46 protein-coding genes, 1 other RNA gene and 1 pseudogene are annotated in these 42,858 nt (G+C 74.4%); 24 read left to right on the forward strand and 24 right to left on the reverse strand.

What is annotated here, in order from left to right; translation table 11 throughout:
- Nucleotides 1-349, reverse strand: a 349-nt coding sequence (locus tag CNO22_RS05240) for a transposase (RefSeq protein ID WP_198588121.1), incomplete at its 3' end; no start/stop codon positions are given.
- A 198-nt stretch (nt 350-547) separates the two neighbouring features.
- Between CNO22_RS05240 and CNO22_RS05245 the strand changes: the two genes are divergently transcribed.
- From CNO22_RS05245 to CNO22_RS28155, 6 genes and pseudogenes are all read left to right on the forward strand, one after another.
- Entirely contained in the window at nt 548-3,337 is a 2,790-nt protein-coding gene (locus CNO22_RS05245; protein ID WP_332870060.1) for an ATP-dependent DNA helicase, read from the forward strand.
- 161 nt (nt 3,338-3,498) lie between these two features.
- Nucleotides 3,499-3,732 carry a helix-turn-helix transcriptional regulator gene (locus tag CNO22_RS05250; RefSeq protein WP_100498288.1) on the forward strand — a complete coding sequence of 78 codons (234 nt, stop codon included), beginning with the start codon at nt 3,499-3,501 and terminating at the stop codon, nt 3,730-3,732.
- 11 nt (nt 3,733-3,743) lie between these two features.
- Nucleotides 3,744-4,010, forward strand: a complete 267-nt coding sequence (locus tag CNO22_RS05255; RefSeq protein WP_100498289.1) for a hypothetical protein — start codon at nt 3,744-3,746, stop codon at nt 4,008-4,010.
- A 5-nt stretch (nt 4,011-4,015) separates the two neighbouring features.
- Nucleotides 4,016-4,339 carry a CopG family transcriptional regulator gene (locus tag CNO22_RS05260; RefSeq protein ID WP_100498290.1) on the forward strand — a complete coding sequence of 108 codons (324 nt, stop codon included), beginning with the start codon at nt 4,016-4,018 and terminating at the stop codon, nt 4,337-4,339.
- A gap of 150 nt (nt 4,340-4,489) precedes the next feature.
- Nucleotides 4,490-4,741 (forward strand): annotated as a pseudogene (locus tag CNO22_RS30065) (tyrosine-type recombinase/integrase); the annotation flags it as partial.
- 283 nt (nt 4,742-5,024) lie between these two features.
- On the forward strand, nt 5,025-5,450 hold the full coding sequence (locus CNO22_RS28155; RefSeq protein ID WP_198588116.1) for a tyrosine-type recombinase/integrase: 426 nt from the start codon (nt 5,025-5,027) through the stop codon (nt 5,448-5,450).
- A 29-nt stretch (nt 5,451-5,479) separates the two neighbouring features.
- Here CNO22_RS28155 and rnpB read toward each other — a convergent pair.
- Together rnpB and CNO22_RS05275 are read right to left on the reverse strand one after the other, a co-directional pair.
- Nucleotides 5,480-5,881, reverse strand: an RNA gene (rnpB, locus tag CNO22_RS05270) — RNase P RNA component class A.
- Between the two features lie 30 nt (nt 5,882-5,911).
- Nucleotides 5,912-6,634: a PIG-L deacetylase family protein gene (locus CNO22_RS05275; RefSeq protein WP_100498291.1), complete on the reverse strand. Its 723-nt coding sequence runs from the start codon at nt 6,632-6,634 to the stop codon at nt 5,912-5,914.
- 55 nt (nt 6,635-6,689) lie between these two features.
- Between CNO22_RS05275 and CNO22_RS05280 the strand changes: the two genes are divergently transcribed.
- Complete coding sequence (locus CNO22_RS05280) at nt 6,690-7,181, forward strand: nucleoside deaminase (protein WP_100498292.1); 492 nt, start codon at nt 6,690-6,692, stop codon at nt 7,179-7,181.
- A gap of 42 nt (nt 7,182-7,223) precedes the next feature.
- On the opposite strand, the gene CNO22_RS05285 is transcribed toward CNO22_RS05280, so the two are convergent.
- The 3 genes from CNO22_RS05285 to CNO22_RS05295 all read right to left on the reverse strand — a co-directional run bounded on the left by CNO22_RS05285 (nt 7,224) and on the right by CNO22_RS05295 (nt 8,750).
- Nucleotides 7,224-7,538, reverse strand: coding sequence for a hypothetical protein (locus CNO22_RS05285; RefSeq protein ID WP_100498293.1), 315 nt, complete (start codon nt 7,536-7,538; stop codon nt 7,224-7,226).
- A gap of 202 nt (nt 7,539-7,740) precedes the next feature.
- Nucleotides 7,741-8,394, reverse strand: coding sequence for an alpha/beta fold hydrolase (locus tag CNO22_RS05290; protein WP_198588117.1), 654 nt, complete (start codon nt 8,392-8,394; stop codon nt 7,741-7,743).
- Complete coding sequence (locus CNO22_RS05295) at nt 8,391-8,750, reverse strand: DoxX family protein (protein WP_100498294.1); 360 nt, start codon at nt 8,748-8,750, stop codon at nt 8,391-8,393. The genes CNO22_RS05290 and CNO22_RS05295 overlap by 4 nt, the downstream gene beginning before the upstream one ends.
- Before the next feature lie 24 nt (nt 8,751-8,774).
- On the opposite strand from CNO22_RS05295, the gene CNO22_RS05300 reads away from it, so the two are divergent.
- The 3 genes from CNO22_RS05300 to CNO22_RS05310 all read left to right on the forward strand — a co-directional run bounded on the left by CNO22_RS05300 (nt 8,775) and on the right by CNO22_RS05310 (nt 12,213).
- A complete protein-coding gene (locus CNO22_RS05300) occupies nt 8,775-9,530 on the forward strand; it encodes a sulfite exporter TauE/SafE family protein (RefSeq protein ID WP_100498295.1) in 756 nt (251 codons plus the stop codon).
- Nucleotides 9,531-9,591: 61 nt separating this feature from the next.
- The gene (locus CNO22_RS05305) at nt 9,592-11,871 is read left to right on the forward strand and encodes a putative bifunctional diguanylate cyclase/phosphodiesterase (protein WP_100498296.1); all 2,280 of its coding nucleotides are present in this window, start codon (nt 9,592-9,594) and stop codon (nt 11,869-11,871) included.
- 129 nt (nt 11,872-12,000) lie between these two features.
- Nucleotides 12,001-12,213, forward strand: a complete 213-nt coding sequence (locus CNO22_RS05310; protein ID WP_100498297.1) for a hypothetical protein — start codon at nt 12,001-12,003, stop codon at nt 12,211-12,213.
- A 34-nt stretch (nt 12,214-12,247) separates the two neighbouring features.
- Here the strand turns inward: CNO22_RS05310 and nadA are convergent, their stop codons facing one another.
- Entirely contained in the window at nt 12,248-13,279 is a 1,032-nt protein-coding gene (gene nadA / locus CNO22_RS05315) for a quinolinate synthase NadA (RefSeq protein ID WP_232806809.1), read from the reverse strand.
- Between the two features lie 169 nt (nt 13,280-13,448).
- On the opposite strand from nadA, the gene CNO22_RS05320 reads away from it, so the two are divergent.
- The gene (locus tag CNO22_RS05320) at nt 13,449-14,351 is read left to right on the forward strand and encodes an MBL fold metallo-hydrolase (RefSeq protein WP_157936813.1); all 903 of its coding nucleotides are present in this window, start codon (nt 13,449-13,451) and stop codon (nt 14,349-14,351) included.
- Here CNO22_RS05320 and CNO22_RS05325 read toward each other — a convergent pair.
- Nucleotides 14,328-15,872 (reverse strand): PucR family transcriptional regulator, encoded by a 1,545-nt coding sequence (locus CNO22_RS05325; RefSeq protein WP_100498299.1) that lies wholly within the window; start codon nt 15,870-15,872, stop codon nt 14,328-14,330. The two genes, CNO22_RS05320 and CNO22_RS05325, sit on opposite strands and share 24 nt — an antisense overlap.
- A 155-nt stretch (nt 15,873-16,027) precedes the next feature.
- Between CNO22_RS05325 and speB the strand changes: the two genes are divergently transcribed.
- The 5 genes from speB (at nt 16,028) to CNO22_RS05350 (ending at nt 21,529) form a co-directional block, all read left to right on the forward strand.
- Nucleotides 16,028-17,020 carry an agmatinase gene (gene speB / locus CNO22_RS05330; RefSeq protein ID WP_100498300.1) on the forward strand — a complete coding sequence of 331 codons (993 nt, stop codon included), beginning with the start codon at nt 16,028-16,030 and terminating at the stop codon, nt 17,018-17,020.
- Nucleotides 17,017-18,648 (forward strand): thiamine pyrophosphate-binding protein, encoded by a 1,632-nt coding sequence (locus tag CNO22_RS05335; protein WP_100498301.1) that lies wholly within the window; start codon nt 17,017-17,019, stop codon nt 18,646-18,648. Before speB ends, CNO22_RS05335 begins: the two co-directional genes overlap by 4 nt.
- Before the next feature lie 141 nt (nt 18,649-18,789).
- Nucleotides 18,790-19,755, forward strand: coding sequence for an ABC transporter substrate-binding protein (locus tag CNO22_RS05340; protein WP_100498302.1), 966 nt, complete (start codon nt 18,790-18,792; stop codon nt 19,753-19,755).
- Nucleotides 19,752-20,723, forward strand: coding sequence for an amino acid ABC transporter permease (locus tag CNO22_RS05345; RefSeq protein WP_100498303.1), 972 nt, complete (start codon nt 19,752-19,754; stop codon nt 20,721-20,723). The genes CNO22_RS05340 and CNO22_RS05345 overlap by 4 nt, the downstream gene beginning before the upstream one ends.
- A complete protein-coding gene (locus CNO22_RS05350) occupies nt 20,723-21,529 on the forward strand; it encodes an amino acid ABC transporter ATP-binding protein (RefSeq protein WP_100498304.1) in 807 nt (268 codons plus the stop codon). The genes CNO22_RS05345 and CNO22_RS05350 overlap by 1 nt, the downstream gene beginning before the upstream one ends.
- Nucleotides 21,530-21,570: 41 nt before the next feature.
- Here the strand turns inward: CNO22_RS05350 and CNO22_RS05355 are convergent, their stop codons facing one another.
- Nucleotides 21,571-22,623 carry a phosphotransferase gene (locus CNO22_RS05355; protein ID WP_157936814.1) on the reverse strand — a complete coding sequence of 351 codons (1,053 nt, stop codon included), beginning with the start codon at nt 22,621-22,623 and terminating at the stop codon, nt 21,571-21,573.
- 83 nt (nt 22,624-22,706) lie between these two features.
- Between CNO22_RS05355 and CNO22_RS05360 the strand changes: the two genes are divergently transcribed.
- Entirely contained in the window at nt 22,707-24,053 is a 1,347-nt protein-coding gene (locus tag CNO22_RS05360) for an aspartate aminotransferase family protein (protein WP_198588118.1), read from the forward strand.
- An 18-nt stretch (nt 24,054-24,071) separates the two neighbouring features.
- On the opposite strand, the gene CNO22_RS05365 is transcribed toward CNO22_RS05360, so the two are convergent.
- The 6 genes from CNO22_RS05365 to CNO22_RS05390 form a co-directional block, all read right to left on the reverse strand.
- On the reverse strand, nt 24,072-25,166 hold the full coding sequence (locus CNO22_RS05365) for a bifunctional RNase H/acid phosphatase (RefSeq protein ID WP_100498306.1): 1,095 nt from the start codon (nt 25,164-25,166) through the stop codon (nt 24,072-24,074).
- A gap of 28 nt (nt 25,167-25,194) precedes the next feature.
- Entirely contained in the window at nt 25,195-25,935 is a 741-nt protein-coding gene (locus CNO22_RS05370) for a zinc ribbon domain-containing protein (RefSeq protein ID WP_100498307.1), read from the reverse strand.
- Nucleotides 25,936-25,944: 9 nt separating this feature from the next.
- Nucleotides 25,945-27,582: a monocarboxylate uptake permease MctP gene (mctP, locus tag CNO22_RS05375; RefSeq protein ID WP_100498308.1), complete on the reverse strand. Its 1,638-nt coding sequence runs from the start codon at nt 27,580-27,582 to the stop codon at nt 25,945-25,947.
- A gap of 3 nt (nt 27,583-27,585) precedes the next feature.
- Complete coding sequence (locus tag CNO22_RS05380) at nt 27,586-27,882, reverse strand: DUF3311 domain-containing protein (RefSeq protein WP_100498309.1); 297 nt, start codon at nt 27,880-27,882, stop codon at nt 27,586-27,588.
- Nucleotides 27,883-27,947: 65 nt separating this feature from the next.
- The gene (locus tag CNO22_RS05385; protein ID WP_100498310.1) at nt 27,948-28,769 is read right to left on the reverse strand and encodes a Nif3-like dinuclear metal center hexameric protein; all 822 of its coding nucleotides are present in this window, start codon (nt 28,767-28,769) and stop codon (nt 27,948-27,950) included.
- A 47-nt stretch (nt 28,770-28,816) separates the two neighbouring features.
- Nucleotides 28,817-29,320, reverse strand: coding sequence for a GNAT family N-acetyltransferase (locus CNO22_RS05390; RefSeq protein WP_100498311.1), 504 nt, complete (start codon nt 29,318-29,320; stop codon nt 28,817-28,819).
- A gap of 122 nt (nt 29,321-29,442) precedes the next feature.
- On the opposite strand from CNO22_RS05390, the gene CNO22_RS05395 reads away from it, so the two are divergent.
- The 4 genes from CNO22_RS05395 (at nt 29,443) to CNO22_RS05410 (ending at nt 34,970) form a co-directional block, all read left to right on the forward strand.
- Entirely contained in the window at nt 29,443-31,425 is a 1,983-nt protein-coding gene (locus CNO22_RS05395) for an FUSC family protein (RefSeq protein ID WP_100498312.1), read from the forward strand.
- Between the two features lie 29 nt (nt 31,426-31,454).
- Nucleotides 31,455-32,369 carry an alpha/beta fold hydrolase gene (locus tag CNO22_RS05400; RefSeq protein WP_100498313.1) on the forward strand — a complete coding sequence of 305 codons (915 nt, stop codon included), beginning with the start codon at nt 31,455-31,457 and terminating at the stop codon, nt 32,367-32,369.
- A 140-nt stretch (nt 32,370-32,509) separates the two neighbouring features.
- Complete coding sequence (locus CNO22_RS05405; protein WP_232806810.1) at nt 32,510-33,913, forward strand: WS/DGAT/MGAT family O-acyltransferase; 1,404 nt, start codon at nt 32,510-32,512, stop codon at nt 33,911-33,913.
- Between the two features lie 58 nt (nt 33,914-33,971).
- On the forward strand, nt 33,972-34,970 hold the full coding sequence (locus tag CNO22_RS05410) for an NAD-dependent epimerase/dehydratase family protein (RefSeq protein ID WP_100498315.1): 999 nt from the start codon (nt 33,972-33,974) through the stop codon (nt 34,968-34,970).
- A 3-nt stretch (nt 34,971-34,973) separates the two neighbouring features.
- Here CNO22_RS05410 and CNO22_RS05415 read toward each other — a convergent pair whose 3' ends face one another.
- Entirely contained in the window at nt 34,974-35,888 is a 915-nt protein-coding gene (locus CNO22_RS05415) for an alpha/beta fold hydrolase (RefSeq protein WP_100498316.1), read from the reverse strand.
- Nucleotides 35,889-36,071: 183 nt separating this feature from the next.
- Here CNO22_RS05415 and CNO22_RS05420 point away from each other — a divergent pair, with 183 nt between their 5' ends.
- Together CNO22_RS05420 and CNO22_RS05425 are read left to right on the forward strand one after the other, a co-directional pair.
- A complete protein-coding gene (locus CNO22_RS05420; protein WP_198588119.1) occupies nt 36,072-36,866 on the forward strand; it encodes an esterase/lipase family protein in 795 nt (264 codons plus the stop codon).
- A gap of 712 nt (nt 36,867-37,578) precedes the next feature.
- A complete protein-coding gene (locus tag CNO22_RS05425) occupies nt 37,579-37,863 on the forward strand; it encodes a hypothetical protein (protein WP_100498317.1) in 285 nt (94 codons plus the stop codon).
- 16 nt (nt 37,864-37,879) lie between these two features.
- Here CNO22_RS05425 and CNO22_RS05430 read toward each other — a convergent pair whose 3' ends face one another.
- From CNO22_RS05430 to CNO22_RS05455, 6 genes are all read right to left on the reverse strand, one after another.
- On the reverse strand, nt 37,880-38,146 hold the full coding sequence (locus CNO22_RS05430) for a hypothetical protein (RefSeq protein ID WP_100498318.1): 267 nt from the start codon (nt 38,144-38,146) through the stop codon (nt 37,880-37,882).
- 329 nt (nt 38,147-38,475) lie between these two features.
- The gene (locus CNO22_RS05435) at nt 38,476-38,706 is read right to left on the reverse strand and encodes a hypothetical protein (protein WP_100498319.1); all 231 of its coding nucleotides are present in this window, start codon (nt 38,704-38,706) and stop codon (nt 38,476-38,478) included.
- 11 nt (nt 38,707-38,717) lie between these two features.
- The gene (locus CNO22_RS05440; RefSeq protein WP_100498320.1) at nt 38,718-40,151 is read right to left on the reverse strand and encodes a phage major capsid protein; all 1,434 of its coding nucleotides are present in this window, start codon (nt 40,149-40,151) and stop codon (nt 38,718-38,720) included.
- Nucleotides 40,152-40,400: 249 nt separating this feature from the next.
- Nucleotides 40,401-40,586, reverse strand: coding sequence for a hypothetical protein (locus CNO22_RS05445; RefSeq protein ID WP_100498321.1), 186 nt, complete (start codon nt 40,584-40,586; stop codon nt 40,401-40,403).
- Nucleotides 40,583-40,915, reverse strand: coding sequence for a hypothetical protein (locus CNO22_RS05450; RefSeq protein ID WP_100498322.1), 333 nt, complete (start codon nt 40,913-40,915; stop codon nt 40,583-40,585). The genes CNO22_RS05445 and CNO22_RS05450 overlap by 4 nt, the downstream gene beginning before the upstream one ends.
- A complete protein-coding gene (locus tag CNO22_RS05455) occupies nt 40,912-41,256 on the reverse strand; it encodes a terminase (RefSeq protein WP_100498323.1) in 345 nt (114 codons plus the stop codon). Before CNO22_RS05455 ends, CNO22_RS05450 begins: the two co-directional genes overlap by 4 nt.
- A 459-nt stretch (nt 41,257-41,715) precedes the next feature.
- Between CNO22_RS05455 and CNO22_RS27490 the strand changes: the two genes are divergently transcribed.
- Nucleotides 41,716-42,033 carry a hypothetical protein gene (locus CNO22_RS27490; protein WP_157936815.1) on the forward strand — a complete coding sequence of 106 codons (318 nt, stop codon included), beginning with the start codon at nt 41,716-41,718 and terminating at the stop codon, nt 42,031-42,033.
- Between the two features lie 99 nt (nt 42,034-42,132).
- Here the strand turns inward: CNO22_RS27490 and CNO22_RS05460 are convergent, their stop codons facing one another.
- Together CNO22_RS05460 and CNO22_RS27495 are read right to left on the reverse strand one after the other, a co-directional pair.
- Nucleotides 42,133-42,456 (reverse strand): hypothetical protein, encoded by a 324-nt coding sequence (locus CNO22_RS05460; protein WP_100498324.1) that lies wholly within the window; start codon nt 42,454-42,456, stop codon nt 42,133-42,135.
- On the reverse strand, nt 42,453-42,617 hold the full coding sequence (locus CNO22_RS27495) for a hypothetical protein (protein WP_157936816.1): 165 nt from the start codon (nt 42,615-42,617) through the stop codon (nt 42,453-42,455). The genes CNO22_RS05460 and CNO22_RS27495 overlap by 4 nt, the downstream gene beginning before the upstream one ends.
- Nucleotides 42,618-42,858: the final 241 nt, after the last annotated feature.

Here is a 42,858-nt window from a genome sequence, read left to right on the forward strand (position 1 = left end):
ACAGGCTCAAGATCATGTCCTCGACGTTGCCCAGCCGCCGCTTCCGCTTGGGCACGATCAGCGGCTCGAAGCTGCCGTTGCGGTCGCGCGGGACCTCCAACTCGACCGGGCCGGCGGTGGTGTGCACGGTCTTGCGGCCGTGCCCATTGCGGGAATTGCCCGACCCGATCCCGGCCGGATCACCGGTCTCATAGCCGAGGTGGTCGGCGATCTCCACGTCCAAGGCCCGCTCGAGAACGGCCTTGGTCATCCGGGCCAGCAGCCCGTCCGGGCCGTCGATCGCCGTGCCGGCGGCCTCGGCGTCGGCCAAGAGCCCGTCGATCGCCTGCGGGGACAGCATCCCGGCCAGCCGCTCGGCGGGGCCGGGGGCGCCCGACACCGGTTCCGGCGCCGAGGCGTTGCTCATCGTGCTCAAGGGTGCTCCTGTTCCAGCTGCCGGGTCAGCCCGGACAGCTATCTCAGGCCACGCCCCTTACACAGCTGATGAGACACGCCCGCCCGGACAAGGTCACCCCGCAACCCGGGTGCGGACCTCACCGCCCGGTGGGTGGGCGAGCTGGCCGCCCTGGGCTACCGCGACCGCCACCACCCCGTGGACCTGGCACCGACACCGGTCGGCACCCTCGACCGTGAAGACGCCGTGGGCACAGTGCTGACCCGGCTGGCTGCCGGCCGCTCGGCGTGGAACGCCGCCGACGTCCGCGGCGAGGTCGAGCAGCTGATCGCCGCCGCGGGCATCGTCGTCGACGCCGCGGTCCGCCTCGAGCTTGCGGAGGACCTCACCGCCCGGGCGATGGCCCGCTGTGTGCCGCTGCAGGACCGGCAGGGAGTTCCGGAGCACATCCGGGCGTGGACCTCCCAGCCGGTGCTCGACGTCGAGGACGACCTCACCAGCCGGTTCGCCGCCCGCAGCACTCACCTCGCGGCCGATCCGCAGCCAGGGCCGGAGCCGGCGCTGCCGCTGTCCGCGCTCGCGCGGCTGGACCCCGGCCAGGCAGCCGCGGCCGCCGCACTGGCCGGCGACCGGCCGCTGCTCGTGGTCGAGGGCGCGGCCGGCGCGGGCAAGACCACCCTGCTGGCCGCCGCCCGCGACCTGCTCGAGACCCAAGGCCGCCGGCTGATCGTGGTGACCCCAACGCTGAAGGCCGCCCGGGTCGCCGCCGCCGAGGTCGGCACCGCCACCGGGTCGGCGGCGTGGCTGGCCTTCCAGCACGGCTGGCGGTGGAGCACCCACGGCGCCTGGACTCGGCTGGCCGCCGGTGCCACCGACCCGCCCACCGGGGGCGTCTACGCCGGGCCGGCGCAGGCAGCCCGGCTGCGCGCGGGAGATCTGCTGGTGATCGACGAGGCCGGGATGCTCGACCAGGACACCGCCCGCGCCCTGCTCACCATCGCCGACGAGCACCAGGTGCGAGTGGCGCTGCTCGGTGACCGCCACCAGCTGGCCGCCGTCGGCCGCGGCGGCGTGCTGGACCTCGCCGTGCGCGAAGTCGACCCGCTTGGGCATCTGATCCTCGAGGAGGTGCACCGCTTCACCCGCACCGAGGGCACCGGCCGACCCACCCCCGATGTCGAGTACGCCGAGCTGACCCTGGCCATGCGCACCGGGACCGACCCGGGCGCGGTCTTCGACGCACTGGCCGCCCGCGGCCAGATCCGCCTGCACCCCGATGCCGCCGCGCTGCAGCAGGCGCTGGCCGCTCTCACCGCCGCCCATCACCGCGACGGCGAGCGCGTGGCGGTGGTGGTGAACACCCGCGAGCAGGCCGCCGAGCTGAGTTCGGCCACTCGGGACCAACTGGTCGCCGACGGCCGCGTCGACGACCGCGCCCCGGTCACGACCCGGGCTGGTCAGCGGATCGGCGCCGGCGACCGGGTCGCCACCCGCCGCAACGACCGCGACCTGGGCGTGGCCAACCGCGACACCTGGACCGTCACCGCCATCAACGAGCACGGGAACATCACCGTCACCCCCGATGTCACCCCCGCACGCACAGCCGCGGGCCGTGTCACCGGTGATGCCACCCCCACCGACGTCACCCCCGCTGACGACGTCTCCGTCAGTACGGAGAGGCGGGTGCTGCCCGCGGACTATGTCGCCCGCCATGTCGAGCTGGCATACGCCTCCACTGCGCACGGCGTACAGGGTGAGACCGTGCCTACCGCGCACGTGCTGATCGGCGAGCGCACCGGCGCGGCGGCCGCCTACGTGGGCATGACCCGCGGCCGCGAGGCGAACACCGCCCACCTCGTCGCCGACGACCTGGGCCAGGCGCGGGAGCAGTGGATGGCGGTGTTCGCCCGCGAGCGGGCCGACCTCGGCCCCGCCCACGCCGCCGAGCTGGCCGCCAAGGAGGCCGCCCGCTACGCCCGACCCCAACCGCTCGAGCAGGTGCTCGCCGAGCTGCACGCCGGGTGGACGGCCGAGCAGCGCTGCCAGGACCGGCTCGATGTCCTGAAGGTGCGGCGCGAGGTGCTGCGCTCGGTCGTCGCGGTCGATGCCGACCACGCAGACCAGCTGAGCGGACTGGAGGACCGGCACCGGGAAACGACGATCGCCGCACAGGAGGCAACGGATCGGGCCGCGGCTGCCGGTGCAATCGTCATCGGCGAGGCCGACCGCCTCCGTGACACGCTGCTCGACCGGTGGGACGCCCAGCGGGAGGACGCCCGCCAGGCCGCTCGGATCGTTCTCACCGGCCCGGGCCGACTCGGGCTCCGCCGCGCCGCCGTCCACCGCGCGGAGCAGCAGCTGACCGACTGGGCAGACCCCTGGCGGCCGTACCTGCCCACCCTGCCCACCAATCCCCGCCAGCTCGCCGCCGTCGCCTCCTCGGCCGACGACCGGCCGAGGCTGCGAGCCAGGCTGGACGACGTCGCCCGCCGTCGGGCCGAGACGACCCACCCCGAGCACGCCCGGCTGCGGGCAGCCGCTGACGCTGCCCAAGCCGCACACGACCACGTGTCCTGTGCCCTGCAGGACGCCCGCCGCCGGCAGGAGGACCGGCTCACCCGCCTCGCCGCTCACGACTACCTCGCCCCCGCCGCGCAGCTGGCCAGTGCCGGGCGGGACGTCACCGCGACCGAGCGTGAGCTGGCGGCCGCCCGCCTTCGCATCGCGGAGCTGGCGGCAGACCCGGCTCTGCTCGCCCAGCCGGCCGCCCGGTTGGCCCGGGAGCGCGACGCCTGGCGCACCCGTCGTGACGCCGTACAGGCCGCCCGCCGGACGGCAGCCTCCACGGCGTCCTCGCCCCGACCGACCCCCAGCGGGCGACCGTCGGAGCCGGCCTTCCACCGGACGCCGTCTCCCGGCACTGGCCCCGGCATCGGGCGATGACCTCGGGCGCCCCGCCTCCCGTGCCGTGGGCACGGGAGCCCAACTGGAGGAAAGCAGGAGAAAGACCGGAGCCGTTGGCTGTGGGCTGTCACAGATGGCCGCGAAATGACGCCTTCTGCAGGTGGACCCCCGCCCACGCCCGTCGAGCCCCGGAGACAGCCATGCCCGATCAGACACCCGGCCGTGATCACGCCGCCGAGCCCGCGTCCGAGCTGCTCACCATCGCCGAAGCGGCCCAGCTACTGCGCGCCCCCGTCGCCACCCTCCGGTACTGGCGCCACCTGGGCACCGGCCCGCGCAGCTTCCGACTCGGCCGCCGCGTTGTCTACCGCCGCGACGACCTGCACACCTGGATCGACGTCCAGCGCCGGCAGGCCGGCACCGGCCGTCCTTGACCGGAGCCATTGTGTCGGACAATAGTGACCGGGGGGAGATCCGGTTCACCCAGTCGGCGAGGAAGCACCGCATCGGCCGGGCCTCCGCCCGGCACGTGCTGGCCAGCACCGAGGCCACGCCGGTCACCACCAGCAGCGGCGCCGACGCCTGGCTCTACGTCGGACCCGACGAACGAGGGCGAGAGCTGGAGATCATCGCGCTCGAGGTTCAGCCGGCCGACGCCGGGCAGCCGTACCTGCTCGTCATCCACGTCATGCCCACCCAGCTCCGAGGATGAGCCCCATGTCCGACCGCACCCCGCCCGCCGTCACCCCGACCACGCCCATCGGCCCCGACGTCGACCTCGAAGCGGAGGACCTCCGGCTGGTCGACGGAACCCGGCTGACCGAGGACAGGGCGGCAGAGATCGTCGACGAGGTCCGCCGCCGCGTCGGGCGACCGTCCCTGACCGGCGAGGCCGCCGCCTCGCCGCGCATCGCCTTCCGGATCTCTCCCAGCGTCCGCGACCGGGCCGCCGAGATCGCCGCCCGAGAGGGCAAAACCATCTCCCAGCTCGCCCGCGAGGCACTCGAGGAGCGGGTCGCCGCGGGAGAACGACGAGCATGAGAGCGAGGCGATAGCGCAATGGCATCGATCGCCAGACGGCCTGACGGCACGTACCGGCCGCGCTTCCGCGACGCGTCCGGCAAGGAGCACGCCCGGCACTTCAAGCGGAAGGTCGACGCCCAGCGTTGGCTCGACGAGATGACCGCCGCGATGGTCACCGGGCAGTACGTCGACCCCGCGGCCGGCCGGGTGACCTTCCGCGAGTACGCCGAACGGTGGCGGGCCACCCAGGTGCATCGGCCGACCACCGCCGCCCACGTCGAGACCATGCTGCGCCGCCACGTCTACCCCAGCCTCGGCGACAAGCGGCTCGGCTCGGTGCTGCCCAGCGACATCCAGTCCGTCGTCAAGCAGCTTTCCCTGAGCCTCGCCCCGGCGACCGTGGGGGTGGTCCACCGGATCCTCGCAGGGATCTTCAAGGCCGCGGTCCGCGACCGCCGGATTGTCGCCTCACCGTGCGAGGGCACCAAGCTGCCGAAGATCCACCGGCAACGCATCGAACCGATGACGCTCGAGGCGGTGGAGGCGTTGACCGAGGCCATGCCGGAGAGGTACCGGGCGTTGGTCACCCTCGCGGCGGGCACGGGGCTCCGGCAGGGGGAGATATTCGGTGTCACCGTCGACCGCATCGACTTTCTGCGCCGGCAGCTCGCCGTGGACCGGCAGTTGGTCACCATGCCGGACCGTGCGCCACCTCGCGCCGCCCAAGACGCAGGCCTCCGTCCGGGTCGTGCCGGTCCCCCAGGTCGTCGTCGACGCCGTGGCAGTCCACCTCGTTACCTGGCCGACCGACCAGTTTGTCTTCACCACGGAGCTCGGAGATCCGATCCGCCGCACGGCGTTCTCGGAGCGCATCTGGCGCCCGGCGGTGAAGCGGGCCGGCCTCAGCGGCGTCACCATGCACGGCCTCCGGCACTTCTACGCCAGCCTGCTCATCCGGCACGGGGAGTCGGTGAAGACCGTCCAAGCCCGGCTCGGGCACGCCAGCGCCGCCGAGACGCTCGACACCTACAGCCATCTCTGGCCCGACTCGGACGACCGGACGAGGGCCGCCGTCGACTCCGTCCTCGGCCGAGTTGCGGACTCCCTGCGGACTGGCGCCGCACGCTGAACACAAACCTGCAGGTCAGCGGCGGGCGACGGACGAGTCGGCCTGTACGCCGGGTTCTGTCCCCGGGTGCCTCGCGGCATCCCGATGGGCGGCCATCCATCTAGGCCTGCCGTTGCCGGCAGGCTCCAGCGGTCCACCCGCAGGCATCGGGCGGGCAGCCCTCGAACGCCTGCGCAGGACGGCGGTGCGACCGCCGTCCCTCTCGACCTTGCTCCGGGTGGGGTTTACCGAGCCACACCGGTCACCCGGTGTGCGGTGGTCTCTTACACCGCCGTTTCACCCTTACCAGCGCGAGCGCTGGCGGTCTGTTCTCTGTGGCACTGTCCCGCGGGTCACCCCGGGTCGCCGTTAGCGACCACCCTGCCCTGTGGAGCCCGGACGTTCCTCGGCGGCGGGGTCTCCCCCGCCGACGCGACCGCCCGGCCGACTCGTCCGTCGTGCCGTCAGTCTAGTGACCGGCCTCAACCCCAGTAGAGGCGGAAGCCCACCCGGCGCTCGCCGTCCTCGGTCAGGGTCCCCATGTCGATCTGTCGACGTGTCTGCTCGTCGACCGGCTCGTCGGAGAGGGCCTCCAGGTAGCGGCGGTGCTCGGTCAGCGAGGCCACGGCCTTGTCGACCCCCGCGCTCACGTCCATCACGTGCGGCGGGTCGGGGTCGATCGTGTGCACCGCGACGTACTGGACGCCGGACCACCGCTCCTCGGTCAGCTCCGGGAAGATCCACTCGTTGGCGGCGTCGGCCACCGCGTCGAGCACGCTCTGGGTCAGCGCCCGGTGGTCGGCGGAGTTCAGGTAGCCCGGGGTGACGCCGGGCGGGGTCCACGTCGGGCCGCCGTACATGGTCAGCACCAGCTCGGGCCGGTGCCGGCGGATCGCGGCGGCCAGGTCGCGGCGCAGCGCCACCCCGGCCTCCAGCACGCCGTCCCGGTGGCCGAGGAACTCCACCTCCGACACCCCGACGACGGCGGCCGAACGGCGCTCCTCGTCCTCGCGCAGCGCTCCCGCCTCGGCCGGCGGCATGCCCGCGATGCCGGCCTCCCCGCGGGTGGCCAGCAGGTAGTGCACCTCCTTGCCGGCCGCCGTCCAGACGGCGACGGCCGCGGCGGCGCCGTACTCGATGTCGTCGGGGTGCGCGGCCACGACCAGGGCGCGCTGCCAGTCGTCGGGCATCGGGAGCGGGGGCATGCCCGGGAGTCTGCTCCCGCGGGACGGCGGCCCGCGAGGTCGTCAGGATGGCCGCATGGTCGACGACACGGACCTCGCCCACCTGCGCCGCTGCGTGGAGCTCGCCCGTGCGGCGCTCGACGCCGGTGACGAACCGTTCGGGTCGGTGCTCGTCGACGCCGAGGGGCGGGTCCGCTTCGAGGACGCCAACCACGTGGCCGGCGGCGACCGCACGCAGCACCCGGAGTTCGCCATCGCCCGCTGGGCCGCCGCGCACCTGAGCCCCGACGAGCGGGCAGCGGCGACCGTCTACACCTCCGGCGAGCACTGCCCCATGTGCGCCGCCGCCCACGGCTGGGTGGGGCTCGGCCGGATCGTGTACGCCAGCTCGTCGGCCCAGCTCGTCTCCTGGCTGACCGAGCTCGGTGTCCCGCCGGCGCCGGTCCGCCCGCTGCCGATCAACGAGGTGGCCTCGGGCGTGCCGGTCGAGGGGCCGGTGCCCGGCCTCGACGAGGAGGTCCACGAGCTGCACCGGCGCCGCCACGACCGGCCGGGTGGTACCGCCTGACGACGTGGCGCGGCCGGCCGCCCACCCGGGTCTCGCTGGAGGTCAGGCCGCGAGCAGGACCACACCCTGGACCGCTGCCGGCAGGAGCCCGAGGGCGAGGAGGGGCAGCCGCGCGCGTCGGGCGAGCGCCTTCAGCAGGCAGGCCATGGCCGCCACGCCGCAGAACGCCGAGACGCCGAGGCCGGCCACGGTGCCGCCTAGCCAGGCGCTCGTCCGGGGCGGTCCACCGGAACCGGCCAGGAAGGCGTAGAGGAGCGACCCGGACCCGAGGGCGAGGGCGAACAGCGCGGCGAGGACGCGTCCGTGACTGTCGTCGGGGGGCGGCTGCCCGGACGCGACGAGGTGGTCATCCGGCACGAGGTGGCGCCTCTCGACGAGGTGTGGAGACGGAACTCCGCAGCACCCGGGACAACGAGGACCGCGGCACGTGGTCACGCAGCCCCCGCACCTGCGGGTCCTCCGTGCGCGGACCGGGCGGCGCCCTGCCGGCAGCACGGCCACCGCCCCGCCTGGCGTCCGGCGACCTCCAGCAGGACAGCGACCAGCTCGTCCGGCGCGCTCACCATCGGGTCGTGGCCGGTGGCCAGCTCGACCAGCTCCCACCCCGGCTGCGACCGCACGAGCCGGCGCGAGAGGTCGATGGTCGGCAGCGCCGGCGCGGTGCAGTCGACGTACGTGCGCGGCCGGGTGGCCCACCGTCCGCCGTCGAAGTGCAGCGCCTCCTCGTAGGTCCCGCCCGGCTGAGGCGTCTGCCGCCGCTCCACCCAGGCCGCGTCGTCCCCGGTGAGCCGTAGACCGACGCCGGCGGTGGCGGGATGTGCCCGCGCTCGGCGATCGCCGCCCGGCGGGCGGCCCGCGTCTCCGGCGGGTTGCCGTCGGCCCAGCTCTCTCCGGGCGTCGGGACGACGGCGTCGACGTACACCAGCCGGCCGACCTCCTCGCCCAGCCGGTCGGCCGTCCCGGTGACGACGAGGCCGCCGTAGCTGTGCCCGACCAGCACCGCGCCCCGGCAACCGGCCTCGCGCACCGCGGTGACGACGTCCGACACGTGCGTGGCCAGCCTGATCGAGGGCGACAGCTCGGCCGCCCGCTCCCCCAGGCCGGACAGCGTCACCGGGACGACGCGGTGCCCGGCCTCCTCCAGCACCGGCATCACCCGGCGCCAGCACCACGCCCCGTGCCAGGCGCCGTGCACCAGGACGACGGTGGTCACCGGCCCTGCGCCACCTTCAGCGCGATGCGGATCAGCGGCACTTGCAGCGGCAGCCGCGCGGCGGCCACCGTCATGGGCAGCGCGCGCCGCGGCACCACCCGGAAGGTGTGCAGGTGCGCCGGCACGAAGGCGACCAGCAGCGCCGCCGCGGCCCAGCCCCCGGCCCGCCGCGTCGCCGGCACCGCCATCAGCCCGGCGGCCCCGATCTCGGCGACCCCGCTGGCGAGCACCCAGGCGCGCGCGTCGCCCAGCTCCGGCGGCACCAGCCACTCGTAGGTGCGCGGCCGGACGAGGTGCAGCACCCCGGACCCGCCGAGCGCCGCCGCCAGGACCTTCGCCGTCCGGGTGAGTTCCACGCCGTCACCGTAGGCTCGCCGTTCGTGTCCGCCCTCGACCTGGCCATCGCGGCGGGCGTCGCCCTCGTCGCCGGCGCGATCAACTCCGTCGCCGGCGGCGGCTCGCTGATCCTCTTCCCCACGCTCGTCGCGCTGGGCCTGGGGACGGTGGCCGCCAACGTCACCAACTCGATCGCCCAGTGGCCGGGCTACCTCGGCGGCGTCCTGGGCTTCCGGGCGGAGTACGCCGGCCAGCGCGGCCGGCTGCTCCGCTTCGGCCTGGTCGCGCTGCTCGGCGGGGTCGCCGGCAGCGTGCTGCTGCTGACGACACCCACCGCGGCCTTCGACGTCGTCGTCCCCGTGCTGGTGCTGCTGGCCAGCCTCCTGCTGGCCGTGCAGCCGCTGCTCACCCGGCGGCTGAAGCAGGCCGAGGACGGCGGCCCGCGGCGCGACCCGGCGTGGCTGTACGCGGCGCTGTTCCTGGCCACCGTCTACGGCGGCTACTTCGGCGGCGCGCTCGGCGTCATCCTGGTCGGCGTCCTCGGGGTGGGCCTGCACCGGCTCAAGCTGGCCAACGCGCTGAAGTCGGCGCTCTCGGCGGTCACCGCCACCGTCACGCTCGTCGTCTTCGGCCTGTTCGGGCCGGTCGACTGGCTGGTCGTCGCCGTCGCCGCCCCGGCCAGCCTGCTCGGCGGCTTCCTCGGCGCCCGCATCGCCACCCGCATCCCGGCCACGCCGTTGCGGGTCTTCATCGTCGCGTTCGGCGTCGCGGTGTCGATCTACCTGTTCACGCGGATCTGACCGCTGCCCAGATGGGGTGAACCCCGTTCACCCCAGCGGCCCGCCGTCCGATCAGGGGTACATGCCGCCCCGTCTGCACGTCCGGCTCCTGCCGGGTACCCCCCGCGGGGCGCTGCGGGTCACGCTGGTGCTCTCGGTCGCCGCGATCGTGGTCACCGCCGCCCTGGGCCCGGCCGTGGCCACCGGCTCCGATGGTGCCGCGCCGGGCCGGTTCACGCTCGTGCTCGCACTGCACGGGGCGATGGTGGGTCTGCTGGTGTGGCGGGCCCGGACCCTGCCCCAGGAACGGGCCGTCTGGTCGCGGATCGCCCTGGCCGGCCTCGTGTTCGCCGCCGGCGCGCTCGCCGCCGGTGTGCTCGCCGTGATCCCGGCGACGCGGTCCTTCACCGCCGTGCCCATGGAATGGGCACCGGTGGCGGCCTTCCCGTTGATCCACAGCGGCCTGGTCCGCTGGAACCGGTACACCACCGGCCTGGCCGACCCCAGCGACGTCCTCAACGGCATCTCCGGGGTCCTGGCGGCCCTGGCCGCGCTCAACGTCGTCCTCTCCGGCAGCGCGCTGACGGCCGGGCCCTGGTGGGAGGTCCAGGCCCTGCTGGCGCAGGTGGCGGTCGACGTCGTCCTGCTGGGCACCGCCCTGTCCGTGGTGGGCCTCGGCGCGATGGGCCGCGACCCCCGCAGCTGGCTGGTCGTCGCGGCGTTCGGGATCTCCGTGGTCGGGGACGGCGCGAGGTTGCTGGCCGAGGGGGCGCCGGTCGCGTGGGCGGCGACCGCGGAGCCGGTGGGCGCCGCGCTGCTGTGCCTGGCCGCGATCCTGCGTCCGGCGCGGACCACGCCCCAAGCCACCGACCCGGCGGGGTCGACGATCGGCTCGTTCGTCGTCATCACCGCCTCCACGGCCGTGCTGGTCGCTGGCGCGACGACCGGCGCGGCCGGGCCGGCCACCTGGTGTGCCGCCCTGGCCGCGCTCGGCGCGAGCGTGCGCCTGCTGGTCAACGTGCAGGAGCTCGCCCAGCTGGCGGTCACGCGCAAGGAGGCACTGACCGACGAGCTCACCGGGCTGGCCAACCGCCGCGCCGTCCTCCACCGGGTGGAGCAACTGTGCGCCGAGCAGGTGCCGTTCACCTTCGCCCTCCTCGACCTGGACAAGTTCAAGGAGGTCAACGACGGCCTGGGTCACGCCGCCGGCGACGACCTGCTCCGACTGGTCGCCGACCGCCTGACCCCGGCACTGCGCACCGGCGACCTGCTGGGCCGGCTCGGCGGGGACGAGTTCGCCGTGATCGCCGTCGCCGACCACGCGACCGCCCCGGACGCCGAGGTCCTCGGCCACCGGGTGCTGAAGAGCCTGCAGCGGCCCTTCCTCATCCGGGGCATGTCCATCCACGTCACAGCCAGCATCGGTCTCACCCGCTCCGGCAGCGGCGACCGCACCGAGCTGCTCCGTCAGGCCGACGCCGCCATGTACGCCGCCAAGCGCTCGGGCACGGGGCTGGCGGTGTACGACCCGTCCCGGCACGCGGACAGCAGCGGCCACCTCGCACTGGTCGAGGAGCTCCGCGCCGCCCTGTCCACCGGCCAGCTGGTGCTGCACCACCAGCCGCAGGTCGACGTCCGCACCGGCCGGACCCTCGGGGCCGAGGCGCTGGTCCGCTGGGCACACCCGGTCCGGGGTCTGCTCGCCCCCGCGCAGTTCCTCCCCCTGGCCGAGGCGCACGGGCTCATGGGCGCGGTCACCGACGAGGTCCTCCGCCAGGCCGTCGTCCAGGCCGCCGACTGGCGACGCCGCGGGCTGGACCTGCGGATCTCGGTCAACCTGTCGGCCAGCAACCTGCTCGACACCGACCTGCCGTCCCGCATCGCCGTCCTGCTGGCGGCCGCCGGGCTGCCGGCGGAGAGCCTGGTGCTCGAGGTGACCGAGACGGTGCTCATGGGTGAGGCCGAACGCAGTCAGGCCGTCGTCACGGCCCTGACCGAGCTCGGCCTCACGGTCAGCATCGACGACTTCGGCACCGGCTACTCGTCCCTGTCCTACCTGCGCGACCTACCGGTCGCCGAACTCAAGCTCGACCGGTCCTTCACCACCGACCTGCTCGTCGACGCCCGGACCGAGGCAATCGTCGCCTCCACCATCGACCTCGCCCACCGGCTGGGCCTGCGGGTGGTCGCCGAGGGCGTGGAGCGCGAGGAGACGCTGGCGCGCCTGGCCGACCTCGGCTGCGACGAGAGCCAGGGCCACCTGCATGCCGCCGCACTGCCAGCCGCCCGGTTCCACGACTGGCTGGACCGCGCCGGGACGACGGCACCGCCGGCCGGGACGCCCGAGCTGGTGGGTTCGTGACCCGCACCGTCCGGCCCCGACGGAGTGGCCTGGGGCACCGCTGAGGCGGGTGTGACGGAGGGGTCCACCCGGCCGTGGACACGCCCTCGACCTCCCCGCGGAGCCCGCGGCCCTGCCTAGCGTCGGGCCATGCGCGAGAACCGACTCTCCCCGGTCCGGAACGCGAACGACACCGCCCGGGTGCAGCAGCTGCACCTGATCGCCGCCGCGCGGGCCGCGGCCGTGCGGCCGACGTCCGCGCAGCAGGTCTCCGACATCGTCCGCGTCACCGTGGACGACGAGGTCGACACCCGCACCTTCCGGGCGATCGTCACCGACATCTCCGACGACCTGCTCCGCTGAACCCCCCGGCGATTTCCGCGGAAATCGCCGGGGCTCACTCGCCGCCGCGGCCGGGCTCTCCGATCGCGATCATCGCTTCGACCGCCCGCCGTGCCCGGGCGGCGGTCTCCGGGTCGACGTCCACCGCGCCCTCGCCGGTGCGCAGCGTCCGCAGCAGCTTGGCCGGCGTGATCATCTTCATGTAGCGGCAGGCGGCGCGGTCGTTCATCGGGATGAACTGCGTGCCGGAGTTCAGCGCCCGCAGCTGGTGCAGGATGCCGACCTCGGTGGCCACCAGCACCTGGCCGGCCGTCGTGGTGGCCGCCTGCTCGACCATGCCGCCGGTGGACAGCACGCGGGTGCGCTCGGCCGGCAGGTCGCCGTGGCTGACCAGGTCGAGCACCGACGTGGTGCAGCCGCACTCGGGGTGCACGAGGATCTCGGCGTCCGGGTGGGCGGCCACCTGCGCGCGGACGTCGGACGGGCTGATGCCGGCGTGCACGTGGCACTCCCCCGCCCACACGTGGATGTTGCTGCGCCCGGTGACCCGCTTGACGTGCGCGCCGAGGAACTGGTCGGGGCAGAAGAGGATGTCGCGGTCCTCGGGGATCGAGCGGACCACGTCGGCGGCGTTGGACGACGTGCAGCAGATGTCGGTCTCGGCCTTCACCGCCGCGGTGGTGTTCACGTAGCTGACGACGACCGCGCCGGGGTGCTCGGCCTTCCACTCGCGCAGCTGCTCGGCGGTGATCGAGTCGGCCAGCGAGCAGCCGGCCTCGTGGTCGGGCAGCAGCACGGTCTTGTCCGGCGACAGGATCTTCGCCGTCTCCGCCATGAAGTGGACGCCGCAGAAGACGATCTCGCGGGCGTCGGTCTGCGCCGCGACCCGCGACAGGTACAGCGAGTCGCCGGTGAAGTGGGCGACGTCCTGGATCTCGGGGACCTGGTAGTTGTGCGCCAGGATCACCGCGCCGCGCTCCTCGGCCAGCCGGCGGACCTCCGCCGCCCACGTCTCGTACTCGGCCGGCGAGAGGGTGCGCTCGTCGCCGGCGACGGCGGGGGTGGCGGGCGCGATGGTGGCGGTCACGGAGCTCCTCGGCTGGGTGGGGGGCGGCCACATGATCCCCCGCGCCGGACGGCGGCTGTGGCGCGGGGCACCCTGCTCAACATCCGCCGGGCCGCACCCCTTCCCGCGGCCGGCCTGCCGCGGCCGGGCAGGATGCCGCCAGGAACGTCGGAGCACCCGTGGAGGTCCGGTGACCAGTCCGCTCGAGTCCGTCGCGTGGATCCACGGCGCTCGGGACTGCTCGCGGACGAGCGACCCGCTGATCCAGGTCCATCGCCTGGACCGCGACACGTTCGTCCTGCGGCTGAGCAAGTGCTACAGCTTCGAGGCGAACTTCCTCTACCTGCTGTTAGCCCGGGAGCGGGGCCTCCTGCTGGACACGGGCGCCCGTCCCGACGCCGGCGCGCGCGACCGGAGCCTGCCGCTGCGCCGCACCGTGGACGACGTCATCACCGGCTGGTCGACGGAGCGCGGCCTGCCCGAGCCGGACCTGGTCGTCGCCCACACCCACGCCCACGGAGACCATGTGTCCGGCGACCACCAGTTCACCAACAGGCCGCAGACCCGCGTGGTGGCGCCCACGCTCCCCGAGGTGACCGGTTTCTTGGGCCTGCCGGACTGGCCGGACGGTCGGGCCGACCTCGACCTCGGCGGCCGGCGGGTGACCGTCCTCCCGATCCCCGGGCACGAGCCGACGCACATCGCCGTCCACGACTCCCGGACCCGGGCCCTGTTCACCGGCGACATGCTCTATCCCGGCCTCCTCACCGTGCGGGACTGGCCCGCCTACCGGCGCAGCGCCGCTCGGCTCGCGGACCTCGTGCGGCAGGAGGGGGTCTCCGTCGTCCTGGGCGCCCACATCGAGATGACCAGGACACCGGGCGAGCTCTACCCGCTGGGGACGACGCACCAGCCCGACGAGCACCCCCTCCCCCTCACGCCGGCCCACGTCCTCGAGTTCCACGAGGCCTGCGAGGCGATGGCCGAGGCGCCGCACCTCGACGTCCACGACGACTTCGTCATCCGCCCACCCCTCCCGGACGAGCCGCGGTCCGGCGCGGTCGACGGCTCAGCACTGCCCCGGAGTGGGTGAGGAGCCCGCCGGCCCCCCGGCGAGCGGGGCCCGCAGCACCGCCGCACGGGCCTGGAGGGCCAGCCACAGCTCCATCCGCTGGTCCGCACGCTCGAGCGGCCGGCCGGTCAGCGCCGCCACGCGGGCTATCCGGTTGCGGACGGTGTTGCGGTGCACCGACAGAGCGGCGGCCGCGACCTCCCAGGCGCCATTGGCCTGCAACCACCCCTCGAGGGTGTGGAGCAACTCCACCCGCTCTCGCCCGTCGAGGGAGTCGAGGGGGGCCAGGACGGCGTCGCTGTAGGACGAGAGGAGCTCCGGCGGCCCCAGTTGGAGGAGCAGCTGCGTCGCGCTGCTCTCCTCTGCCTGCACCGCCCGACCGAGGTGGGCGCTGACCTGGGCGAGCGAGTCGGCCTGCCGGGCGCTGACGTGAAGTTCGCCGAGCCGGGTGAGGGCGCTGATGCCGATGGGCCGGCCCCGCGCGGCCCGCTCGAGCGCAGGGACCAGCTCCGGCACATCGGGCACCAGGAGGTCGACCGCCGACGCACGGGGGCGGGCCACGGCCTGGTGCAGGGCCGACGTGAGCACGGCCGCCACCTCCTGGGACCGCTCCTGTTCCGCCAGCCGAACCACGACCACCCGCAGCGGCCCGGGCGGCAGGCCGATGCTCGCGGCCAGTCGGGGTGCCTGGTGCGGCCGCAGTCCGGAGGAGAGCAGCTGGGCGACGACGTGCGCGCGACGCCGCCGCTCGGGGTCGCCCGCGGCGTGCCGGTGGTCCAGCTCGAGCGAGAGAAGGGAGACCAGCACCGCGAGGGCGTGCATGGCCCGGGCGTCGCCGCTGCGCTCGAGGAGCAGCAGGCCGCGAGGACTCGACGCGCCGAGAGTGAGGACCTGCACGTCCTCCACCTCTCCCGATCCCGGAGGCGGCAGGGAGCCGCCCAACGCCTCCTCCAGTGCCGGCCCCGCGCGCCCGGCGAGCTGGTCGGCCCCCACCCCGGCCGACGCGACCGGGTCCCCACGCAGGTCGGTGACCACCACGGCCGTGCCCAGCGCCGATGCCCATGCGTCGACCACCGCACCGAGGGGATCGGCACCGGCCGCTGCAGCGGTGAGGTCGCGGGTGATCGCGACGGCGTCCTGCCACTCACGGCGCTCGGCCTCGGCGAGCTGCGCGAAGACCCACTTGGTGACCGCGATGAAGGGGACCGGGTCCGGCAGCAGCAACAGTGGCAGCCCGTGCTCGTCGGCGGCGCGCGCCAGTGCGGCCGGGGCCCCCTGGTGCGGCAGATCCCGGCCGAGTCCCAGGACCAGGGCGCTGACGCCGCCGTGGACGCAGTCCTCGACGTACTGGTGGCAGCCGGGCAGGTCCTCGGGCAGGAACAGCCCCACCGTCATGAGCAGCTCGCCACCCTGGAGCCATGCGCTCGGCCGGGTGAGCTCTGAGACGTGGGCGGCCACCACGGCACGCTCCAGGCCCTGCCGCCCGGCCGCGAGCGTCAGCTGCAGGGACGGCTCGGCGAGCAGCTCACGGACCGTGATCACGGGCGGGATTGTACGAAACATCCAACGATTCGGAGCAGACGGTACAGATCCGTTCTAGGCGCGGGCCTATCTCGCCCCTACCGTGTCGGCGGACGCTGTGCCGTTTATCACACGCCGACCGGCGTGCCGTCCCCCGTCGCCAGGAGGCTTTACCCGTGACCCAGCCGCGAGGCCCCGTCGACGCCAGCCGCGTCCCCCGGTACGCCGGCCCGGCGACCTTCGCCCGGCTGCCCCGGCTGGACGAGGTGAGCTCCTTCGACGTGGCCGTGGTCGGCGTGCCCTTCGACTCGGGGGTCTCCTACCGGCCCGGCGCCCGGTTCGGCCCCTCCCACGTGCGCGAGTCCTCCCGCCTGCTGCGCCCGTACAACCCCGTGCAGCGGGTGTCCCCCTTCGCCGAGCAGCAGGTCGTCGACGCCGCCGACATCGCGGTCAACCCCTTCGACATCCAGCACGCCGTGCGGGAGGTGCAGGCCGCGGCGACCGACCTGAGCAGCGGTGGCGGCCGGCTGGTCACGATCGGCGGGGACCACACCATCGCGCTGCCGCTGCTGCGCGCCGCGGCGGAGCGGCACGGGCCGGTGGCCGTCGTGCACTTCGACGCCCACCTGGACACGTGGGACACCTACTTCGGCGAGCCGTACACCCACGGCACGCCGTTCCGCCGGGCCGCCGAGGAGGGGATCATCGACGCCACCGCCTGCGCGCACGTCGGCATCCGTGGCCCGCTGTACTCCGACCAGGACCTGGTCGAGGACGAGGTCCTCGGTTTCCAGGTCGTGGCCGCCCACGAGACCGAGGACATCGGCTGGCGCGGCATTGCCGAGCGGGTCCGCCGCCGGGTCGGCGACCGGCCCGTCTACGTGTCGGTGGACATCGACGTCCTCGACCCCGCCTTCGCGCCCGGCACGGGGACGCCGGAGGCCGGCGGGCTGACCAGCCGCGAGCTGCTGCAGGTGCTGCGCTCCTTCGCCGATCTGCGCCTCGTCGGCGCCGACGTCGTCGAGGTGGCGCCCGCCTACGACCACGCCCAGATCACCGGCGTCGCCGCCGCCCACGTGGCCTACGAGCTGGTCTCCGCCATGGCGCCGCGCTCGCGAGCGGACAGCCGCGACCGGCTGGCGGTGGCAGAGGAGCTGGCCCAGGCATGACCGCGGTGCACAACGGGGGCTCGGCCGTCGTCGGCGCCCTCGTCTCCGAGGGGGTCGACGTCGTCTTCGGCATCCCCGGCACCCACAGCCTCGAGCTGTACCGAGCGCTGGCCTGCAGCACCCTGCGCCACGTCACCACGCGGTCCGAGCAGGGCGCCGGGTACGCCGCCGACGGGTACGCCCGCGCCACGGGCCGGCCGGGCGTCTGCTTCGTCACCAGCGGGCCCGCGGTCAACAACGTCGCCGCCCCGGTGGGCACCGCCCACGCGGACTCCGTACCGCTGCTCGTGGTGGCTCCCGGCCCCCCGCGCGGGCTCGAGGGCGCCGACGTCGGTGAGCTGCACGAGATGCGGGACCAGCGAGGACACATGGCCGCGGTGGCCGAGCGCGCGGTGCGGGTCTCCTGTCCCGGAGAGGCGGTCGCCGCCGTCCACGAGTCCTTCGCGCACTGGCGCACCCACCGGCAGCGCCCGCACTTCCTCGAGGTCCCACTCGACGTCCTCAGCGAGGCCTGGAACGGCGAGGACACCGGACCGCTGACCGCTCCCGTCCACCCCGGCCCCGACGCCGACGACCTCGTCCTCGCCACCCGTCGGCTGGCCGGGGCCGAACGCCCCGCCCTGCTGCTCGGCCGTGGCGCGGTCGCCGCCGCCGAGGCCGTCCGTGCGCTCGCCGAGCTGCTGCAGGCGCCGGTGGTCACGACCGTGAACGGCAAGGGCGTGCTGTCCGAGACGCACCCCCTCTCGGTGGGGGCTTCGGTGCGGCTGGAGCCCGCGCAGCGCCTGTTGACCGCCGCCGATGTGGTGCTCGTCGTCGGCACGGCCCTGTCCGACGCCGAGCTGTGGGGCTGGGAGCCGGATCTGCCCGGCACGGTCATCCGGGTGGACGTCGAGGCCGGTCAACTGCGGAAGCGGCTGACCCCCACCATCGGCCTGCACGGTGACGCGGCGACCGTCCTCCGCCGCCTGACCCGATTGCTGGTCGCCGATCCCGCGGTCGTCGCCCGCCCCCGGTCGGACGGCCCCGCGCGGGCCCAGCGGACCCGGCAGGACTGCGCGGCGGCTGCCGCGCCCGACGCGGGACCCTGGGCCGAGCTCAACCGCGCGCTGGCCGCCGCCGTCCCGCCGGGGACGATCGTGGCCGGGGACAGCTCCCAGGTGACCTACTACGGAACGGCACACTTCTGGCCCGTGCCCGAGCCGGCGCGGCTGCTGTACCCCACCGTCTACGCGACCCTCGGCTACGGCCTACCCGCGGCCATCGGGGCCAAGATCGGCGACCCGGGACGCCCGGTGCTCGCCCTGGTGGGGGACGGCGCGCTGATGTTCTCGCTCGCCGAGCTGGCCACGGCGGTCGAGCAACGCCTGCCCCTGCCCGTCGTCGTCGTCAACGACCACGGCTACACCGAGATCCGGGACGGCATGTACCGGGCCGGCATCCCCCCGCTCGCGGTCGACCTGCACACCCCCGACTTCGCCGCGGTCGGCCGCGCCATGGGGGCGCGGGGCGTACAGGTCCGCTCGGTGGAGGACGCCGTCTCCGCCGTCCTGCAGGCTCTCAACGCCGACGGGCCGTCGGTGGTCGAGATCGACGCCGGTGCACTGGCCGCCGCGACCGGAGGGCCCTGATGCCCTACCGACTGCGGCCCCGGGGCCACGACCCGGTCACGGTCCGGTCGCGATCCACCGTGGCGCCTGCCCTTCCCGGCGGGGAGTCCACACCATCTGCCACCAGAGCACACCCCCAGTCCACCCACCCGAGGAGATCCGATGTCCGCTCGCCGCTCGTCCCTGACGTCCCGCCCGTTCCCCGGCGCCGCCCTGGTACTGGCCGTCGCGGCGTTCACGGCCGCCTGTGGCGGCGGGTCCAACAGCGGGGGTGAGGAGGGCGCGGCGGCCGGGTCCACGGCGGGGTCCACGGCCGGCGGGGAGGCCGTGGCGGAGGTGGAGGCCGACCCGGAGCTCAACGCCATGCTCCCGGCCGACATCAGCGACGCCGGCACGCTCGAGGTCGGCACCGAAGCCCTCTACCCGCCCTACGAGTACCTGGATGAGGACGGCCAGACGATCATCGGGCTCGACCCGGACCTCCTGGACGCGATCACCAGCCGTCTGGGTGTCGAGTACACGCTCACCAACACCGCGTTCGACGGGCTGCTGCCGGCGTTGGACGGCGACCGGTTCGACGTGGTCGCCGCCGCCGTGACCGACACGACTGCCCGGCAGCAGAACTACGACTTCGTGGACTACTTCCTGGCCGGCCAGGCGATCGTCGTCGCCGCGGGCAACCCGGAGGGCATCGCGGGTGTCGAGGACCTCTGCGGCCAGCCGGTCTCCGTGCTGATCTCCTCGGCGCAGGAGGAGCTGCTCAACCGGTTCAACCAGGAGGAGTGTGCCGCCGACCCGATCGAGATCACGGCCCTTCCGACCGACCAGGACGCCCTGCTCCAGGTGCAGAGCGGGCGGGCGGTGGCCAGCTTCACCCAGGAGCCGGTCGGCCGCTACAACGCCGCGCAGATCGCCGGCGGCAACGCCTTCGAGGTGGCCAACACCGCGCCCCTCTTCCCGAGCCCGCTCGGCTACGTCTTCGACAAGGAAGACACCCAACTGCGCAACGCCTGGCAGGCCGCGCTGCAGTCCCTGATCGAGGACGGGACCTACACCGAGATCCTGGAGTCCCACGGGTTGGAGTCCGGCGCGGTCGACGAGGCCACGATCAACGCCGGCACGCAGTGACCGCGGCCACGCCGTCGCGCACCCCGACGGCCGCCACGGGACCGGGCGCACTGAAGGCCGTCCCGGTCCGCCACTACGGGCAGTGGGTGGCCGGCGCGGTGTGCGTGGCGCTCCTGGCCCTACTGGTCCGCGCCGTGGCGACGAACGAGACGATCCAGTGGGACGTCATCGGGTCCCGGATCTTCTTCGACGCGATCCTCGACGGCCTGGTCACCACGATCTGGCTGACCGTGGCCAGCATGGTCCTGGGCGTCGTCGGTGGCGTGGTCGTCGCCGTCATGCGGCTGTCGGACAACCTGCTGCTCAGGAGCATCAGCGGCGCCTTCGTGTGGCTGTTCCGCGGCACCCCGGTGCTGGTGCAGATCCTCATCTGGTTCAACCTGGCGCTGTTCTTCCCGCAGCTCGGGTTCGGCAGCCTCAGCGTCTCGACCAACGACCTCATCACCCCGTTCACGGCCGCGCTGCTGGCGCTGGCCCTCAACGAGGCGGCGTACATGTCCGAGATCGTCCGCGGCGGCATCCTCGCCGTGGACAGTGGCCAGCGGGAGGCCGCCGAGGCACTCGGGATGACCGGTGGCCTGGTACTGCGGCGGATCGTCCTGCCCCAGGCGATGAAGGTGATCATCCCGCCGACGGGCAACGAGCTGGTGACGCTGCTGAAGACGACCTCGCTCGTCGCGGTCATCGGTGCCGGCGACCTGCTCACCCAGGCCCAGGCCGTGGGCGCCACCGACTTCACCCGCCTGGAGATGCTGATCGTCGCCAGCATCTGGTATTTGGTCCTGACGACGATCGCCAGTGCCGGGCAGGCGCTGCTCGAGCGCCGCTTCCTGCGGGGCAGTGCGCACGCCAAGGGCCGGTCGTCGGTCCTCCGGCGGATCGCCACGGACCTGCGGCCGGGCCGCAACCACGACGCCGGCGCGATCGCGGCGCCGGTGCCGCCGTCCGAGGAGAGGGGGGCACGCTGATGACGACCGGTTTGACTGCGGAGGCCGCCACGGGGTCGGGAGACGAGCGCCTCATGGTGGAGGCGCTCGGCATCCACAAGTCCTACGGGTCCCTGGAGGTCCTCAAGGGGGTCGACCTGCGGGTACGTCCCGGCGAGGTCACCTGCCTGCTCGGCCCCTCGGGGTCGGGCAAGTCCACCCTGCTGCGCTGTCTGAACCACCTCGAACGGGTCGACGCCGGGACCGTCCGGATCGACGGGGACCTCGTCGGTTACCGGGTGAAGGGCGAAAAGGTGTACGAGCTCCCCAAGCACGAGGTGGCCCACCAGCGCCGGGGGGTGGGCATGGTGTTCCAGCGCTTCAACCTGTTCCCCCACATGACGGTGTTGCAGAACGTCATCGAGGCGCCCACCCGGGTCCTGCGCCAGCCCAAGGCCGAGGCCCGGGAGCGCGCGCGGGAGCTGCTGGCCCAGGTCGGTCTGGCCGACAAGGCCTCCGCCTACCCGCTCCAGCTGTCCGGGGGGCAGCAGCAGCGGGTCGCGATCGCCCGCGCCCTCGCGATGCAGCCCAAGCTGATGCTCTTCGACGAGCCGACCTCGGCCCTGGACCCGGAGCTGGTCGGGGAGGTGCTCGACGTCATGCGCCGCCTGGCCGCCGGCGGGATGACGATGGTCGTGGTGACGCACGAGATCGGCTTCGCCCGCGAGGTCGGCGACACGGTCGTCTTCATGGACGGCGGGGTCGTCGTCGAGGAGGGCACGCCCGCCGACGTCCTGGGCCGGCCACAGCATGAGCGCACCCGCTCGTTCCTCAGCAAGGTGCTGTGACGGCTCCGCCCGCCTGCCGGTGCACCGCCGGGCGGGCGGGGTCAGGCGCGGGTCAGCCGGTGGACCTCGGCGGCCACGGCGTCCCGGTCGGCGGCCAACAGCGCCTGAAGGGCCGGCACCGACCGCGCGGAGCGGGCGGCCGCGTAAGCGGCCCGCGTCCCGGACGAGCGGGCGGCCCACACCGTGGCGTTGACCGCCAGCCGGGTCCGGGCCAGCGGCAGGACGACCTGCGCCTCCGCCTCGCTCAGGGACGCCTCCCTCCCCCAGCCCGCCACCACGTCGAGCAGCCCCTGCAGCGGATCGCCGGTGAGCCGGGCCGCGTAGCCCGCTGCCACCGCCAGCTCCGCCACCCGCAGCCCGTCCAGCATGTCGCCGAAGTCCAGGACACCGGTCACCCGAGGGCGTCCGTCGACCTGCCCGACGAGGAGGTTGGCGTCGTGGAGGTCCTGGTGCACGACGGTGCGCGGCAGCTCGGCCAGCTGCGGCGCCACGTCGGCGGCGAACCCCTCGGCGGCCGCGACGGCGAGGTCGCGGGTGGCCGGGTCGGGGACGTCCGGCAGCGCCTCCAGGATCGTGCGCTGCCCGCGCGAGGCCTCCCACACGTGGGTCAGGCCGGGGGGCGGCGGAGGCGCCGCGGCGAGCGCTGCGGACAGGCGGGCGGCGGTGGTGCCGATCTCGTGCAGCAGGGTCCGGTCGACCTCGGCGGCGTGCAGCGGGAGGCCGGTCAGCCACTCCTCGACGACCACCAGGACGGGGGTCCCCCCGACATGGGTCACGGAGACGGCCGACCCGCTGCGGTCGGTGAGGATGCCGGGGACAGGCTGCCCCTGTCCGGCCAGCCGGGCCATCACGGCCGTGCGCCACTCGACCGCCGCGCGCTGCTCCCCCTCGTCACGGCTGACCTTGACCGCGAAGCCGCGGCCGGCGTCGTCCTCCAGCCGGCAGATGGTGGCCAGCTCACCCTCGACGCGCTCGATCCGCTGCGGCCGCAGGCCGTACCGCTCCCGGACGAGGCCCCGCACCTGCTCGACGGGGAGGTCGAGGACGCGCCCGGCCGCCGGCTCCGGGCAGGGCTCACCCGCGACCGCGCCCACGGGCCCCCCGCCGGTCGAGCCTGACACACTGTCGATCAACGATCCTGCCCGTCGCGCACGGGAGGGGCAATCCCGGAGAGCCCATGACGCCGCAGCGCATGCACATGGCCAACAGCTACGACCCCTCTGCCCCCCGGAGCACCCTGCCGCCCTCGGCCGCCGCGCTCCTGGAGCGACGGGAGCGCGTGCTGGGCGCTCCCTACCGGCTCTTCTACGAGGAACCACTGGAAGCGGTGCGGGGCGAGGGAACGCTGCTGTTCGACGCCGCGGGGCGCGACCACCTCGACGTCTACAACAACGTGCCGGCCGTAGGGCACTCCAACCCGCGGGTGCAGCAGGCGGTGGCCGACCAGCTCGGCCGGCTCAACACGCACACCCGGTACCTGACCCACGGGGTCGTCGACTACGCCGAGCGCCTGACTGCCCTCTTCCCCCCACACCTGCAGCAGGTCATCTTCTGCTGCAGCGGCAGCGAGGCAGTCGACCTGGCCCTGCGGATCGCCGAGCACCACACGAAAGCCGACGGCTGGATCGTGACGAGCCACGCCTACCACGGCACGACCCGGGCCGCGGCCGCTGTCTCACCCAGCCTCGGCCCGAACAACCCGATCCCCCGGCACGTCGTCCTCGTCGACGCCCCCGACCAGCTCAGGGAGGATCCGGCCACGATCGAACAGGCCTTCGCCGCCCGGGTCGCCGAGGGCATCGAGACCCTGCGGCAGCGGGGCGCGGCCCTGGCCGGGCTGCTGGTCGACTCCTGCCTGTCCAGCGACGGTCTCCAGCTGGACCCCGCCGGCTTCCTGCGCTCGGCCGTCGACCTGGTGCACCGAAAGGGAGGCGTCTACGTCGCGGACGAGGTCCAGCCGGGTTACGGCCGACTGGGCACCGGGTGGTGGGGGTTCCCCCGCCACGCCGTCGCCCCCGACCTGGTGGTCCTCGGCAAGCCGATGGGCAACGGCCTCCCCATCTCGGCCGTGGTGGGTCAGCCGTCCCTGTTCGACCGCTTCGGCCGCGACGTGCGCTACTTCAACACGTTCGCCGGGAACCCGGTGAGCATCGCGGCAGCCACCGCCGTGCTGGACGAGATCGAGACCCGGGACCTGATCCCGCACACGGCCCGGGTCGGCCGGTACCTCCTCGACGAGCTGCGGCGGCTCACGGTGGACCACGAGCGGATCGGCGAGGTCCGAGGAGCCGGCCTCTTCCTCGCCGTCGAGCTGGTGCGGGACCGGACCGGCCGCACACCGGACGCCGGAGCAGCCGCCTTCCTGGTCAACGAACTGCGCCGGCGACGGGTCCTGATCAGCGCATCCGGTCGGCACGGCAACGTGCTCAAGATCAGGCCGCCGCTGGTCTTCGACAATCCGCATGCCGAGCGCTTCCTGACGGAGTTCAGCGCGGCGCTCTCCATGCTGGAGACGCCGGGCTGATCCCGCGCCGCGCGGGGCTCACCTCAGGTGGCCGGTGTCGTTGACCAGCCGGACGGCGGCGTGCCCGTCGGAGCGCCAGGCGATGGTGCTGAACGACGCCGCCTCGAGGAACACCCGGTGGACGACGTCGTCGGGTACGTCGAGCCCGGCGGCCAGCAGCAGCTTGATCGGCGTGACGTGGGAGACGACGAGCACCGTCTTCCCGGCGTGCCCGCGCAGGATGCGGGCCCGGGCACGGGCCACCCGCTCGCTGACGTCGGCGATCGACTCCCCGCCCGGTGCGGCGACGGTGATGTCCCCGGCGAACCGTCGGGCGGCCAGCGGGTGCCGCTGCTTCGCCTCCCCGGCGGTGAGGCCCTCGAAGTCGCCGAAGTCGAGCTCGACCAGGTCGTCGTCGTACTGCACGGGCAGCCCCAGCTCCGCGCCGACGACCTCGGCGGTCTCCTGGGTGCGGCGCAGCGGCGAGGCCACGATCACGTCGATGCCGAGCTCGCCGGCCCGTTTCGCCGCCGCCTCGGCCTCGGCGCGGCCGGTGGCCGACAGCGGCAGGTCGTTGCGGCCGCTGTACCGGCGTTCCGGCGTGTGCTCGGTGCGGCCGTGCCGCAGCAGGTGCGTGACGGTGGTAACGGCGGGCGCGCGCGGGGCCACCGGCTGGACGTCGTCCCCCGCGGTGGTGGGCTCCGCGGCGGCGTCGCGGTGCACCGGCCGGCCGTCCATCGCGCTGTTGGCCAGCGCGTCGGCGGCGCCGTTCTGCGCCCGCGGCACCCAGGTGTAGCGCACGCTGCCCAGCTGCCGGGCGATCTGCTGGGCCTGCAGCGCCAGCTTCTGCATGTCGGGGTGCTTGACCTTCCAGCGACCCGACATCTGCTCGACGACGAGCTTGGAGTCCATCCGCACCTCGACGTCGGCGGTGGGGTCGAGGTCGAGCGCGGCCTGCAGCCCGGCGACCAGGCCGCCGTACTCGGCGACGTTGTTGGTCGCCCGGCCCACCGACTCCGCCCGCTCGGCGAGCACCTTCCCGGTGCGGGCGTCGCGCACCAGGGCGCCGTAGCCGGCCGGGCCGGGGTTGCCCCGCGACCCGCCGTCGGCCTCCACGACGAAGCGGCGGGTCACCGGCGGCCCTCCTTCCGCGGGAACGGGGTCACAGGCCGCTCTCCGCCGTGCGCACGAGGACCCGGCCGCAGTTCTCGCACCGCACCACCTCGTGCGGGTCGGCGTTGCGCACGGCGGCCAGCTCACGGCCGTTCAGCTCGATGCGGCAGCCCTGGCACTGGCGCGCCTTGAGCACCGCCGCGCCGGTACCGCCGGTCTGGGTGCGGATCCGCTCGTAGAGCGCCAGCAGGTCGGCCGGGATGCGGGCGGCGGCGTCGGCGCGGGCGGCCTCGTGCTGCGCCGTCCCGTCGGCGATGTCGGCCAGGGCGTCGTCGCGCAGCTGCTCGGCGCGCTCCAACTCGGCCCGCGCCGCCTCGTGCCCCTGCCGGGCCTCGGCGAGGGCGGCCTCGGCGGTCTCCAGCTGCTCCATCAGCTCGAGCTCCTGGTCCTCCAGGTCCGACTGCCGCCGCGCCAGCGACTGCATCTCGTGCTGCAGGTCGGTCATCTGCTTGGCCGAGACGCTGCCGGAGTCCAGCAGCCCCTGGTCGCGGGCCGCCCGCGCCCGCACCGTCTCGACGTCGCCCTCGAGCCGCTTGACCTCCCGCTGCAGGTCGCGCGCCTCGGTCTCGGCGCGCACCACGGCGGCGGCCAGCTCCCGCTCCTTCTCGGCCGCGGACGTGACCGCGGCGTTCTCCGGGAGCGTGCGCCGGCGGTGGGCCAGCTGCCCCAGGGCGATGTCCTCCGCGGCGAGGGCCAGCAGCTTCTGCTGGTCGAAGTGGTCGGCCTTCACCCGCTCAACCTACCTGCGGGCAGTGGGCTCCCCCGTCGCTCCCGGCGGCGCCGACTCCAGCGGGTCGGGCAGCTCCCGGAAGGTCGGGTCCCCTCGCTCGGCGGTGTAGTCCGTCTCCGCCGTCCCGTCGATGCCGGCGTCGACCTTCATCGCCCGCAGCAGCACGGTGACGAGGACGACGACCACCAGGTTGGCCAGCAGCGCCAGGAAGCCGGCGTAGATGGTGCCCGTCACGTCCAGACCCAGCTTGGCCAAGGCGAACGACGAACCGCCGAAGTGCTCGCGCACGACCGTGCCGTCCGGACCGAGCCGCGGGATGTTGTAGAGCATCACCAGGCCCGCGGCCATGCCCGCGAACCAGCCGGCGATCAGCCCACCGCGGTGGAACCAGCGGGTGTAGAGGCCCAGCGCCACCGCCGGGAGCGTCTGCAGGATGATTACGCCGCCGATCAGCTGCAGGTCGATGGAGAACTGCGGATCGATGAAGAGGATGGCCGCCACCGCGCCGACCTTCACCACCAGCGAGGTCACCTTGGCGACCTGCGCCTCCTGGTGCGGGGTGGCGTCCTTCTTGAGGAACTCCTTGTAGATGTTGCGGGTGAACAGGTTGGCCGCGGCGATCGACATGATCGCCGCCGGGACCAGCGCGCCGATGCCGATGGCGGCGAAGGCGATGCCGGCGAACCAGCTGGGGAACATCTGCTGGAAGAGCACCGGCACCACCGTGTTGCCGTCCCCGCCGATCGGCGTGACGCCGGCGGCGATCGCCATGTACCCGAGCAGCGCGATGAGCCCGAGCGCGAGGCTGTAGACCGGCAGCGCGCTCATGTTCCGCTTGAGCACGTCGCGGCCACTGGCGGCCAGGACGCCGGTGAGGGTGTGCGGGTACAGGAACAGCGCCAGCGCGGAGCCGAGGGCCAGCGTGGCGTAGCCCAGCTGACCGGTCGCCGGCAGGAGCACCCCAGCGCCTGCGGAGAACTTCTCCTCGGCCGCGCCGAAGATGGCGTCCCAGCCGCCCAGCTTCACCGGGATCACGATCACCGCGACGATGATCGTCAGGTAGATCAGCGTGTCCTTGACGAAGGCGATGAGCGCGGGGGCGCGCAGTCCGGAGTTGTAGGTGTAGAGCGCCAGGATGACGAAGGCGACGATGAGGGGCAGCTCGCCCTCGACGCCCATCGCCTTGAGGATCGCCTCGATCCCGACCAGCTGCAGGGCGATGTAGGGCATCGTCGCGACGATGCCGGTCAGTGCGACGAGCAGCGCCATGCCCGGGGAGTCGAACCGGGAGCGGACGAAGTCGGCCGGGGTGACGAACCCGCGCACGTGGCTGACCGACCAGAGCCGGATCACCACCAGGAAGACCAGCGGGTAGATGACGACGGTGTACGGGACGGCGAAGAAGCCCGCCGCACCGGCACCGAACATCAGCGCCGGCACGGCGACGAAGGTGTAGGCGGTGTAGAGGTCGCCACCCAGCAGGAACCAGGTGACCCAAGTGCCGAAGTTGCGGCCGCCCAGGCCCCACTCGTCCAGGTGCATGAGGTCCTCGGCCCGGCGCCACCGGGCGGCGACGAACCCCATCACCGTCACGACGAGGAACAGGGCGATGACGATGCTCAGCTCGACGACGTTCACTCCGTCCACGGATCAGCGCTCCTGGTCTCGTGCGTCGCCGCCGCGCGTGGTGGCGGAGTCGGTCCGGCCGCGACGGGTGGCCCGGTAGACCACCACGGTGGTGAGGACGCCGAGGCCGACGAACAGCAGCTGCATCCAGTAGAAGAAGGGCCAGCCGAACAGCGTCGGCTCCTCGCGGTTGTAGAGCGGGACCAGCAGCGGCACCACGATCGGGACCAGCAGGAGCCAGTTCCACGGGCTGCGGTCGCTGCGGACGGGCGCGAGGTCCCGCGTACGCGGATCCGTCGGCGGTCTGGTCCCCGCGCTCATCGGCCGGCCTCCTCCTCCGGGGGCCGGCCCCCGGACGTCGTCGTCCGGTCGCGGCTGCGACCGGGTCAGCGGCTGGCCCCGGCGTGCATCGTCCACGGATCGGTGCGCCGCCGGGACACGGCGACCTCCACCCGGCCGGAGAGGTCGCGGGCGAGGACGTCGGCCGCGACGGGCAGCCAGGGCCACTCGGAGGCGAAGTGTGCCACGTCACACAGTGCCGGGCCTAGTTTCTCCTGCGCCTCCGACGCGGGATGATGCCGGAGGTCGCTGGTCAGGAGGACGTCGGCCCCCGCGGCGGCCGCCGCCGGGAGCAGCGAGCCGCCGCTGCCACCGCACACGGCGACGGTCTCGATCCGGCGTCCGGGGTCCCCGGCCGCGCGGACTCCGCCGGCGGTGCCGGGCAGGGCCGCGGCCACCCGTTCGGTGAACTCCGCGAGGGTCACCGGCTCGGGCAGTCGGCCGACGCGGCCGAGCCCGGCGCGGGGGTCGGTGGCGGCCGGCTGGAGTGGGGCCGTGCCGGTGAGGCCGAGCGCGGCGGCGAGGGCGTCGTTCACGCCGGAGTCGGGCGCGCGGTCGGCGTTGGTGTGTGCGACGAACAGGCCGGCGCCGGCCCGGACCAGGCGGTGCACCAGGCGACCCTTGGGGTCGTCCGCGGGTACGCCGTGGACCGGGGTCAGGAAGAGCGGGTGGTGGGTGACGAGCAGCTGGGCACCGGTCCCGACGACCTCGTCGACGACGGCGGCCACCGGGTCGACGGCGAACAGCACCCGCTCCACCGGGTCGTCCGGATCGCCGCAGACCAGCCCGACGGCGTCCCAGTCCTCGGCCAGCGCGGGGTCGTAGCGCGCCTCCAGCGCGGCGACGGCCTCCCCCAGTGTCACGGTCACCGGCCGGAGACTAGGCCAGCCGACGGGCCCGGCCGCCGGACCGGGGGCTACACGGACCGGGGCTGCACCGGCCGGGCCATGGCGACGCGGCGGCCGTGCCGGGTCAGGCCCAGCTCCACCTCGTGCTCGGCGAGCGCCCGCAGCTCGGGTCCGAGGTCGTCGGTCACCTGCCACCCGTGCCGGGCGTACCAGGGCGCGTTCCACGGCACGTCGGCATAGGTCAACAGCGTGACCCGCCGCGCGCCGACCACCCAGGCCATCGACACCGTGGCCTCGAGCAGTGCCCTGCCGACACCCTGCCGCATGGCCGACGGGTGCACCGACAGCTGCTCGAGGTGCACCTCGCCGTCCACCCGCTCCAGGACGGCGAACCCGACCACCGGCCGCCCGACGACCAGCACCCGCCACGCCCCGGCACGCAGGGCTGCGGGAGCCGCGGCCGGCAGGTCGAGCACGCCGCGCTCCCGGAACAGCTCGTCGGCCGCCGCCTCGACGGCGGGCACCTCCAGCAGGTCCGCGGCCGACGCGACCCGGACGACGACACCGCCCACGCGCGGAGCATCCCAGGGGTGGGGCCGCGGGAGGGCACTGCGCGACGGCGGCCTCCCCCGGGCGAGGCAGGCACCGCGACCACACCCCACCGGCCGGTCGCCCCGGGACGACGGTCCGCGGGGTGGAAAGCTGGGACACCGTGGCGGAGCGGGGGTTGCGTGCACCGGCCTGGCTCGAGGAGCTGGTGCGCACGACGCCTCCCCCGGTGCCCTGGCGGGACGTCGTCCGCTTCGCCGTGACCGTGCCCGCGCCCCTCGCCGTGGCGGTCGCCGTCGAGGGCGGCATCGAGCCCGGCCCGGTGCTCGGGGCGGGCGTGTTCGCCACCACGGGCGCGCTCGCCGCCAGCCTCGCCCCGCAGGGCGGCCCCCTGCGCGACCGGCTGCGCCGCACCGCCGCGGCCACGGTCTTCGGCGGCATCGGGCTGGTCGTCGGCCAGTTCGCCTCCGGCGGCGGGTGGCTGCCGGTGGTCGTCGTCGCCCTCGCCGCCGCGCTGGCGGCCTTCGTCAGCGCGGTCAACGCCGCGCTGTCCCTCGGCGCCCTCCAGCTGCTCGTCTACACGGCCCTCGCCTCGGGTCTGGTCACCCCGCTCTCCCCCGCCGCCGAGGTCGGCTGCTTCGTCGCCGGGGCGGCGTGGGCCACGCTCACCACGCTCGTCCAGTACGCGACCGAGCCCAACGACCCCGACCGGACGGCGGTCGCCACCGTGTTCACCCGCATCGGCGAGCTGCTCGCCGCGGCCGGGACGCCGCAGGCCGAGGAGGCGCGGCGGGAGCTGACCACCGCGCTCAACGACGCCTACGACCGGGTGATCCGCTCGCGCAGCCGCACCGCCGGACGCAGCCGCGAGCTCTCCGAGCTGGCCGGCGTCCTCAACGCGGCCGCGCCCCTGGTCGAGGGCACGGTCGCCACCGCGCGCGCCGGGGCGCCCGCCGACCCGCAGGACGTCGGCGCCGTGCACGCCCTCGCTGCCGCGGTGGCCGGCAGGCAGGAGCTGCCCGGCGAGCGGCCGGAGCCCCTGGAGGAGGGCGAGCCCACCCGGCGGGCGGTGCGCCACGGGCTGCGGCTGGCGTGGAACGTCGTCGGCGACCCCGAGGAGCGGGCCGGCGCCGCGGTGCCCCAGCCGCGCCTGGACCTGCGCTCCCGCCTCCGCGAGCTCGCCGACCGCACCCTGGGCAGCCCCGACACCCGCGCGTTCGCCGTCCGCCTGGCGCTGTGCATGACGATCGCCGAGATCGCCCGCCAGTACCTGCCCATCGAGCGGCCGTACTGGGTCCTGCTGACCGTCGCGATCGTGCTCAAGCCCGACTTCGGGTCGGTGTTCACCCGGGCGGTCCAGCGCGGCGCCGGCACGCTGGTCGGCGTCCTCATCGGCTCGCTGTTGCTCGCCGTGCTGCCGCGCGACGCGTGGGTGCTGGTCGCCATGGCCGCGGCCGCCGCGCTGCTGCCGTGGGCCCGCGGCGCCAACTTCGGCCTGTTCTCCGTCTTCCAGACGCCGCTGATCATCCTGCTGCTCGACGTCGCCCTGCCCGGCGGTCCGGGGCTGGTCGGCGCGCGGCTGCTGGACACCCTCATCGGCTGCGCGATCGTGCTGGTCTTCGGCTACCTGCTGTGGCCGCAGACCTGGCGGGCGCCGCTGGACGAGGCGCTGCGCGACGCCGCCCACGCGCTCGACGAGTTCGTGGAGGCCGCCTTCACCGGCAGCCCGGCCGAGCGGCGCCGCGCCCGCCGCCGCAGCTACCGCACGCTCACCGAGCTGCACACCCAGCTGCAGCGCCGACTGGCCGAGCCGCCGCCGGTGAGCACCCGCGCGGCCGCATTCTGGCCGGTCATCGTGCAGCTGGAACGGACGTCGGACGCCGTGACCGAGGCCGTCATCGCCATCCGGCACGGCGAGCCGGCGCCCGACCTCGCCCAGGTCGCGGTCCTACGCCGCGCCATCCGCGAGCTTGAGGAGGACATCCGCGCCCACCGGCCGCCGGACGACGCCGAGATCCACGCCGACGGGGTGCTCGCGCCGGTCGCCCGCGAGGTGGACGCCGCCCGCCGGCTGGTCCGCGACGCCGCCCCCGGCCGCCGTCCCGGCACCGCCGTCGCCGACGAGTAGGCCGGCCGCACCCGGGTGAGGATGGCCGGGTGACCACGCGCGAGCTGACCGTCCGCACCGACGACGGCGTCGACCTGCACGTCGAGGTGGACGGTGTCCAGAACGCCGCCCTGACCGTCGTCCTCAGCCACGGGTTCACCGCCCGGCTCGGCGAGTGGGACCTGCAGCGCGAGGCCCTGCGCGGCCGGGCCCGGCTGGTGCTGTGGGACCAGCGCGGGCACGGTCGCTCCGGCTGGACACCGCTGACCCGCGCCACGATCGACCGCACCGGCCGCGACCTGGGCCAGGTGCTCGACGCCGTCGTCCCCGAGGGGCCGGTGGTGCTGGCCGGCCACTCGATGGGCGGGATGAGCGTCCTGGCCCTGGCCCGGCAGCGCCCCGAGCTGTTCAGCAGCCGCGTCGTCGGCGCCTTCCTGCTGGCCACCTCCGCCGGCGGGCTGGTGAGCGACGGGCCGGTCGGGCTCGGCGTCCGGGTGCTGCGTGCGCTCGGCCTGCTGCCGGTCTACCTCTGGCTGCTGCAGCTGTGGGCGCCGCTGCTGGAGCGCTTCCGCCGCCGCGGCACCCGGATCGGGCGCTGGTACACCCGCCGCTACCTGTTCGGCAGGGACGACGCCGACCCGGAGCAGGTCCGGAAGGTGCAGGACCTGCTGGAGGAGACGCCGCTGCCGGTCACGATGGCGTTCTACGCGACCCTCCTCGACCACGACGAGTACGCCGCGCTGCCGGTGCTGGGCCGCGTGCCGGTCACCGTCGTCGCCGCCACCCACGACCGGCTCACCCCGCTCGGCCACGGACGCCGGCTGGCGGAGGAGATCGGCCCGTCGGCCGAGCTCGTCGTCGTCGACGGCGCCGGCCACAGCGTCAACCTGACCCGCACCGCGACCGTCGACGCGGCCTTCCTCCGGCTGCTCGACCGCGCGGAGCACGCGGCCCGGGCAGCCTGACCTCCGGTGGACGTGACCGCGACCACGTGGTCGGGTAGGGGCCACCCCGAGGGGGCGACGGCGTTCCCGTGGCCCCCCGCGGAGCTGGGACGACGGCCGGCCCGGACGAGGCGGGGTGGGAGGAGCTGACCGTGGACCGCATGAGTCCGACCGATGCCGGGTTCTACTACGCGGAGAGCGAGGACACGCCGCTGCACGTGGGCTCCGTCGCGGTGTTCGAGGGGCCCGCACCCTCCTACGGCGACGTCGTGCGGCTGCTGCTCAGCAAGCTCCCGATGGTGCCCCGCTACCGGCAGCGGGTCCGACGGGTGCCGCTGGACCTGGGCCGGCCGCTGTGGATCGACGATCCCCACTTCCAGATCCTCTACCACGTCCGGCACACCGCGGTCCCGAGCCCGGGCGGCGAGGAACAGCTGCGCAACTTGGCCGGCCGCGTCCTCGGCCAGCGCCTGGACCTGGCGAAGCCGCTGTGGGAGCTGTGGTTGGTCGAGGGGCTGGAGGACGGCCGCTGGGCGCTGATCTCCAAGGTGCACCACTGCATGGTCGACGGCGTCGCCGGCAGCGAGCTCATGCAGCTGATGTTCGACCTGACGCCCGACGCCACCCACAGTGAGCCGCAGGACTGGACTCCGCAGCGCAGCCCGTCGTCCCTCGAGGTGGTCGCCGGCGCGGTCCAGGACGCCGTCACCCACCCGCTGCGCGAGCTCACCCGGCTGCCGGGCGCGGGCGGGGTCCGCGGTGCCGGCCGCACCGCCGTGAAGGCCGGCCGTTCGCTGGCCGCCACCATGCCCAGGACGGCCCGCCAGGTGGCCACCCCGACCGCCCGTTCGCTCAACGGGCCGATCGGCCCGCACCGGCGCTGGGCCTGGGCCGACGCCGAGTTCGAGGACCTCCGGCGGGTCCGGACTGCGCTCGGCGGCACCGTCAACGACGTCGTCCTCGCCGCCATCACCCGTGGCTTCCGCGACCTGCTCGAGCGGCGCGGGTCCCTGCGGGACGGGCTGGTGGTCCGCTCGATGGTGCCCGTGTCGGTCCGGCGACCCGACCAGCACGGGCAGCTGGACAACCAGATCTCCGCGGTCTTCGTCGACCTGCCCGTCAGCGAGCCCGACCCGGTGGCGCGGCTGACCTCGGTCCGCCGGCAGATGGACGAGCACAAGAGGCGCATGCAGACCGTCGACGCCCGCTCGATCATCGCGATGGGCGACTTCGTGGCGCCGACGATGCTCGCCCTCGGCGTGCGGGCCGCGCTGGCCGCCGGGCAGATGTGGTGCCAGGCGGTCACGACCAACGTGCCCGGGCCGCGGGTGCCGCTCTACGTGCTGGGCCGCCGGATGTGCTCGGCGCACGCCTACGTGCCGATCGCCGGCGGCACCCGGGTCTCCATCGGGATCTTCTCCTACCTGAGCTCGATGACCTTCGGGATCAACGCCGACTTCGACGCCTTCCCCGACGTCGACGTCCTCTCCCGTGGCATCTGCACGGGCGTGAGCGAGCTGCTCGAGGCAGCCTCAGCGGCCACCCCCGCCAGCGCCGCGACCTGACCGGTCGGCCGCCGCGATCCGCCGGTTCGCTGCCGCGACGGCCGGGTAGCCGGTCGGCGTGGCAGCCCCCGAGACCGACCTCACCGTCGCCGTCACCGGTCCCACGGGGACCTTCGGCAACGGCCTCGTCCCGCTCCTGCAGGCCGACGACCGCGTGACGCGCATCGTCGGCATCGCCCGCCGGCCGTTCGACCCGGCCGAGCGGGGCTGGACGAAGATGGAGTACCGGCGGGGCGACGTCCGCGACCCCGCGGCCCTGGAGGAGGCCTTCGCCGGCGCCGACGTCGTCGTCCACCTGGCGTTCCTCATCACCGGCAACGCCTCCCGGCAGACCACCCGGGCGATCAACGTCGACGGCACGCTGAACGTCTTCCGCGCCGCGGCGAGCGCCGGCGCCCGGCGGTTCGTCTACGCCTCCTCGGTGGCCGCCTACGGCTGGCACCCCGACAACCCCGAGCCGATCCCCGAGGACTGGCCGGTGCGCCCTGCCGCCCGGCTGTTCTACGCGCAGGAGAAGGCCGAGCTCGAGCAGCTGCTCGGCGCCGAGTCGGCCACCACGCCCGGCCTCGCGCTGTACCTGCTGCGCCCGTCGATCGTCCTGGGTCCGAACGCCGTCGGCGCCAAGGACGTCCTGCCCGGCCCGCTCGCACCGCTCGGCCGACGGCTCTTCGGCCGGCCGCGGCGGCTGCCGGTGACCATCCCGGTGGTCGCCCCGGGGCTGCGGCTGCAGGTCGTGCACGAGGAGGACGTCGGCCGCGCGCTGCAGCTGTGCGTTGTCGCCGCCGGCCCGCCCGGCGCCTACAACATCGCCGGGGACGGCGTGCTGACCGTCGCCGACGTGGCCCGCGAGTTCGGCGCGCTGCCGATCCCCGTGCCCGCCGCGCCCGCCGAGCTGGCCGCCCGCGCCGTGGCCCGGCTGCCGTTCCTGCCGCCGGCCGCCGAGTGGGTGGAGGCGGCCAGCCGCCCGGTGATCATGGACACCGCCAAGGCCAAGCAGCAGCTGGGCTGGCGGCCGCGCTACACCGGGTGGGAGGCCCTCCGGGCGACGCTGGCCTGAGCCTCAGGGCGCCGGCGCGACCGCCGGCAACCACGCCAGCACGTGCTCGGCCAGCAGCTCGGGGCACTGCAGCTGCGGCACGTGCCCGACGCCGGACAGCTCGACGTAGCGCCAGTCCGGGTGCCGCCGGGCGACGTCGCGCGCCACCGAGACCGGTACCAGCCGGTCGCGGTCGCCGTGCACGAGCAGCACCGGCACCTGCACGCCGGCCATGGCGCGGCGCAGCAGCCGCGGGTCGGCCAGCAGCAGGAGCAGCGACCGCGCCGCGGTGAGGAACGCGCGGTCCATGCCGGCGACGTCACGTCGCTGGTCGACCAGCGCGACCGAGCGGTCGACGAGCGACGGCGGGACGGCGTCGGGGTCGACGCCGCACAGCTCGAGCAGCTCGCGGACCGTGGCCCGCGCCCCCCGCTCCCGGCGCCGGGAGGCCAGGTAGCGCTCCCCCACGCCGGGCAGGGCGTAGAGCCCGAACGCCGCCGCGACCCGGGGGTCCGGACGCCCCCGCGGACCGGGCAGCGCAGGGTCGACCAGCACCAGGCCACTGACCTTCGCCGGCGAGCGCTGCGCCTCGAGCACCGAGACCATCCCGCCCATCGAGTTGCCGACCAGCACCACCGGCCCGCCGGTCACCTCGCGGATGAAGCGGTCGAGGACCACGACGTTGTCGCGCACGTTGGCCGTCCGCTCCCCCGGCTCGCTGCGGCCGAAGCCGGGCAGGTCCAGGGCGTGCACCCGCGCGTGCGGGGTGAGCAGCGGGGCGAACAGGTCCCAGTTGAGGTGCGAGCCGCCCAGCCCGTGCACCAGGACGACGGTGGGGCCGTCCTCGCGACCGCCGAAGTCGACGTGGTGCACCGGGCCGTCGAGGTCCACGGTGCGGCTGTGCCCGGGGGTGCCCCCAGCCTCGGTCTGGGCGTCCATGCCTGTACCGTGCCACGCCGACGTCGCCATCCCCGCCCCGGGGCCCGGGGCGGCCAGATGTGTCACACCCCACAGCCAGGCTGCCGATGGGTGTATCAGGGGCCGCCCCGGAGTGTCAGGAGCAGTACCCGGTGGTACCTGCACGGCGGCCGCCCACGACGGCCGGCTGACGAGGAGGACGACGTGACGCGAGGCGATGGACCGGCCCTGCCGCTCTACCTGAGCGAACCCGGCCGGGCGGTGGCCGACTTCGGCCTGTACCTGGCGGCGCGGCCGCTGATGCCGCGGCTGCCGCACGGTGACGGGCACCCGGTGCTCGTGCTGCCGGGGTTCATGGCCGACGACGCCTCGACGCGGGTGCTGCGTGCGACGCTGCGCCGGCTGGGCTACCGCGTGCACGGCTGGCGGCTGGGCCGCAACATCGGCCCGACCGCCGCCTGCGTGGCCGGCATGCGCGACCGCATCGACGACCTCAGCGACCGCTACGGCCGGCCGCTGTCCCTGGTCGGCTGGAGCCTGGGCGGCATCTTCGCCCGCGACCTCGCCCGCCGGACGCCGGACTCGGTGCGCCAGGTGATCACCCTGGGCAGCCCGTTCCGGCTCACCCGGCACAGCCAGAGCCGCGCCTCGCGGGTCTTCGACCGGTACTCGCACCTGCACGTCGAGCACCGCTCGCTGCCGCTGGAGGCCGACGGTTCACCCCTCCCGGTGCCCGCGACGTCGATCTACTCGCACTACGACGGCATCGTGCACTGGCAGACCTGCCTGGAGACCCCCGGCCGGCGCTCGGAGAACATCGCCGTCATGGCCAGCCACCTGGGCCTCGGCCACCACCCGGCCGCCCTCTGGGCCATCGCCGACCGGCTCGCCCAGCCCGAGGGCACCTGGGAGCCGTTCCGGCCGCCGGTGTTCCTGCGCCCGGCCTTCCCGCGCCCCGACGTCCCGGCGCCGCTGACCGACGCGGCCGCCGCAGCCTGAGCTCGTGCGCACGACGTCGAGTGGTGAGCTGTCGTGGTCTCCACGGGCGTGGGACCACTGCAACTCGCCACTCGGCGGGCGGGTACACGGTGGGCGCGGCCGGGATCGAACCGGCGACCGCTCGCTTGTAAGCAGTACCGGCGTAAGCGCTGTGCTGACCTCGGAGTTTACAGGTGACCGGGGAGCGAAAGCGGCACTGTTACGTGGTCGCTCGGCGCCGGAGGGCGGACCTCGGCGGCCCAGCCCTCCTGGTGCGACGGTCAGGACGACTACTGGACCTCGTCCGCCGTGTACATGCAGTTGTTCGCACAGAACCGGCGCTCGGCGGCCCAGCCCACCGGCTCGGACTGCTCGGCCACGGTGATTGCTCGTTCCCTCACCTGAAGCGGATCGCCACAGCGCGGGCAGGCGGTGTCGGTCGGGCGGACGCGGGTGTTGTTCTGCATCTTGGGCACACTACTGGTGACCTGACGGCACCGTTCCGTTACTCCGGTCCCAATCTGAGTCGGTCGCCGCATGGGGCGCTGCCCCTCCCAGGCGGGTCCTGTCTCAATCGTTCAGACACGCGGTGTATCTGATTCAGTCACAATCGGTGACCTTCGTCTCTGTTGATGGTCGGTGGCCGCGGGCACGATCGAGGGCGGCCCCGCCCGGTGCGTGACCACCTGAGCGGGGCCTTGATCCCCAACCCCGCACGAGAGTCGAGGACCCAATGAGCACCGTAGACACCACCCACACCCCCGCCGATGCCGTCGCCGCGGTGCAGCAGCTCGCGGACGACCGTGACCGCCTCCTCGGGCTGCTCGCCGACGTCCTCGCCGGCCACGTACAGACCAGCTGCGACGACACGGCGCTGATCCTGCTGTCCGCCGAGGCGCTGGACGGGATCAGGGCCGCGCTGGAGACCCGCTGTGCGACCTGCGGGGAGCTCACGTGGCGGCCCGGCCCGTGCGACCTGTGCACGTTGGGCCAGCTGGACGCGAGCTCAGCGGCCTGACCCCGGCCGGCGCGGCTCAGCGCGGGAAGAACCGCAGCCGCGCGGGTTCGGGTGCGTCGATGCCGGCGCCGATGCGGCGGACGAGCTGCATGACCTCGTCCGCGGCGAACACGCTCAGCCCTTGGTCCTTGGCGTCGTCGAACCATGCCCGTGCGACCGTCCGGGTGGCCTGGGCCAGCGGGACTCCGCGCTCGTCGCGGACGGCGAGGATCGCACGGACCACGGCCGGGGTCAGCTCACGCTCGAGGTCGGCGAGGCGCTGGGGGCGCTGCCGGAAGGTCATGTGTCCAGCATGGCCCCGGCCGCCGGGACCGGGCACGCACCGGGCCCCGCCGTCATCACGACGGCGGGGCCCGGTGCTGTGTGGGTGGGTGCCCCGGCCCGGCGGGCGGCGACGACGACAGAGGCCGCCCGCCGGGTGGGTTGTGCCCGGGGCCCGCCCGCGCGGCACGCACCACGCACGCGGACGCCCCCGGGTCGTACCCCGCGGCGCTGGACGGATCGCCGGGGGGCTGAAGGATCCCCTCCCCGACCATCGATCCCGCGGCCCCCGACTGATGGATGCCGAGACCGAAGGGGCGCAGGTGACGTTGACGCCGCGGAGGACTCCTGTCAGTCGCCGGAGCCGAGCCCGGCCCCGCCGACCGCGACGCCGAGCACCTGCGTCCCGTCGGCCAGGTCGGGCGTGACCGCCTTCACCGCCGCGGCCCGGTCCTTCGCGCGGACCCGGTGGACCGTGCGGTGCCCGTTGGGCGCCTCGGTGAGCACCTCGAACACCTCCCCGGACTCGTCGGTCTGCGTCTGCCGGTCGCCGGACTCCGGCGCCTTCGTCCTGCTCGCCATGATGTGACCTCTCAGCCGGAGTAGTTCGTCAGACGGAACGCGTCGGGGATGAGCACGTCCGCGCCGGTCCGCCAGTGCATGTAGAACCCGCGGGCGCCGATCGGTGTCCGCCCGGGACCCATGAGGTGGGGGATCACCTCGACGGTCGTACCGATCCTGTCCACGATGGCGTACTGCGTGAAGTCCCCGCTCAGCAGCGCATAGTCGGGGGAGGTGGCGGTCAGGGCGCCGTCCATGTGCGAGTTCTCCACCACCTGCCAGCCGGCCATCCGCGGCACCGGCCCGGAGTCGTCCACCAGGCTGTCATTCAGCCCCGCGGCCACCGGCAGCTGCCGGAAGCCGTTGAGCACGCTCAAGTTGCACATGAACCGCGCCCGGGGGCGCCACCGCGCCGGCAGGGCGGCCTGGTTGGCGAACACGTCGGCCGCGGCCAGCGCGTTGGTGCCGGTGGCGAGCACCGACCCGGGCACCGCCGACACCGCGGTGATCACGCCGCGGGGCTGGCCGGTGCCGGTGCCGAGGGTGAACGCGGCCGCCTCCAGCTGGGCCTTCGCGTCGGTGAACAGCGCGCCGATCTGCTGGCCGAGGTCGGCCGAGTCCTCGAACAGCTCGATCGACACCGGCACGAACGCCGCACCCTTGTGGACGGTCACGGCCGGGTTGAGCAGGCTCGGGCTGTCGTCGCCGACCTCGGCCAGCTCCGCATCCCACGAGGCGGTGACCCCGGCGCTGGTGACGAACCGCTTCTCACTGCTCGCGGTCGTTGTCACCCGCGCCACCTGCCGCATGGGGCTCGCCGACCCGGCCGAGCTGATCAAGATCGCCGGGTCGAGCTCGTACGGCACCAGGTAGCCACCCGCGCCGGGCACGCCCAGCGACATGGCCCGGGACAGGGTGGACACGCGGCGCACCGCGGCCCGCTCCTCCGGGCTCCACTCGTAGTGCCCGTGCTGGGGATCGGCCAGCCAGCGCAGGAAGGCGCTCCTGTAGGCCGGCTGGGACAGCTCCACCGTGGCCCGGGCCAGACCGGCGGCCGGGTCGTCGTCGGCCTCCACGTCCACCGTCACCCGCTGCCGGACGGCGTCGGGCAGGGCCTCACACCGCTCGATCGCCGTGAGGGCCTGACCGCGCAGCACCCCGGGCTTGACCCCGGCGCGCAGCTCGGCCACCGGCTCGGCCCACGGGTCGCCGGTGAACTTCCCGGCGCGGGCGGGGGTCCTCGGCGGGACGCCGTAGTCGTCGCCGCCGGACATGACGGTCGCAGTCTTGGAACGGCCCGCGACCACCTGGGCCAGCGCGTCCTCCCGCTCGAGCTTGTACAGCTCGGCGTGTGCCTCGCGGCTCCGGGCCTCCTGGGCGGCCGTCAGCCGCTCATAGCCGGCGAGCCGGATCGTTTCGTGCCGCAGCTCGCCGATCCGGCGGTCGCGGTCTTCCTGGGTCAACACAGGGGGTCCCTCCTACGGGGAGTCGGAATGGGGCGCGCGTCATCGCTGCGCCTCTCGATCCGGCGGCCCCGCGGGAGGCTGGACGCCACATGGGCGCCACGGCTCCGGCGGCTCGGACGCCCCATGGGGCGCCCTGGTCGGCGGTGCACTGCCGGTCCGCCGACCCCTGGGCCGGAGACCTCGCCGTGATCATAGACGAGGGCGCCGACAGGACCAGGTGGGGGCGGATCCGCCCCCAACCGGTGAGCCCTACACGTCGTCGTCGTCGGCGGCCAGCTCCAACAGGGCGACCTCGGCCGACAGACTGACCATGCGCTCGGCCATGACGACGGCCAGCTCCCTCGCCCGCGGCCCGTCCCCGGCGGCCAGGGCCTCGGTCATCTCGTGCACCAGGGCCTCGCCGTCGGGCGGCAGCCACTCCACCGGCCCCGTCACCGTCGTTCCCTCCGTCGCCGTTCGACGTACTCGATCCATTCCGCCCACGGCCCGACCGTCGGGTCCGGGGTGCGCGCCGGTGTCGGGAGCTGCCACGGGCACTCGCCCGGCATGTAGGACCAGTGCACGGCCCGGAACACGTCCAGGCTCGACACCCCGGCGGCGGCGCACCACGCACGCCACGCGGCCCGCCACCGTTGGAACCGCTCGCGGTCGTTCTCGCCGGCCGCCACCTCCTCGGCCGTCCGCGGATAGACGCGCATCCCCGGCGGCACCAGGCGGACGAACTCCTCCGGGCTCAGCGGCTTCCGCCGCCTCGTCGACTTCACGACTGCACCCCGTACACGCCGCGGGCCGCGCGGCGCTGCAACCGCGGCCGGGCCTCCGGCGCCTCGTCGTCGTCCTCGTAGGGCACCCGCAGCGCGGCGATCAGCCGGGCCAACGTGATGCGCTGCTGCCGGGCCTCGACCAGCAGCCCCCGGGCCCGCGGCCAGTCGGCCAGGTCCACCGCGGCGACCTCGGCCTCCAGCCGCTCCAGGACGTCGGCGGTGCGGCAGGCGGCCAACAGCACGGCCCGCTCGTGCTCGGCCAGGTCGTAGTCGGCGGTGACCTTCCGCCAGAGCCGTCGGCCAGCCGGTGCGAGGCCGCTCACGGGCGATTTGGCGCTCATGGGTCCTCCCAGGACGGTTTCAGGTCTGTGTGTGTGGTTCGCGGGACCGGCGGGGTCGGCCGGGGCGCGCGTGATCACGTCGCGACCCCACCCCCCGGGGGGCTCCTGTGCACCCCGGGCCGGTTGGTCAGTGGCCGGGCCGGCGCGCCCACCGGTCCGCGGCGAGGCTGTCGGCCTGCTCGGCGGGGACGCGGCGAGAGCGGCGGCGGCCGAGGCCAGCACGGCAGTCGGGACACCGGGCGTCCCGCCGCAGTCGCGGGTGCCGGTCGAGTGGCGCGTAGCAGGTCGGGCAGCACGCCCCGAGGTGTCGGCGGGTGGCCTGGGCGTCCTGGGACCCGAGGTCGGCCGTGTCGGGCCCGAGGGAGCGTCCGAGGTCCGGCGGGTGGTGGCCCGGTTGCCCGGCGTCCTCCGGCTGGGGCTGCTGGGCCTCGCGCTCGGCTCGGGCTCGGCGATTACCTCTTGGTGATCTTGTCATCGTCGGCGTCCTTCGTAGTCAGCTGTCCGAAATCGGACAGCTGTCGTCGCTGTCGCTGTCGTGGTCGCTGTCGTGGTCGTCGTGATCGGCTGCGTGGCAAGTCGCTGTCGTCGTCGCTCGGTCGCTGTCGCACTCGCGTCGCGCTGCGCTGGTGCTGCTCGCTGCGAGATCCAGGTCTCGTCGAGACATCGATCTCGCAGCGGCTCGCGCTGCTGCTGGTGCTGGTCGCGCTGCTCGTCGTGCTGCTGCTGCTGCGCGTCGTCGTCGTCGTGGTGTCTCGTGTCGTCGGCGTGTCGCCGTGATGTGCCTCGCCTGCCCGCTGTGCGGGCCGCTGCCTGTCCGTGGGGTGCACGCCGGTACCTGGGGCGCCAGCCGCCCCTCTACTTCCGTCACGTGACGCATCACCGGGCGCCCCTGGTCTCGTCGGGCCGCATCCACCCGCACGTCGGGCAGCGCAGGCGGGCCTCCCGGGCCTCCGCCCAGGCGATCAGCTCGGCCACGAACCGCGCCGCGGCCCGCAGGTTGTCGATCTCGAACGCCCGCGCGCACTCCGGCGGATTCAGCTCGGCCGGGTCGTACTCGGCCATCAGGTGCGGGATGTCCTCGTAGCCGCCGTAGAGGCCGACGACCTGCACGGCCCTGGCGATGCCGGTGTAGAGGTCCGACCGGGCGCGGCGCTCCTCCTCCGCCGGGTCCCGCGGCGTGCGCGGCCTGCGGGCGGTCACAGCTCGACCCCGGGCCGGGGGTCGGTGAGGACCACAACGCGGGTGCCGTCGGCGGTGGCCCCCCGCTTCACCCATCCGGCCGCGACCAACGCAGTGAGGCTCCGCAGCACCATGCTGTGACTGGTCTCGGCCGCCTCGGCGAGGTCGAGTGTCGGCGGCATCGGGATCGCCGTGTCGGTGTCGACGCCGAAGTCGGTCAGCCGGGCGGCGACGACCTTGACGTCGCGCGGCAGGCCGCTGTCGGCGACCGCCCGGCGCCACTGGACGGCGGGGAGGACGGGCAGCGGGTCGGGCTCGACGGCGGCGGGCGGTCGCCGACCTGTCTCCTATACCCATCTCCGAGCCCACGAGACCGTACTACAACTCGTATGCACTCGTCTGCCTGAAAAAAAAAACAGTCTA

The organism is Geodermatophilus chilensis, from assembly GCF_002802985.1.
Taxonomy (GTDB): Bacteria; Actinomycetota; Actinomycetes; order Mycobacteriales; family Geodermatophilaceae; genus Geodermatophilus; species Geodermatophilus chilensis.

Excerpts from the sequence above, each read along its gene's own strand:
- CNO22_RS05250 (WP_100498288.1), top strand. The coding sequence starts at position 3,499 with ATGCCCGATCAGACACCCGGCCGTGATCACGCCGCCGAGCCCGCGTCC.
- CNO22_RS05380 (WP_100498309.1), bottom strand. The coding sequence starts at position 27,882 with ATGAGCGCGGGGACCAGACCGCCGACGGATCCGCGTACGCGGGACCTC.
- CNO22_RS05415 (WP_100498316.1), bottom strand. The coding sequence starts at position 35,888 with ATGGACGCCCAGACCGAGGCTGGGGGCACCCCCGGGCACAGCCGCACC.
- CNO22_RS05335 (WP_100498301.1), top strand. The coding sequence starts at position 17,017 with ATGACCGCGGTGCACAACGGGGGCTCGGCCGTCGTCGGCGCCCTCGTC.
- CNO22_RS05455 (WP_100498323.1), bottom strand. The coding sequence starts at position 41,256 with ATGAGCGCCAAATCGCCCGTGAGCGGCCTCGCACCGGCTGGCCGACGG.
- CNO22_RS05310 (WP_100498297.1), top strand. The coding sequence starts at position 12,001 with ATGCGCGAGAACCGACTCTCCCCGGTCCGGAACGCGAACGACACCGCC.
- CNO22_RS05350 (WP_100498304.1), top strand. The coding sequence starts at position 20,723 with ATGACGACCGGTTTGACTGCGGAGGCCGCCACGGGGTCGGGAGACGAG.
- CNO22_RS05425 (WP_100498317.1), top strand. The coding sequence starts at position 37,579 with ATGAGCACCGTAGACACCACCCACACCCCCGCCGATGCCGTCGCCGCG.
- CNO22_RS27495 (WP_157936816.1), bottom strand. The coding sequence starts at position 42,617 with ATGCCGCCGACACTCGACCTCGCCGAGGCGGCCGAGACCAGTCACAGC.
- CNO22_RS05280 (WP_100498292.1), top strand. The coding sequence starts at position 6,690 with ATGGTCGACGACACGGACCTCGCCCACCTGCGCCGCTGCGTGGAGCTC.
- CNO22_RS05305 (WP_100498296.1), top strand. The coding sequence starts at position 9,592 with ATGCCGCCCCGTCTGCACGTCCGGCTCCTGCCGGGTACCCCCCGCGGG.
- CNO22_RS05435 (WP_100498319.1), bottom strand. The coding sequence starts at position 38,706 with ATGGCGAGCAGGACGAAGGCGCCGGAGTCCGGCGACCGGCAGACGCAG.
- CNO22_RS05405 (WP_232806810.1), top strand. The coding sequence starts at position 32,510 with ATGAGTCCGACCGATGCCGGGTTCTACTACGCGGAGAGCGAGGACACG.
- CNO22_RS05430 (WP_100498318.1), bottom strand. The coding sequence starts at position 38,146 with ATGACCTTCCGGCAGCGCCCCCAGCGCCTCGCCGACCTCGAGCGTGAG.
- CNO22_RS05360 (WP_198588118.1), top strand. The coding sequence starts at position 22,707 with ATGACGCCGCAGCGCATGCACATGGCCAACAGCTACGACCCCTCTGCC.
- CNO22_RS05260 (WP_100498290.1), top strand. The coding sequence starts at position 4,016 with ATGTCCGACCGCACCCCGCCCGCCGTCACCCCGACCACGCCCATCGGC.
- CNO22_RS05275 (WP_100498291.1), bottom strand. The coding sequence starts at position 6,634 with ATGCCCCCGCTCCCGATGCCCGACGACTGGCAGCGCGCCCTGGTCGTG.
- CNO22_RS05340 (WP_100498302.1), top strand. The coding sequence starts at position 18,790 with ATGTCCGCTCGCCGCTCGTCCCTGACGTCCCGCCCGTTCCCCGGCGCC.